This window comes from Pseudacidovorax sp. RU35E (assembly GCF_900156165.1).
Lineage (GTDB): Bacteria > Pseudomonadota > Gammaproteobacteria > Burkholderiales > Burkholderiaceae_C > Xenophilus.
This window is the reverse complement of sequence record NZ_FTMY01000008.1, coordinates 1-57,671: the sequence shown is the minus strand read 5'-3', so window position 1 is coordinate 57,671 and position 57,671 is coordinate 1. Positions and strand designations below refer to the sequence as shown.

At 68.9% G+C, this 57,671-nt stretch carries 43 protein-coding genes (1 of these 43 running past the window's edge); 19 read left to right on the top strand and 24 right to left on the bottom strand.

Translation table 11 applies throughout. The annotated features are described in order from the left end of the window. From BXA03_RS15460 to BXA03_RS15450, 3 genes are all read left to right on the top strand, one after another. On the top strand, positions 1–191 hold the 3' end of the coding sequence (locus tag BXA03_RS15460) for a methyl-accepting chemotaxis protein (RefSeq protein WP_076509429.1). Its footprint begins 2,080 nt before the window's first position; the window shows 191 of its 2,271 coding nt (coding positions 2,081–2,271); its start codon lies beyond the left edge, outside the window; the stop codon is at positions 189–191. A gap of 66 nt (positions 192–257) precedes the next feature. Continuing rightward, positions 258–6,353: a hybrid sensor histidine kinase/response regulator gene (locus tag BXA03_RS15455; RefSeq protein ID WP_076509427.1), complete on the top strand. Its 6,096-nt coding sequence runs from the start codon at positions 258–260 to the stop codon at positions 6,351–6,353. A 291-nt stretch (positions 6,354–6,644) separates the two neighbouring features. Continuing rightward, positions 6,645–7,850, top strand: a complete 1,206-nt coding sequence (locus BXA03_RS15450) for a urate hydroxylase PuuD (protein WP_076509425.1) — start codon at positions 6,645–6,647, stop codon at positions 7,848–7,850. A 144-nt stretch (positions 7,851–7,994) separates the two neighbouring features. Here the strand turns inward: BXA03_RS15450 and BXA03_RS15445 are convergent, their stop codons facing one another. Beyond that, positions 7,995–9,389 (bottom strand): 8-oxoguanine deaminase, encoded by a 1,395-nt coding sequence (locus BXA03_RS15445; protein ID WP_083716108.1) that lies wholly within the window; start codon positions 9,387–9,389, stop codon positions 7,995–7,997. 65 nt (positions 9,390–9,454) lie between these two features. Here BXA03_RS15445 and BXA03_RS15440 point away from each other — a divergent pair, with 65 nt between their 5' ends. After that, positions 9,455–10,795 carry a glycerate kinase type-2 family protein gene (locus BXA03_RS15440; RefSeq protein WP_076509422.1) on the top strand — a complete coding sequence of 447 codons (1,341 nt, stop codon included), beginning with the start codon at positions 9,455–9,457 and terminating at the stop codon, positions 10,793–10,795. Positions 10,796–10,820: 25 nt separating this feature from the next. Here BXA03_RS15440 and BXA03_RS15435 read toward each other — a convergent pair whose 3' ends face one another. From BXA03_RS15435 to BXA03_RS15415, 5 genes are all read right to left on the bottom strand, one after another. After that, positions 10,821–11,615, bottom strand: coding sequence for an EAL domain-containing protein (locus BXA03_RS15435; RefSeq protein WP_076509421.1), 795 nt, complete (start codon positions 11,613–11,615; stop codon positions 10,821–10,823). Positions 11,616–11,806: 191 nt separating this feature from the next. Beyond that, a complete protein-coding gene (locus tag BXA03_RS15430) occupies positions 11,807–12,232 on the bottom strand; it encodes an acyl-CoA thioesterase (protein ID WP_076509419.1) in 426 nt (141 codons plus the stop codon). Positions 12,233–12,257: 25 nt separating this feature from the next. Further along, on the bottom strand, positions 12,258–13,271 hold the full coding sequence (locus BXA03_RS15425; RefSeq protein WP_076509417.1) for a Bug family tripartite tricarboxylate transporter substrate binding protein: 1,014 nt from the start codon (positions 13,269–13,271) through the stop codon (positions 12,258–12,260). A gap of 39 nt (positions 13,272–13,310) precedes the next feature. Beyond that, positions 13,311–14,969 carry an indolepyruvate oxidoreductase subunit beta family protein gene (locus tag BXA03_RS15420; protein WP_234983704.1) on the bottom strand — a complete coding sequence of 553 codons (1,659 nt, stop codon included), beginning with the start codon at positions 14,967–14,969 and terminating at the stop codon, positions 13,311–13,313. An 11-nt stretch (positions 14,970–14,980) separates the two neighbouring features. After that, positions 14,981–17,134: a thiamine pyrophosphate-dependent enzyme gene (locus BXA03_RS15415; RefSeq protein ID WP_076509415.1), complete on the bottom strand. Its 2,154-nt coding sequence runs from the start codon at positions 17,132–17,134 to the stop codon at positions 14,981–14,983. Between the two features lie 139 nt (positions 17,135–17,273). Here BXA03_RS15415 and BXA03_RS15410 point away from each other — a divergent pair, with 139 nt between their 5' ends. Beyond that, the gene (locus tag BXA03_RS15410; protein WP_076509413.1) at positions 17,274–18,197 is read left to right on the top strand and encodes a LysR family transcriptional regulator; all 924 of its coding nucleotides are present in this window, start codon (positions 17,274–17,276) and stop codon (positions 18,195–18,197) included. A 75-nt stretch (positions 18,198–18,272) separates the two neighbouring features. Here the strand turns inward: BXA03_RS15410 and BXA03_RS15405 are convergent, their stop codons facing one another. After that, positions 18,273–20,201, bottom strand: coding sequence for a solute carrier family 23 protein (locus BXA03_RS15405; protein ID WP_076509411.1), 1,929 nt, complete (start codon positions 20,199–20,201; stop codon positions 18,273–18,275). Positions 20,202–20,747: 546 nt separating this feature from the next. On the opposite strand from BXA03_RS15405, the gene xdhA reads away from it, so the two are divergent. The 10 genes from xdhA (at position 20,748) to BXA03_RS26365 (ending at position 33,716) form a co-directional block, all read left to right on the top strand. Then, a complete protein-coding gene (gene xdhA / locus BXA03_RS15400) occupies positions 20,748–22,325 on the top strand; it encodes a xanthine dehydrogenase small subunit (RefSeq protein ID WP_076509409.1) in 1,578 nt (525 codons plus the stop codon). 3 nt (positions 22,326–22,328) lie between these two features. Continuing rightward, on the top strand, positions 22,329–24,761 hold the full coding sequence (xdhB, locus tag BXA03_RS15395; protein ID WP_076509407.1) for a xanthine dehydrogenase molybdopterin binding subunit: 2,433 nt from the start codon (positions 22,329–22,331) through the stop codon (positions 24,759–24,761). A gap of 79 nt (positions 24,762–24,840) precedes the next feature. Beyond that, positions 24,841–25,782 (top strand): LysR family transcriptional regulator, encoded by a 942-nt coding sequence (locus tag BXA03_RS15390; protein ID WP_076509405.1) that lies wholly within the window; start codon positions 24,841–24,843, stop codon positions 25,780–25,782. Between the two features lie 45 nt (positions 25,783–25,827). After that, entirely contained in the window at positions 25,828–27,129 is a 1,302-nt protein-coding gene (locus BXA03_RS15385) for an NCS2 family permease (RefSeq protein WP_076509403.1), read from the top strand. 74 nt (positions 27,130–27,203) lie between these two features. Further along, complete coding sequence (locus BXA03_RS15380; RefSeq protein ID WP_076509402.1) at positions 27,204–28,745, top strand: ABC transporter ATP-binding protein; 1,542 nt, start codon at positions 27,204–27,206, stop codon at positions 28,743–28,745. After that, the gene (locus BXA03_RS15375) at positions 28,732–29,871 is read left to right on the top strand and encodes an ABC transporter permease (protein WP_076509401.1); all 1,140 of its coding nucleotides are present in this window, start codon (positions 28,732–28,734) and stop codon (positions 29,869–29,871) included. Before BXA03_RS15380 ends, BXA03_RS15375 begins: the two co-directional genes overlap by 14 nt. Positions 29,872–29,960: 89 nt before the next feature. Beyond that, positions 29,961–30,881 (top strand): ABC transporter permease, encoded by a 921-nt coding sequence (locus tag BXA03_RS15370; RefSeq protein WP_076509399.1) that lies wholly within the window; start codon positions 29,961–29,963, stop codon positions 30,879–30,881. 55 nt (positions 30,882–30,936) lie between these two features. Continuing rightward, positions 30,937–32,103: a BMP family ABC transporter substrate-binding protein gene (locus BXA03_RS15365; protein ID WP_076509397.1), complete on the top strand. Its 1,167-nt coding sequence runs from the start codon at positions 30,937–30,939 to the stop codon at positions 32,101–32,103. A 174-nt stretch (positions 32,104–32,277) separates the two neighbouring features. Next, positions 32,278–33,327 (top strand): adenosine deaminase, encoded by a 1,050-nt coding sequence (locus BXA03_RS15360; RefSeq protein WP_076509395.1) that lies wholly within the window; start codon positions 32,278–32,280, stop codon positions 33,325–33,327. A gap of 23 nt (positions 33,328–33,350) precedes the next feature. Continuing rightward, entirely contained in the window at positions 33,351–33,716 is a 366-nt protein-coding gene (locus BXA03_RS26365) for a DUF6970 domain-containing protein (protein WP_083716107.1), read from the top strand. Positions 33,717–33,806: 90 nt separating this feature from the next. Here BXA03_RS26365 and BXA03_RS15350 read toward each other — a convergent pair whose 3' ends face one another. The 11 genes from BXA03_RS15350 to garD all read right to left on the bottom strand — a co-directional run bounded on the left by BXA03_RS15350 (position 33,807) and on the right by garD (position 47,511). Next, positions 33,807–35,345 carry a SpoVR family protein gene (locus BXA03_RS15350; protein WP_083716130.1) on the bottom strand — a complete coding sequence of 513 codons (1,539 nt, stop codon included), beginning with the start codon at positions 35,343–35,345 and terminating at the stop codon, positions 33,807–33,809. 33 nt (positions 35,346–35,378) lie between these two features. Beyond that, the gene (locus tag BXA03_RS15345) at positions 35,379–36,665 is read right to left on the bottom strand and encodes a YeaH/YhbH family protein (protein WP_076509391.1); all 1,287 of its coding nucleotides are present in this window, start codon (positions 36,663–36,665) and stop codon (positions 35,379–35,381) included. Between the two features lie 34 nt (positions 36,666–36,699). After that, the gene (locus BXA03_RS15340) at positions 36,700–38,622 is read right to left on the bottom strand and encodes a PrkA family serine protein kinase (RefSeq protein WP_076509389.1); all 1,923 of its coding nucleotides are present in this window, start codon (positions 38,620–38,622) and stop codon (positions 36,700–36,702) included. Between the two features lie 465 nt (positions 38,623–39,087). Next, positions 39,088–40,233: a molecular chaperone DnaJ gene (gene dnaJ, locus BXA03_RS15335; protein WP_076509387.1), complete on the bottom strand. Its 1,146-nt coding sequence runs from the start codon at positions 40,231–40,233 to the stop codon at positions 39,088–39,090. Positions 40,234–40,322: 89 nt separating this feature from the next. After that, on the bottom strand, positions 40,323–42,266 hold the full coding sequence (dnaK, locus tag BXA03_RS15330) for a molecular chaperone DnaK (protein WP_076509385.1): 1,944 nt from the start codon (positions 42,264–42,266) through the stop codon (positions 40,323–40,325). 104 nt (positions 42,267–42,370) lie between these two features. Next, the gene (gene grpE, locus BXA03_RS15325; RefSeq protein ID WP_076509384.1) at positions 42,371–42,925 is read right to left on the bottom strand and encodes a nucleotide exchange factor GrpE; all 555 of its coding nucleotides are present in this window, start codon (positions 42,923–42,925) and stop codon (positions 42,371–42,373) included. A 191-nt stretch (positions 42,926–43,116) separates the two neighbouring features. Further along, positions 43,117–43,473, bottom strand: coding sequence for an FKBP-type peptidyl-prolyl cis-trans isomerase (locus BXA03_RS15320; protein ID WP_076509822.1), 357 nt, complete (start codon positions 43,471–43,473; stop codon positions 43,117–43,119). Positions 43,474–43,532: 59 nt separating this feature from the next. Further along, entirely contained in the window at positions 43,533–43,874 is a 342-nt protein-coding gene (locus tag BXA03_RS15315) for a winged helix-turn-helix transcriptional regulator (protein WP_017759147.1), read from the bottom strand. 57 nt (positions 43,875–43,931) lie between these two features. Beyond that, positions 43,932–44,780 carry an archaetidylserine decarboxylase gene (gene asd / locus BXA03_RS15310; RefSeq protein ID WP_076509383.1) on the bottom strand — a complete coding sequence of 283 codons (849 nt, stop codon included), beginning with the start codon at positions 44,778–44,780 and terminating at the stop codon, positions 43,932–43,934. A 110-nt stretch (positions 44,781–44,890) separates the two neighbouring features. Continuing rightward, the gene (locus BXA03_RS15305) at positions 44,891–45,883 is read right to left on the bottom strand and encodes a Bug family tripartite tricarboxylate transporter substrate binding protein (protein WP_076509382.1); all 993 of its coding nucleotides are present in this window, start codon (positions 45,881–45,883) and stop codon (positions 44,891–44,893) included. Between the two features lie 44 nt (positions 45,884–45,927). Further along, on the bottom strand, positions 45,928–47,511 hold the full coding sequence (garD, locus tag BXA03_RS15300; protein ID WP_076509381.1) for a galactarate dehydratase: 1,584 nt from the start codon (positions 47,509–47,511) through the stop codon (positions 45,928–45,930). 168 nt (positions 47,512–47,679) lie between these two features. On the opposite strand from garD, the gene BXA03_RS15295 reads away from it, so the two are divergent. Continuing rightward, a complete protein-coding gene (locus tag BXA03_RS15295) occupies positions 47,680–48,681 on the top strand; it encodes a LacI family DNA-binding transcriptional regulator (protein WP_076509380.1) in 1,002 nt (333 codons plus the stop codon). Positions 48,682–48,705: 24 nt separating this feature from the next. Here BXA03_RS15295 and BXA03_RS15290 read toward each other — a convergent pair whose 3' ends face one another. From BXA03_RS15290 to BXA03_RS15265, 6 genes are all read right to left on the bottom strand, one after another. After that, complete coding sequence (locus tag BXA03_RS15290; protein ID WP_017759153.1) at positions 48,706–50,001, bottom strand: TRAP transporter large permease; 1,296 nt, start codon at positions 49,999–50,001, stop codon at positions 48,706–48,708. Positions 50,002–50,080: 79 nt separating this feature from the next. Beyond that, positions 50,081–50,569 (bottom strand): TRAP transporter small permease, encoded by a 489-nt coding sequence (locus BXA03_RS15285; RefSeq protein WP_076509379.1) that lies wholly within the window; start codon positions 50,567–50,569, stop codon positions 50,081–50,083. Between the two features lie 67 nt (positions 50,570–50,636). Further along, on the bottom strand, positions 50,637–51,602 hold the full coding sequence (locus tag BXA03_RS15280) for a TRAP transporter substrate-binding protein (RefSeq protein WP_076509820.1): 966 nt from the start codon (positions 51,600–51,602) through the stop codon (positions 50,637–50,639). Between the two features lie 72 nt (positions 51,603–51,674). Continuing rightward, the gene (locus BXA03_RS15275) at positions 51,675–52,565 is read right to left on the bottom strand and encodes an SMP-30/gluconolactonase/LRE family protein (RefSeq protein ID WP_076509378.1); all 891 of its coding nucleotides are present in this window, start codon (positions 52,563–52,565) and stop codon (positions 51,675–51,677) included. Between the two features lie 4 nt (positions 52,566–52,569). Then, complete coding sequence (locus BXA03_RS15270) at positions 52,570–53,394, bottom strand: NAD-dependent epimerase/dehydratase family protein (RefSeq protein ID WP_076509377.1); 825 nt, start codon at positions 53,392–53,394, stop codon at positions 52,570–52,572. Between the two features lie 136 nt (positions 53,395–53,530). Then, positions 53,531–54,559: a LacI family DNA-binding transcriptional regulator gene (locus BXA03_RS15265; RefSeq protein WP_076509376.1), complete on the bottom strand. Its 1,029-nt coding sequence runs from the start codon at positions 54,557–54,559 to the stop codon at positions 53,531–53,533. A gap of 146 nt (positions 54,560–54,705) precedes the next feature. On the opposite strand from BXA03_RS15265, the gene BXA03_RS15260 reads away from it, so the two are divergent. From BXA03_RS15260 to kdgD, 3 genes are all read left to right on the top strand, one after another. Next, positions 54,706–55,506: a FadR/GntR family transcriptional regulator gene (locus BXA03_RS15260; RefSeq protein WP_200803385.1), complete on the top strand. Its 801-nt coding sequence runs from the start codon at positions 54,706–54,708 to the stop codon at positions 55,504–55,506. A 122-nt stretch (positions 55,507–55,628) separates the two neighbouring features. Beyond that, positions 55,629–56,603 carry a Bug family tripartite tricarboxylate transporter substrate binding protein gene (locus BXA03_RS15255; RefSeq protein WP_076509374.1) on the top strand — a complete coding sequence of 325 codons (975 nt, stop codon included), beginning with the start codon at positions 55,629–55,631 and terminating at the stop codon, positions 56,601–56,603. 56 nt (positions 56,604–56,659) lie between these two features. Further along, entirely contained in the window at positions 56,660–57,571 is a 912-nt protein-coding gene (kdgD, locus tag BXA03_RS15250) for a 5-dehydro-4-deoxyglucarate dehydratase (RefSeq protein ID WP_076509372.1), read from the top strand. The last annotated feature ends 100 nt before the right edge of the window (positions 57,572–57,671 follow it).

Genomic DNA, 57,671 nt, shown 5'->3' with positions numbered 1-57,671 from the left:
TCGAGGAGATCTCGCAGTCGGCCTCGCGCGAGGCCGAGTCGGCCAACGTGGTCGCCGCGAGCATCCAGCACATCTTCGCCGTGACCGAGCAGACCGGCGAGGGCACCCGCGCCACGGCACGGCAGGTGCGCGAGCTGTCGCAGATGGCCGAGGAACTCCGGCAGTCCGTGGCCCGTTTCAAGATTGCATGACATGGACCACCCCCAGGCTGTGCGCGTCGCGCTTCGCCTTCCCCCTCCAGGGGACGGAGCAACCGCATGAATACCGCTGGCGCCAGCACGATGCCGATCCTTGAGTCCACTTCCACCGACCTCGGCCCGCTGGCCTGGGTGCATGGCGAAGTGCGCAAGTCGCTGGAGAACGCGGCCAAGGCGGTGCACCGGCATCAGCTGGGGCACGCGCCGGGGCAGGCGGGCGACGAGGCCGAATTGAAGGCCGCCGTCCATCACCTGCACCAGGCAGCCGGCGCGCTGCAGATGGTGGGGCAGGGCGGGGCGGGGCGGCTGGCTTCGGGCATGGAATGGGCGGTGCAGCGGCTCCTGCGCGAGCCGACCGTGCAGACCGCGTCCGCCGTGGCCGCCATCGAGCGGGCCGGCTTCGCCCTGACCGACTTCCTGGCACGGCTCATGGGCGGCCGGCCGGCGCCAGCGCTGGGGCTGTTTCCCCATTACCGCGACATGCTGGAGCTGGCGGGTGCCGAGCGCATCCACCCCGCCGACCTGTGGCCCGAGCCCTGGTCCTGGCCGCCGCTGCCGCGGCCCGAAGGCGTGCCGCCGCTGGTGCTCGATGCCCAGGTCCGCGCCGGCCTGGACCGTGACCTGCTGCCGGTGGTCAAGAGTGGCCATGCCGAATCGGCCCGCCGCCTGGCGGCCCTGTGCCTGCGACTGATGGCGGGGCAGGCGCCCGGCACGCCATCCGCCGGCTTCTGGCTGCTGGCCGGCGCCTTCTTCGAGGCCCTGGGGGCAGGCGTGCTGCCGGCCGACGCCTATGCGCGGCGCACCGCCTCGCGCGTGATGCTGCAGTACGCGGCCCTGGCCCGCGGCGCGGCGCCCGTGGCCGACCGGCTCGGGCAGGACCTGCTCTTCTTCTGCGCCCAGGCGCGCGTGCCGACCCCCCCGCCCGGCCCGCTGCCGCTGCTGACCACCGTGCGCCGGGCCTGGGGCCTGGGCCGCGGCGATCCGGTCGATTACGAGCAGCGCCGCTTCGGGCGCTTCGATCCGGCCCTGCTGGCGCAGGCCCGCCGCCGCGCCGAGGCCGCCAAGGAATGCTGGTCGGCCATCTCCGATGGCGACCTCAACCGCCTGCGCCCGGCGGCCGACAGCTTCGCCCAGCTGGGCGAATCGCTGATGGGCCTGTACCCGGCGGCTGCGCCGCTGGTGCAGGCCTTCGACCAGGTGCTGGGCGAGGTCATCCACCGCGGTGAGCCGCCCTCGACCGAGCTGGCGCTCGAAGTGGCGACGGCGCTGCTGCACATGGAGGCCGCCTTCGACGACCTCGACCCGCAGGACCGCGAACTGGCCGAGCGCATCGTGCAGCTGGCCGGCCGCATCGAGCGTGCCCGCAGCGGGGCGCCCTCGGAACCGCTGGCGCCGTGGATGGAGGCGCTCTACCACCGCGTGAGCGACCGGCAGAGCCTGGGCACCGTGGTGGACGAGCTGCGCGCCCACCTGGGCGAGCTGGAGAAGTCGCTCGACCAGTTCTTCCGCCGGCCGGGGGACGGCAGCGTGCTGCGCGCCGTGCCCGCCCAGCTCACGCAGATGCGTGGCGTGCTGTCGGTGCTGGGCCTGGACCAGGCCGCGCGCGCCGTTCAGCGCATGCGCGAGGATGTGGAGCAATTGCTGGCCGAAGGCGCCGGCCAAGGGCAGATCGCGCCCGAGGCGCCCGGCGTCGAGCGCCTGGGCCACAACCTGGGCGCGCTCGGCTTCCTGATCGACATGCTGGCCTACCAGCCCGCGCTGGCACGGCGGCTCTTCGTCTTCGACGAGCTGGCCGGCCGGCTCGATCCCCTCATGGGCCGCCAGGGCGCACCGGCGCCGGCCGCCCCGCCGCAGGACGAGTCGCCGGCCGGGGACGACGAGAGCGCGCGTGCGGTGGATGCGCAGATCGCCCAACGCCTGGCCGAGGTGGCGGCGCCCGCACCCCGGACGGCCCCCGAGCCCGTCGTGGCGCCGGCGCTGGAAGCCTTCAGCCGCGCCGCCGAGACCTGGCAAACGCCGCCGATGGCGCCAGCGTCCCCCGGTCCGGCCCGGCCGGAGGCGGCATTGCCACCGGGCATGGACGTGGCCGAGCTGGACGAGGACGACCTGCGCGCCATCTTCCTGGACGAGGCACGCGAGGTGCTGCAGTCCGCCCGTGTCGCGCTGCAGTCGCTGGCCCAGCCGCCCGGCAGCGGCGATGAACTCACGGTCCTGCGCCGTGCCTTCCACACGCTCAAGGGCAGCGCCCGGATGGTGGGGCTGGCCGAGGTGGGCGACGCCGCCTGGTCCTGCGAGCAGGTCCTCAACACCTGGTTGGCCGAGCAACGTCGGGCCGACGCCCCGCTGATGGCGGCGCTGCAGGGCGCGTTGCCCGGCTTTGCCGCCTGGATCGAAGCCATCGCCGGCGGTGGCACGCCGCCGCCGAGCGAGCCCTGGCTGGCGCCCATGCGGGCCCTCATCGCCGCGCCCGAGCCGGTGGCGCTGCCGGCGTCGCCGCGGCACTCGGAGGCCGCGAAGTCGGCAGACGATCCGCAGGGTCCGAGGGCCGTCCCGGCTCCGCCGCCTGCGCCTTTGCAGGCGCTGCCCATCTTCGAGCCGGACTTCGAGGCCACCACGCTGCCTGCGCCCCTGGAGCCGCTGCCTGCGCCGGTCGAAGAGCCCGACCTGCTGCCCGATCTCGACCTCGATCTGGGTGGCCCGACCCGGCCGGCGGACCTCGACTACCTGCTGCCTGATCCGCCGCCTTCGCCGCGCGTGCCGCCGCCGCTGCCCGGCTTCGGTCACACCCGCATGGAGGAGGAGCTCGCCTTCGACGAGCCGCCCACCTTGCCTGCGCCCATCCGGCGCGAGGATGAGGAGGCCGAGTTCGACGACCAGACGGCTGCCGACTTCGAGCGCACGGCCCAGGCCGAGCCTGCCGAGGAATCGGTCCCCCTGGCGCCGGGCTATGGGGTGGATTTCGAGCTGTCGATGGTGCGGTCCGAAGCGACGGACGACGACGGCCTGGCGGCTGCCAACAAGTCGCTGCCCTCGGGCGGCGCCGGGGAGCAGGCATCCGATGCGCCGCAGCCTGCACCGGCCGACGATTCTGTGGCGGCGCCGCCCGTGCCTGAACTGGAAGCGGCGCAAGCGCCCGCCGTGCCCCATCCGTACCCGGAGCCGGAGCCGGAGCCGCAACCCGAGCCGGCGCAGGCCGTCGCGCCTGAGCCCGCGCCGCCCGGGTCCGACCCGCTGCCGCGCATCGCGCCGGACGAGGTGCGGTTGGTCGGCGGTCTGCGCATTCCGCAGGCCCTCTACAACGTCTACCTGAGCGAGGCCGAGGACTGGTCGCGCCAGCTCGCCGAACGGCTGGCCGCCTGGGCCGAAGTGCCGGAACGCCGACTGCCCGATGACGCCGTCGCCGCGGCGCATTCGCTGGCCGGCAGTTCTGCCACCGTCGGCTTTGCGCTGCTGTCCGAGCTGGCGCGTCTCGTGGAGCAGGTGTTGCAGCACCTGCAGGGCGAGCACCGTGCAGGGACGGCCGAGGCGGCCGTGCTGGTCGAGGCGGCGCAGGAAATCCGCAGGCTGCTGCACCAGTTCGCGGCCGGCTTCGTCAAGGCGCCTGCCGCCGGCCTGCCGGATCGGCTTCGCGCACTGCTTGCGGTCCCCGTGGCCGAGCCGATGTCACCAGGCACGCCGGCCTCCGCGCTCGGGCCCGATGTGGCGCTGGAGCCGGAGGATGAACTCGGCGCCGTGCAGGACGCGGTCGACCACGAACTCTTCCCCATCTTCGAGGAAGAGGCCGCCGAACTGCTGCCCGAGCTGAGCCGCGCGCTGCGCGCCTGGGCCGCCGAACCGGCCGACGGCGACGCGCGGGCGCAGGTGCTGCGCGCACTGCACACCCTCAAGGGCAGTGCCCGGCTCGCCGGCGCCATGCGCCTGGGCCAGCGTGCCCACCAGATGGAGTCGGCCCTGGAGCCGCTGGGTCTGGGCGAGGCCGTGCGCGGCGCGCTGGAGCAGGCCCTGGGCCGGCTGGATGCGCTGCAGGCCGAATTCGACCGGCTGCGTGCCGCCGATTCCGCCGACGAGGCGCGGCGGCAGCAGCAGGCCGCCGACTCGGTGGCCGCCGAGCACAGTGCGCCGGCCCTGCGGGTGGAGACAGGCGCCGCCGCACTGGCCGACCGCAATCCCGAGGCCCCCGGTGCCGAGTCGGCCGCGGTGGCGGACCGCCGCGCCGAAGGCCGCCGTCCCCCCGGACTCGAACAGGCCCTGGCGGCCGCATTGCCCATTCCCACGCCGACGGTCGCCGCAGCGGCCGGGCCGCTGGTGCGCATCCGCGCGCAATTGCTGGACCGGCTGATGGCCGAGGCCGGCGAGGTCACCATCACCCGTGGGCGCGTGGAGGCCTCGGTCGAGCAGTTGCGCGGGGCGCTGGGCGACCTCACCAGCAACCTGCAGCGGTTGCGCCAGCAGCTGCGCGACCTGGAGGTGCAGGCCGAAAGCCAGATGCAGTCGCGCCAGATGCAGTCGCGCGACGCGCAGGGCTTCGATCCGCTGGAGTTCGATCGCTTCACCCGGGTGCAGGAACTCACCCGCATGATGGCCGAGTCGGTGGACGACGTGGCCGCCGTCCACCGCACGCTGCAGCGCACCGTGCAGGTCGCCGAGGACGGCCTGCAGACCCAGGCGCGTCAGACGCGCGAGCTGCAGCGCTCGCTGCTGCGCACGCGCATGGTGGCCTTCGACAACCTTGCCGAGCGTCTCTATCGCGTGGTGCGGCAGGCCTCCAAGGAGACCGGCAAGCCGGTGACGCTCGACCTGCTGGGCGGCGAGGTGGAGATGGACCGCGGGGTGCTCGACCGCATCGCGCCGGCCTTCGAGCATCTGCTGCGCAACGCGGTGGTGCACGGCATCGAGCCGCCGGTGGAGCGCGAGCGTGCCGGCAAGCCGGCCACCGGGCAGCTGCGCGTGGAGATGCGCCAGGACGGCAACGACATCGCCATCCGCTTTGCCGACGACGGCGGCGGCCTTCGGGCCGAGCGCATCCGCGACCGCGCCGAGACGCAGGGCCTGATCGCGCCCGGCGCGCCGCTGGACGAGCAGGCGCTGGCCGAACTGGTTTTCCGTCCCGGCTTCACCACTGCGAACGAGGTGTCGGAGCTGGCCGGCCGCGGCATCGGCATGGATGTGGTCCGCGCCGAGGTCACGGCCCTGGGCGGCCGCATCGAAACCCGCAGCATGGCCGGGCAGGGCACCGAATTCCGCTTGGTGCTGCCGCTCACCACGGCCGTGACCCAGGTGGTGATGCTGCGCGCCGGCGACCTGACCTTCGGTGTGCCGGCCAGTCTGGTGGAACTGGTGCAGCGTGCCGGCGCCACCGAACTGGCGCAGGCCTATGCCGAGGCACACGGCGGCTACGGTGGCGAAAGCCTGCCCTTCTACTGGGCGGGTGCGCTGCTGCAGGCCTCCGACGCCAGCGAACAGCCGCCTGGACGCGCCAACACCGTCGTCGTGGTGCGCAGCGCCGCGCAGCGTGTGCTGCTGCATGTGGACGAGGTGCTGGGCAGCCAGGAAGTGGTGGTCAAGAACCTGGGGCCGCAGCTGTCGCGCGTGCCCGGGCTGGTGGGCGTCACGGTGCTGGCGTCGGGGGCCGTGGTGATGATCCACAACCCCGTGGTGCTGGGCACCCTGCATGGCGGTCAGGCGCGGCGGCGCCAGCGCGTGGCCCTGGACCTGCCCGCGCACGACGCGCCCGGCCACGAGGGCCGCGCGTCGGCCCAGGTGCCGCTGGTGATGGTGGTGGACGATTCCATCACCGTGCGTCGTGTCACGCAGCGCCTGCTGCAGCGCGAAGGCTGGCGGGTGGCGCTGGCCGCCGACGGCCTGCAGGCGCTCGAACTGCTGCAGGGCGAGCGGCCGGCGCTGGTACTGTCGGACATCGAGATGCCGCGCATGGACGGCTTCGACCTCGTGCGCAACATCCGCGCCGATGCGCAACTGGCCAACCTGCCGGTGGTGATGATCACCTCGCGCATCGCCGGCAAGCACCGCGAGCATGCGCAGGCGCTGGGCGTGGACCATTACCTCGGCAAGCCCTACGGCGAGGACGAACTGCTGGCGCTGGTACGCCGCTACGCAGCGCCCGCCCCGGAGGAGGCCGAGGCGCCTGCGTCCTGAACCCAGGCGGGCCGTCGCGCAACACAACCCGCGATTGCGGTAATTGCGCACGGCCGGCCGCGCCGAGCGGCATGCTTATTGCACCCTGTACGTCGCGCTCGGTGAAAACCCGGGGCGGTGTCGCGCGGCCTCCGCTGTGCGACGGCAAACTGTATACACTCCCGTCCACAACAAACCGCCGCAGCGGAGCGATGAGGTGCACCAACCCCCGGTGCCCGGCGTTCGCGGCTCTTCTCTGCTTACAGCGCCCGCGGTGGTGAGCAGGACGGAACGACCTTTCAGGGTTAGGCAATGGAAAGCTATTACCTCGACTGGGCCAACCTGCTGCTGCGCTGGCTCCACGTCATCACCGCGATCGCCTGGATCGGTGCCTCCTTCTACTTCGTGATGCTGGACAACAGCCTCGAGAAGCCCAAGGACGCGGAGTCGCTCGACAAGGGTGTCGGCGGCGAGCAATGGGCCGTGCATGGCGGCGGCTTCTACAACATGCAGAAGTACGCGGTGGCGCCGAAGAAGATCCCGGAGCACCTGCACTGGTCCTTCTGGGAAAGCTACTCCACCTGGCTGAGCGGCTTCGCGCTCTTCACGGTGTCGTACCTGTGGAACGCCAGCACCTATCTCATCGACAAGAGCAAGATGGACTGGCAGCCCGGCGCCGCCATCGCCGTGGCGCTCGCCTTCTTCGTCGTGTTCTGGATGGTGTACGACGCCATCTGCCAGATCTTCGGCCGGCGCAAGAACGGCGACACCATCGTCGGCGTGCTGATCGCCCTCTTCATCGCCTTTGCGGCCTGGCTGGCCTGCCAGTGGTTCGCGGGCCGGGCGGCCTTCCTGCTGGTGGGCGCCATGATGGCCACGACCATGAGCGCGAACGTGTTCTTCTGGATCATCCCCGGCCAGCGCAAGAGCGTGGCGGCCCTGCGCGAGGGCAAGCCGGTGGACCCCATCCACGGCCAGCGCGGCAAGCAGCGCAGCGTGCACAACACCTACTTCACGCTGCCGGTGCTGTTCGCGATGCTGAGCAACCACTACAGCTTCACCTACACGCATCCGCAGAACTGGATCGTGCTGCTGCTGATCATGCTGGGCGGCGCCGCCATCCGGCAGTTCTTCGTGGTGCGCCATCGCTGGAAGCTGGGCAACGCAAAGCACCCGCTGCCCTACGCCATGCTCGGCGTCGCCGTGCTGGGCCTGACCATCGTCTGGATGAAGCCTGCGCCGGTTGCCCCGCAACCCGCCGCCGCGCAGGCCGCGCCGGTCGCCTATGCCGAGGTGCAGAAGGTGCTGGAGCAGCGCTGCTACCTGTGCCACGGCGCCGCCGTTCAGATGAAGAACGTGCGCCTCGACTCACCCGACCAGGTGGCCGCGCATGCGCAGGCCGTCTACCAGCAGGTGGTAGTGACGAAGATCATGCCGATGAACAACGCCACCGGCATCACCGAGGCCGAGCGGGCCTTGATCGGCCGCTGGTTCCAGGGCGGCGCGAAGACGAACTGACCCCCAGGCTTCGCGCACCTCGTGTCGCTTCGCCCACCCCCTTGCAGGGGGCACATCCTGCGGCCCGGCCCTTCGACGGGCTCAGGACAGGCCAAGGCCGGTTCCGCGGATGTCGCCCGCGTGGCCTGCTCCGCGGCCTTTCGATCAGATGCTTCGCGCGGCCTCGGCCAGGTCTCGGGCCAGCCGGTTGTGCCGCTCCACCAGCGGCTGAAGCTCGACCGTCGCCAACTGGCCTTCGCGTACCACCATCCGTCCGTTGACCACCGTGTACGCCGCCTGCGGGCTGGCGCACAGCAGCAGGCTGGCGACCGGGTCGTGCACCGCGCCACCGGCGAAGCCCAGGGTGCGCAGGTCGAAGAGGGCCAGGTCGGCGCACATGCCGGGCGCCAGGTGGCCGATGTCGGCGCGCCCCAGCACCTGGGCGCCGCCGCGGGTGGCCATCGCCAGGGCGTCGCGCGCGGTCATCTCGGCCGGGCCATGGTCGCAGCCGAAGGCATCGAGCGAGCGCCGCACCCGCGCCAGCAGCAGCGCCTGCCGCGCCTCGCCCACCATGTGCGCGCCGTCGTTGCTGGCGCTGCCGTCCACGCCCAGACCCACCGGCACGCCGGCGTCCAGCATGCGGCGGATGGGCGCCAGGCCCGAGGCCAGGCGCATGTTGCTGCAGGGGCAGTGGGCCACGCCGGTGCGCGTGCGCGCGAACAGGCCGATGCCGGCCTCGTCCAGCTTCACGCAGTGGGCATGCCAGACGTCGTCGCCCAGCCAGCCCAGCTCCTGCGCGTACTCGGCCGGCGTGCAACTGAACTTCTCGCGGGTGAAGGCGATGTCGTGGTCGTTCTCGGCCAGGTGGGTGTGCAGGCGCACGCCATGCCGACGGGCCAGGGCTGCGGCATCGCGCATCAGCTCGCGGCTGACCGAGAAGGGCGAGCAGGGCGCCACCGCCACGTTGACCATGGCGCCATGGCTGCGGTCGTGCCAGGTGGTGATCAGGCGCTCGGTGTCGCGCAGGATGGCTTCCTCGTCCTCCACCACGCGGTCGGGCGGCAGGCCGCCCTTGGACTGGCCCAGGCTCATGGCGCCGCGCGAGGCGACGAAGCGCATGCCGATGGCCTGCGCGGCCTCGATGCTGTCCTCCAGCCGCACGCCGTTGGGATAGATGTAGAGATGGTCGCTGCTGGTGGTGCAGCCCGACATCAGCAGCTCGGCCATGGCGACCTGCGTGGAGACCTGCACCATCTCGGGCGTGAGCCCGGCCCAGATGGGATAGAGGCCACGCAGCCAGCCGAACAGCTCCGCGTCCTGCGTGGCCGGAATGGCGCGCGTGAGCGACTGGTACATGTGGTGGTGGGTGTTGACCAGCCCCGGCATCACCAGATGGCCGCGGGCATCGATCACCTCGTCGGCCTGCTGCGGCAGTTCGGCCGCGGGGCCGACGGCCTCGACGCGATGGCCGCGCACCAGCACCGAGGCGTCGCGCAGTTCGGTGCGCGCATCGTCGAAGGTCGCGACGCAGGCCGCGTTGCGGATCAGCAGGGTTTTCATCAGTACATTCCTCTTGCGCAATCGAAGGCCGCGGCAACCGCCCGCGGCCCATGGAGACAACGAACATGATCGCATCCGACACCGCGTCCACACCCGATCCGCGCCATCAGCCGCGTGCCTTCCTCGAACACCTCTACCGGGTGGCGGTGCACCAGGCACTGCCGCTGGCACGCATGGGTGGACATCTGCCGCCGCCGCCGCGCGGGCGCACGCTGGTGCTGGGCGCCGGCAAGGCCGGGGGCTCGATGGTGCAGGCGCTCGAGGCCCTGTGGCCGCAGGACGCCCCACTGTCGGGCCTGGTCGTCACGCGCTACGGCCACATCCCGCCGCGGCCGGCGGGTCTGCCTTCGCGCATCGAACTGGTCGAGGCCGCGCACCCGGTGCCCGATGCCGCCGGCCTGCGCGCGGCCGAACGCATGCTGGCGCTCACGCAGGGCCTCACGGCCGACGACCTGGTGCTGTGCCTGATCTCCGGCGGGGGCTCGGCCCTGCTCACGCTGCCGGCCGACAGCCTGACGCTGGAGGACAAGCAGCGCATCAACCGCCAGCTGCTCGAATCGGGCGCACACATCGGCGAGATGAACTGCGTGCGCAAGCACCTCTCGCGCATCAAGGGCGGCCGGCTGGCAGCGGCCTGTGCACCGGCGCGTGTGGTGACGCTCACCATCAGCGACGTGCCCGGCGACGATCCGGCGGTGATCGCCAGTGGGCCGACCGTGCCCGACGCCAGCACCTGCGCGCAGGCCATCGCCATCCTGCAGCGTTACGGCATCGAGGTGCCGACGCCCGTCATGGAAGGCCTGCGCGGCGGCTGCCTGGAGACGCCCAAGCCCGGCGATGCCGTGTTCGACGGCCATGCGGTGCACCTGATCGCGACGCCGCGCCAGTCGCTGGAGGCCGCGGCCCATGCGGCGCGCGAGGCCGGCATCGAGGCCCATGTGCTGAGCGACGAGATGGAGGGCGAATCGCGCGAGGTCGGCAAGGTGCATGCCGCCCTGGCCCGCGCGGTGGCCCAGCACGGCACACCCTTCGCGCGTCCCTGCGTGATCCTGTCGGGCGGCGAGACCACGGTGACCGTGCGTGCGCGGCCCGCCGGCAGTCCCAAGGGACGGGGGGGCCGCGCGGGCGAGTTCTGCATGGGGTTGGCGGGCGCCCTGATGGGGCAGGCGGGCGTGTGGGCCCTGGCCGCCGACACGGACGGCATCGACGGCGTGGAGGACAACGCCGGTGCCTTCGTGGCGCCCGACACGCTGACGCGCGCGCAGAGCCGTGGCCTCAAGCTGTCGGACCACCTGGACCGCAACGACGCCTACGGTTTCTTCGGTGCGCTGGACGACCTGCTGGTCACCGGCCCCACCCACACCAACGTGAACGACTTCCGCGCGCTGCTGGTGCTGCCGGCGTGAACTGCCCGGCGCGCCTGTGCGCCGTTCAGCCGGCGACGTTGGTCACGGGGGCCAGCCCTTCGAAGCAGGGCCGGGCGAACAGGTAGCCCTGCATCAGCCGCACGCCCTCGTGGGCGAAGAAGTCGCGCTCGCCGGCCGTCTCCACGCCTTCGGCGATGACGGTGATGGCCAGTTCCTCGCAGATCCTCAGGATGCCGCGGGCTATCGCCTGCCGGGGCCGGCTGCTGTCGACATCGCGCACCAGCGCCATGTCCAGCTTCACGATGTCGGGCTGGAAGTCGGCCAGCAGCGTGAGTCCCGCATAGCCGGCACCGAAGTCGTCGATCGCGGTGAGGAAGCCGCAGCGCTGGTATTCGGTGAGGATGGACGCCAGCCATGGGCCGTCGCTCACCCGCTCGCCCTCGGTCACCTCGAACACGATGCGGTCGCGTGGGAAGCCGTATTTGTCGGCCGCCTCGAGCGTGGTGCGGATGCAGATCTCGGGCCGGTAGACGGCCTGCGGCAGGAAGTTGATCGACAGCCGGGTGTCCATGCCGAGGTCGGCGGCCGTGCGAATGGCGTTGACGCGGCAAGCCTGGTCGAAGCGGTAGCGGTTGTCGGCATTGACCTGATCGAGCACCGTCATCGCGCCTTCGCCGCCCGGGCCGCGCACCAGTGCCTCGTGCGCCCATACGCTGCGGGCGGGCACGTCGACGATCGGCTGGTAGGCAAAGCTGAATGGAAAGAGCGGCGTCTCTCCCTCGCGGCAGCCTTTGCAGCGTCCGCTTCCGCCGGACGGCGACCCGGTCGGGGCCGGATGGAGGGCGATGGTCTGGAACATGGAAAGACGCACGAGACGGATGGGGCGGCCAGGCCGCGGCGACCATGACAGGACTTCAGGCCGGCTGCGATGAAGAAGCCGATCCGGCTGCCGTCATGCGTAACGGGATGTTGCCCCGGCAAGGCGCGCCTGCGTGTAGGCCTGGGTGCCGCCCCGATGCGGTCCGGTTGCCGGGCCGGCGCGTCCACACGTCATTCGCACAAGGCGCGGATCTCCGGCGGAATGGGCAGTGCGCGCAGCCGGCCGTCCGGTCGCTTGCCGCCGAAGATGCGCACCTCTTCGCATTCCAGGATCAGCGTCTCGCCCTCGGGGTCGTCACGCGTCACGCGATAGGCCTGCACGAAGCTCTTTTCGCGCCACTCGCGGATCTGGACCGCGAACCGCAGGGTGTCGCCATAGCTGGCGGTGCTGACGAAGCGCGCCTTCGTGTCCACCAGCGGCGTGCCGATGACGCCGAGGGTGCGCGTCGTCTCCTCCCAGCGCGGCACGCCACAGCCGGCGAAGAAATGGCGCGAGGCGGCGTCGATCCAGCCGAAGAAGTTGGGAAACCAGACGATGCCGGCGGGGTCGCAGTCGCCGAATTCGACGCGGGCGGTGTAGGTGATGGTCTTGGACATGGCGGCAGGTTAGCGGCCCCCGTGTTCAATCGGCCTTGATCCCGCGTTCCTTGATGATGGCGCCGAAGCGCGTCGAATCCGTCATCGCCCGGTCGTGGAAGGCGGCCGGCGTGCCCGGCGCCGCTTCGCCGCCCAGCTGCTGGATGCGTTCCTTCACCATCGGTAGCGCCAGCACCTTGTTGATCTCGGTGTTGAGCCGTGCGATCACCGGCGCGGGCGTGCCGGCCGGCGCATAGAAACCGAACACGGTGTCGGCGTCGAAGCCCTTCAGGCCCGCCTCGGCCAGCGTGGGCACGTCGGGAAAGAGCGGCGAGCGCTGCGGGCTGCCCACCGCCAGCAGCCGCAGCTTGCCGGCCTTGACCTGCTGCAGCGCGATGCCGGGGTCGAAGTAGTAGTCGATCTGGCCGGCCAGCAGGTCCTGCAGCGCGGGCGCCGCGCCGCGGTAAGGCACGTGGGTCGCGAAGGTGCCGGTCTGCGACTTGAACATCTCGCCCGCCAGGTGCGGCGAACTGCCCACGCCCGGCGAGCCGTACGAGAGCTTGCCCGGCCGGGCTTTGAGGTAGGCGATGAACTCCTGGATGTTCTTGGGCGGCAGCTCGGGCCGGATGACCAGGTACACCAGCACGCGCGCCGCGGCGGCCACCGGGACCAGGTCCTTGGCCGGATCGAAGGGCATCTTCTCGTACAGGTGCGGATTCACGGACACCATGCCGCCGGAGCTCATCAGCAGCGTGTAGCCGTCCGCTGGCGCGCGGGCCACCGCCTCGCCGCCGATGTTGCCGTTGGCACCGCCGCGGTTCTCGACCACCACCGGCTGGCCCAGCGCCTCCGACAGCGGGTGGCCCACGAGCCGCGCCAGCTGGTCGGCGGCGCCGCCGGGCGGGAAGTTGACGACCACGCGGATCGGCTTGGCAGGCCAGGCCTGGGCATGGGCCGCCAACGGGGCGGACAGGGCGGCGGCCACGCACGCGGCACCTGCAAGCGTCAGCGCCAGGCGGCGGCGCGGGCTGCGGATCGTGGTATGGAGTTGAGGGGTCATCGCTTGTCTCCTTCTTGGTCTATTGGGGTTCTCGGTGTCTCAGGCGCTCTGGCCTTGCGAGCGGGGCGGCCGGCGCATCCAGCGGATCGGCTGCTCGGCCACCGGCCGCGGCGGCGCGCCGTGGGCCCGCAGCGCGGCGTCGAGGGCGGTGCCGGCCTCGTCGGCCAGCGCGGCCTCGCGGGCCTTGGCGATGGCCTGCGCCCGCTCGGCCGGTGTGCGGCCGGGGCTGCGGGCCAGGTGGTCGACGATGTGCAGCAGGTTGGCCTTGCCGCGCTCGTTGGTGCTGCCGTAGCCCTTGATCAGCCGGCCGCACAGCGCGAGCTCGTGGCCCAGGGCCCAGTCCTCGCGCGCGCCGGCCTCGACGGCGGCGAGCCAGTGCTCGATCAGCCGCTGCTCCTCGGCGAAGCGGCTGCCGATGGGGCGCAGCCGGCGCAGGCTGGCCAGCAGCCGCAGCGACGCCATGCCGACGACCGAATGGCTGCCCACCTTCAGCGGCAGGGCCCACGGCGACTGGCCGCGGCGCTGGCGGGCGCGGTCCCAGTCCTGCAGCCGGCGGCCGAGGGCGGGGGGCAGCAGGGCGGCAAACTCCGGCACGCCGGGCTTGAAGTGGTCGTAGACGCGCAGCAGGTCGGCCTCGCCGGCCTTGACCTCGGTGCGCACCCGCACGGCGCGGCTCCCGCGGGCCTTGAGCGCGGCCACGCGCACGATGTCGTCGAAGGCCATCCACAGGGCCAGCCAGCGGGCCATCTCATGGGTGACGGCCCAGCCCTGCGCGCCCGCGGGGTCGGACGCGCGTTCGGCATCGAGCACGCGCGACAGGCGGTCCGTGTAGCGGCGAGCGTAGGCGGCATCCTGGTACTCCCGCGTGCGCGCATGGCCCAGGGCCAACAGCTCGTGCACGGCAGCCGGAAAGCGGCTCGCCAGCTCGGGGGCCAGCGTCGGGGCCGGCGTCGCTTCCACCTTCGGGTCCTTCAGCAGCGCATCGACGAAGGCGGCCTGCTGCCGCGGCGCGTTGACGGCTTCGTAGGCACGCGCAAAGCCGCGCAGGCTGGCCGCCGCCGTGGCGCCCGGCGCCTTGCCCGAGGCCGGATCGTGGATCGCCGCCTCGAAGGCCGCGCGCGGCCAGGGCAGCACACCGCTGCCGGCGATGGCGCCGTACATGATGCTGCTGATGACGGTGCCGCATTCGCGGGCCATCGTCGCCATGTCCAGCACCTGGTGCGCGCGGCTGAAGCGGCGCACCACCTCCAGCAGCTGCGCCGCATCGGCCCGGCCATCGCCCAGCGCCATGCGCTCCGACGTGGTCAGGCTTCGGCTGGACGAGGTGAGCACCTGGGTGCGCGCCGGGTCGGCCATGCCATTGGCGATCTGGCGCGTGGTCTCAAGCAGTTCGGAGGAGACGATCACGTCCAGCGCGCCCGGCGCCGGCACCAGGCTGAACACCGGCTGCCGACCCTGTAACTGCGCCAGCGGCACCGGGAAGACCTCGACGTAATAGGTGGTGGCGCCGGTGCGCTGGGCCACGCCGGGCACCGAGGTGCTCTGCGCCGCATAGCCGGCATGGCGCGCGGCTTCGATCAGCCATTCGGTGAGCACGCCGCCGCCTTCGCCGCCGAGGGCGCACAGCAGCAGGGTGAGAGGGCGTTGGTGGGTGGCGTCGGTCATGGCGGGCGCGGCGTTGGAAGTGGGGATCGGCATGGCGGGCGCGCTCACGCCGGACGCAGGACATTGACCAGCGCCGACTGCAGGCCATGCAGCAGCCGCTCGTGCCAGCGCGGGTTCCGCACCACCTCGGCCCGGTAGAAGCTGGGGCACAGCGTGGCCGCATGGGCGTTGGCGCCGCACAGGCCGCAGCCCACGCAGCCGTCGATGACGGTGGCCACCGGGTCCACCTTGAGCGGGTCGGGGTTGTCCTTGAGCGTGAGCGTGGGACAGCCCGACAGGCGGATGCAGGCGTGGTCGCCGTTGCACACGTCCTCGTCCACGCCGTACTTGACGCGCACCACGCGCTCGCCCTTCTTGAGCAGCTGCGCGAGCCAGGGCTTGATGCGGCGCTGGCGCTCCAGCTGGCATTCACCCTCGGCGATGATGACCTTCAGGCCCTCGAAGGACGTCGTGAAAGCCTCGGTGAGCGTGGCCCGCATGGTCGCCACCTCGTAGGTGTGGACGGTGCGCATCCACTTCACGCCCAGGCCGCGCAGCGTGTCCTCGATGGTGTGGTTCTTGTGGGCCAGGCTCTGCTGCTTGTCCTCGGCGCGGGCCTTGGTGTCCTCGTCGGGCGTGGAGATGATGTCCTGCGTGCCGGTGGCGCTGGTGTAGCCGTTCTTGAAGATCAGCAGCACGGCGTCGTCGCCGTTGAACAGCGCGCTCTGCACGCCGGTGAGCAGGCCGTTGTGCCAGAAGCCGCCGTCGCCCATGATCGACAGCACCCGCCGCTGCATCATGGGCGAGACGCCCGCGCGGCTGGCCAGGCTCATGCCGTAACCCAGGATCGAATGCCCGCCGCTGAAGGGCTCGAAGGTGCCGAAGGCATGGCAGCCGATGTCGGCCGCGATGTGCACCTTGCCCACTTCCTGCTGCGCGAGCTTGAGGGCCGAGAACACCGGCCGCTCCGGGCAGCCGATGCAGAAGCCCGGTGGCCGCCCCGGCAACGGCTTGCCCAGCAGCTCGGCCACGGCGCGGCGGCGCGCGTCGTTGGCGGCCAGCCAGTCGGTGCCAGTCTGGCCGGCGCCCTCGGGCAGGTAGCGCGCGGCGAAGGTGGCCAGGCCGCGGGTCAGCACCTCGGTGGTGTATTCGCCGGCCATCTGCAGCAGGTCCTTGCCGTGCAGCGGCGTCTGCAGGTCGCGGCGGCGCAGCAGGGTGGCGATGTCCTGCTCGATGTACTCGGGCTGGCCTTCCTCCACCACCAGCAGGGCGCGCTTGCCGGCGGCGAAGTCGACGATCTGGTCCGGCACCAGCGGGTAGGTGACGTTGAGCACCAGGATCGGGATCTCGCTCTGGCCGAAGGCATCGGCGAGGCCATGCTGCTGCAGCGCGCGGATGAGGGCGTTGTACAGGCCGCCCTGCACCACGATGCCCAGGTCCTCGCGCGGGCCGGGCATCAGTTCGTTCAGGCCGTGCTCGGCGATGTAGCGCTGCGCCGCCGGGATGCGCTCGGCGCTCTTGCGCTTCTCGTGGCCGAAGGTGACGGGCGGATGGGCCAGGCGCTCGTAGTCGAAGCGGGCCGGCTCTTCCATGAGGCTGCGGGTGCTGACGGCCGGGGCGCGGTTGTCCTTGCAGTCGAAGCTGCCGCGCACATGGCAGGCGCGGATGCGCAGCTCCATCACGCAGGGCATGCTCGAGGCCTCGGAGAGGTTGAAGCCTTCCTCCACCATGCGCACCATGGTCGGCAGGTGCGGGCGCGGGTCGAGCAGGCACAGGCTGGACTTGAGCGCATAGGCATGGGTGCGCTCCTGGATCACGCTGGCGCCTTCGCCATAGTCCTCGCCCACCACGATCAGCACGCCGCCGGTCACGCCCGGTGAGGACAGGTTGGACAGCGCATCGGCCGCCACGTTGGTGCCGACGATGGACTTCCAGGTCACGGCGCCGCGCAGCGGGTAGTGGATGGAGGCGCCCAGCATGGCCGCGGCCGATGCCTCGTTCGAGCAGGCCTCGACATGCACGCCCAGCTCCTGCATGTAGTCGCGGCCCTGCACCATCACGTCCAGCAGGTGCGACACCGGCGCGCCCTGGTAGCCGCCCACATAGGCGACGCCGGCCTGCAGCAGGCCCTTGGTGATGGCCAGGATGCCCTCGCCGTGGAAGGTCTGACCCGCGCCCAGACGCAGCGCCTGTACTTCCTTGCTGAAGGAAACTTCCATGTTCTTGTCTCTCCGTCGTGGGGATGCAGGGCCGCCATCCAGCGGTGACGGCCACGGCGGCGTGGGGCGCCGCTTGTCGAAAGCGCGGAGTGTGCGGCGCCTGGGGCATGTCCTCAATGCAATGGAGCCGCTAAGTGTTATGAACGGCGTGCATATGGAAAAGCTGGACCTCAACCTGCTGCGCGTCTTCGATGCCGTGCACCGCACCCGCAATGTGAGCCGCGCCGCCGAGGTCCTGGGCCTGACCCAGCCCGCGGTCAGCCACGGCCTGACCCGGCTGCGGCTGGCGCTGGGCGATGCGCTGTTCACGCGGGTGGCCGGCGGCGTGGCGCCCACACCGCGGGCCGAGCGGCTGGCGCCGGCCGTGCGGGCCGCGCTCGCCACGCTGGACGAGGCCGTGGCCGAACCCGAACGCTTCGACCCGGCCCGCTCGCGCAAGACCTTCCGCATCCACATGAGCGACATCGGCGAGGGCCGCTTCCTGCCGCCGCTGATGCAGCACCTGCGCGCGCTGGCGCCCGGTGTGCGGCTGGAGACGCTGCCGCTGCGCCCGCAGGACATCGCCACCGCACTGGACGAAGGCCGCATCGACCTGGCCTTCGGCTTTTTGCCCAAGGTGAAGGACACGCGTCACCAGCACCTGCTTCAGGATCGCTACATCGTGCTGGTGCGTGCCGGCCACGCGTTCGCGCGGCGGGCGCTGCGTGGCAAGGCGCTGCTGGCTGCGCTGCAGGGGCTGGAGTTCGTGGCCGTGCGCTCGCATGCCGACACCCTGCGCATCCTGCAGTTGATGCAACTGGAGGAGCGTGTGCGGCTCGTGACCGAGCATTTCATGGTGCTGCCCGCCATCGTGCGCGCCACCGATCTGGCCGTGGTCATGCCGCGCAACATCGCGCGCAGTTTCGGCGAGGGGGCCGGCTTCGCCATCGTGGAGCCCGACTTCCCGCTGCGCGACTTCGGCGTGGCTCTGCACTGGAGCCGCCGCTTCGAGGACGATGCGCCCAACCGCTGGCTGCGCGGGGAGATCGTGCGCCTGTTCGGCGAGGCCATGACGCCGGCCTGACCGGCGTGCGACGGCAGAGCACCGTGCTGCGGCGGGAAGCGGGGCACGCCCCCCGCCGCAGCACGCGGCAGCCCCTCAGTGGGCGCCGGCGGGGCTGGCGTCGAAGGCGCGCAGGCGGGCGCTGACGATCGGATTGGCGTCGGCCACCAGGTCGTCGAAGCGGTAGTTGGCGATGCGGGCCATCTCTACCAGCGCGGCAGCCCGCTCGACCGCCGGGGCGTTGCCGAGCCGCTCCCAGCCCTGGCGCACCATGCGCTCGTAATGCGCGTCACGGGCACTGACGATCAGCGGAAAGCCGAACTGGGCCCGGTAGGCGCGTGCCATGGTGGCCACCTCCTCCTGAGACATCGCCGCAATGCCGGCTTTCTCATGGTCGAGCAGGTAGGCATTGGCGGCGTCGCCCTCGCTGCCGAGGTCGGGGAAGGCCGCCATCAGGGCCTGCTGCTGCTCGGGCGTGCCGGTCAGCAGGGTGTCCTGGAAGGATGTGCGCAGGGCATACGTGTTGGCAAAGGGGCGTGCGGCATAGGCGCGCTCCAGCACCCAGTCCATGTTCTGGACCAGGGGGCCGAAGGTGGCGTTGAATTCCTTGCGGCTCATGCCGTTGACCTGCTCCAGGCTCACCAGGCTGCCGGGCCGGCCGGCGACGGCCGTATGGGCGCCACCGCCGATGTGGTTGAAGACGATGTTCAGCGCGATGGCCGTCAGCGCACCCAGCGTGATGCCGCTGCCGAAGACGATCTCGGCCCACTTCGGAAAGGCGGTGCTGATGAAGGGCTGGGCCGTCACCAGCATGCCGAGGCCGAGGCTGGTGCCCAGGATCACGATGTTGCGGTGGTCGTTGAAGTCCACCTTCGACAGCGTCTGCACGCCCACCACGGCCACGGCCGCGAACATGGCCAGCGCCGCGCCGCCCAGCACCGGGTGCGGAATGCCTTCGACGATTGCCGCCGCCTTGGGCAGCGAGCCCAGCACGATCATGATGATGCCGGCGGCCACCACCACCCAGCGGCTCTTGACCTGGGTGAGCCGCACGAGGCCGACGTTCTCGGCAAAGCAGGTGTAGGGGAAGGAATTGAACACGCCGCCGAGGAAGGTGGCCGCGCCGTCCGCGCGGATCGCGCGCGCGATGTCGTCGCTGCCGATGCGCTTGCGCACGATCTCGCCGGTGGCGTAGACGTCGCCGGTCGTCTCGACCATGGTGATGCACATGACGATCAGCATCGAGACCACCGCGGTGATGCTGAAGGTCGGCATGCCGAAATAGAAGGGCGACGTGTAGCCGAACCAGGCCGAGCTGCCGACCTTGTCGAAGTGCGCGTCACCCAGCGCCCATGCGACCAGCGTGCCGATCACCAGGCCCAGCAGCACGGCCACCGTGGCCATGAAGCCGGTGAACAGCCGCTGAATGAGCACGATCAGCGCCAGCGTGCCGAATGCGTACAGGCAGTTCTTGAGCAGCACCGGGTTCTGGATGGCGTTCGGTCCCTTGCCGACGACGATGTCGTTGGCCGCCACCGGCAGCAGGGCGATGCCGATGATCAGGATCACCGAGCCCGTGACGATGGGTGGGAAGAAGCGGATCAGCCGTGCGAAGTAGGGCGCCGCGAAGAAGGTGAACAACCCGGCCACCAGCACCGAGCCGTAGATCTCCAGCAGGCCGGTGACGCCCCCGCCTGCCGCCAGGCCGATGGCGATCATGGGGCTGACGGCGGTGAAGGTGACACCCTGTAGCAGCGGCAGCCGCACGCCCACCTTGCCGACGCCCCAGGCCTGCAGGATCGAGGCGATGCCGCAGGTGAAGAGGTCGGCGTTGATCAGGTGGATCAGCTGCTCGCTGCTGAGCCCCAGTGCGCCGGCCAGGATGATGGGCACGAGCACCGCGCCCGCATAGAAGGCGAGCACGTGCTGGAAGCCATAGGCGGCGAGTTGGGGAATGGGCAGCACTTCATCGACGGGATGGACACGCCGCGAGGCTGGCGTGGACGGTGTGACAGCAGTTTTCATGATGTTGTGCGCGCGTTGCGCTGTTGGAGGAAAACGGGAATGGGCGCAGCCACGCCGCCCGTACGGCCGTGCACCGACGGACGGATGGGCCGCGCAGGCCCAGGCACTTGCCGGGGGGCAGCTGGGTCGGAAGCGTGGGAGCCGCGGCCTCAGCCGCGGAGGGCGCTGGGCCGGGCCGATGTCGGATCGGCGGGCTGTTGCATGCGCGACGCGGAAGAAAAGCGTCGAGGAGGGGAGGCGGCGCGCAGAAGCCGCGCGCAGAAGCGGAATGGTGACATATGAAATCCCTGATTTGCCTTATACGTGCTCTTATATGACGTCAACGTTGTTGAACGTCTTGCTTTGTCATGCAAGAGACGTGCCGACGCAGCTCGAGACCCTGGCGCGGAAACTGCTCAAGCAGGGGCTGTCCGACCTGTCGGCATACGGTTTGCCGGATGAGCGATATGGTCGGGCGGATATCCACGGATGCGCCACTGCGAATAACTTCACGGCCGCCCTGTGCGTTGCACCGCGGTGGCCTGCACGATGCCCCAAAACAGTTCCATGACCCACACCACCCAACCCATTCAGTTCTTCCACCGCGGCCGCGTGGTGGCGGTCGACGGCGTGCATCCGACACGTTCCGTGCTCGACTGGCTGCGCGAGGACGCACGCTGCACCGGAACGAAGGAGGGGTGCAACGAGGGCGACTGCGGTGCCTGCACCGTGGTCATCGGCGAATTGGCGGACGAGGGCGAGACGGGCGCCGTCGGCGGGCTGAGGCTGCAGACGGTCAATGCCTGTATCCAGTTCCTGCCCACGCTGCACGGCAAGGCGCTGTTCACCGTCGAGGACCTGAAGGCGCAGACGGCCTGTGTGCACGACGGCGAGCGCCACTCCAAGCATCCTGTGCAGCAACTGCATCCGGTCCAGCAGGCCATGGTGGACTGCCATGGCTCCCAGTGCGGCTTCTGCACGCCCGGCTTCGTGATGTCGATGTGGGCCAGCTACGAGCAGCACGGCGAGCGCGGCACCCGGCCGACGCGGCAGCAGCTGGCCGACGATCTGTCGGGCAACCTGTGCCGGTGCACCGGCTACCGGCCCATCCTCGACGCCGGCCAGAAGATGTTCGACCTGCCGCCGGTCAGACTGGACACCACCCCGGTGGTGCAGGCGCTGCAGGCCCTGCGCACCGACGCCACCTTCGACTACGCGGCTCCCCTGGGCCAGCGCACCGACCACTTCCACGCACCCGCCAGCCTGGACGCCTTCGCCGAACTGCGCGCCGCCAAGCCCCAGGCCCGGCTGCTGGCCGGCTCCACCGACATCGGGCTGTGGGTCAACAAGCAGTTCCGCGACCTGGGCGACATCCTCTACATCGGCAATGTGGCCGAGCTCAAGCGCATCGACGTGGTGGAGGAGGACGAACTGTGGATCGGCGCCGCCGTGTCGCTCGAGGACGCCTGGTCCGCCATCGTGCAACGCGCGCCCTCTCTGCAGGATGTGTGGCTGCGCTTCGCCTCGCCGCCGATCCGCCACGCGGGCACGCTGGGCGGCAACGTGGCCAATGGCTCGCCGATCGGCGACTCGCCGCCCATCCTGATGGCGCTCGATGCCGAGGTGGAACTGCGCAGGGGAGCGCGCGTGCGCCGCATGCCGCTGCCCGACTTCTACGTCGACTACATGAAGAACCAGCTGGAGAGCGGCGAATTCGTGCAGGCCATCGTGCTGCCGTTGCCGGCCTTCGCGCGCCGGCTGCGCGGCTACAAGATCAGCAAGCGCTTCGACTGCGACATCTCGGCCCTGTGCGCCGGCTTCGCGCTCGAACTCGACGGCGACGTGGTGCGCAGCATCCGCCTGGCGTATGGCGGTATGGCCGCCACCGTGCGCCGCGCCACCCAGGCCGAGGCCGCCGTCGTCGGCCAGCCCTGGACGCAGCAGGCGGTGGAGGCCGCCAAGGCGGCCCTGGCCCAGGACTTCAAGCCCCTGACCGACCTGCGCGCGTCGGCCGACTACCGCCTGCAGGTGGCACAGAACCTGTTGCAGCGCTTCTGGCTCGAGACGCGCGCCCACGAACCGCTGGAGGCGCTGGAGACCAGCGTCTGGTCGGTGATGCCCCATGCCCCTGCCTTCGGAGCCTGAACGATGAACAAGCCGATCGACCCCGCCCTGCTGCAGTCTGCCGAGGCCTTTGCCGACTACGCCGCCAACACGGCCGCCCGCATCGACACCGATGCCGAGGCCCAGGCCCTGGCGCAGGGGGCGCGCGTGGGCATCAGCCGTCCCCACGAGTCCGCCCATCTGCACGTGGCCGGCGAGGCCACCTACACCGACGACCTGCCCGAGCTGGCCGGAACGCTGCACTGCGCGCTGGGCCTGTCGCCCGTGGCGGCCGGACGCCTGGAAGGCCTGGACCTGGACGCCATCCGGGCCATGCCCGGCGTGGTGGACGTGATCGTGGCCGACGACATTCCCGGTGCCAACGACTGCGGCTCGATCGTGCACGACGATCCATTACTCTGTGATGGCGAGATCCGCTTCCTCGGTCAGCCGCTGTTCGCCGTGATCGCCCGTACCCGCACCGAGGCCCGCCGCGCTGCTGCCCGCGCCAAGGAAGCGGCCCGCGTGGTGCCGGCCGAGCCGGTGCTGACGCCGCAGCAGGCCCATGCCCGCGGCCAGTACGTGGTGCCGCCCATGCACCTGGCCCGCAGCGACAAGGGGATCGCCGTGCGTGCCGCCATCGAGGCCGCGCCGCACCGCCTCACCGGCCAGATCGATGTCGGCGGCCAGGAGCAGTTCTACCTCGAAGGCCAGATCAGCTACGCCATCCCGAAGGAGGGCGGGACGATGCAGGTCTACTGCTCGACCCAGCATCCCACCGAAATGCAGCACCTGGTGGCGCATGCGCTGCACCTGCATTCCAACGAGGTGCATATCGAATGCCGACGCATGGGCGGCGGCTTCGGCGGCAAGGAATCGCAGTCGGGCCTGTTCGCCTGCATTGCAGCCGTGGCGGCCAACAAGCTGCGCCGGCCGGTCAAGCTGCGCCCCGACCGCGACGACGACTTCCTCATCACCGGCCGCCGTCACTGCTTCTGGTACGAGTACGAAGTGGGCTTCGACGACGAAGGCCGCATCCTCGGCGCCGAGATCAGCATGGTCTCGCGCGCGGGCCACTCGGCCGATCTTTCCGGCCCGGTGATGACCCGCGCCCTGTGCCACTTCGACAACGCCTACTGGCTGCCCGAGGTGAGCATGCATGGCTTCTCGGGCCGCACCAACACCCAGAGCAACACCGCGTTCCGCGGCTTCGGCGGGCCACAAGGCGCCATTGCAGTGGAATACGTGCTCGATTCCATCGCCCGGCAGCTCGGCCGCGATGCACTGGATGTGCGCCGTGCCAACTTCTACGGCAAGACCGAGCGCAATGTCACGCCTTACGGCCAGACGGTGCGCGACAACGTGATCCACGAACTCGTGGGCCAGCTCGAGGCTTCGAGCGACTATCGCGAACGGCGCGAGGCCATCGAGGCCTTCAACGCCAAGAGTCCGGTGCTCAAGCGGGGAATGGCACTCACGCCGATCAAGTTCGGCATCAGTTTCAACGTGCCGCACTTCAACCAGGCCGGCGCTTTGGTGCATGTCTACACCGACGGCTCCATTCTGGTGAACCACGGTGGCACCGAAATGGGTCAGGGCCTCAACACCAAGGTGGCGCAGGTGGTCGCGCATGAACTGGGGGTGGAATTCGAGCGCGTTCGCGCCACGGCCACCGACACGACCAAGGTGGCGAACACCTCCGCCACGGCCGCCTCCACGGGTGCCGATCTCAACGGCAAGGCCGCGCAGGACGCCGCGCGGCAGATCCGCGAAAGGCTGGCCGACTTCGCTGCGCGTCGCCATGGCGGCACGCCCGATGCGGTGCGCTTCGCCAACGGCAAGGTGCAGGTGGCCGGGCGCGAGCTCACCTTCGCCACGCTGGTGGCCGAGGCCTACACCGACCGGGTGCAGCTGTGGTCCGACGGCTTCTACAGCACGCCCGGCCTGCACTGGAACTCACAGACCATGCAGGGCCATCCCTTTTACTACTTCGCCTATGGCGCGGCGGTGAGCGAGGTGGTCATCGACACCCTCACCGGCGAATGGAAGCTGCTGCGCGCCGACGTGCTGCACGACGCCGGCCGCTCGCTCAATCCGGCCGTCGACATCGGCCAGGTCGAAGGGGCCTTCATCCAGGGCATGGGCTGGCTCACCACCGAAGAGCTGGTCTGGCATCCGGGCAACGGCAAGCTGCTGACCCACGCGCCCAGCACCTACAAGATCCCCACGGCCAACGATTGCCCGCCGGTGTTCAACGTGCGGCTCTTCGACGGCCCCAACGCCGAGGACTCCATCCACCGCAGCAAGGCTGTCGGCGAGCCGCCGCTGCTGCTGCCCTTCTCGGTGTTCTTCGCCATCCGCGACGCCGTGTCCGCGGCGGGCGGCCACCGGATCGAGCCTCCGCTGCGGGCACCGGCCACCAGCGAAGCGATTCTGCGTGCACTCACCGCGGTCCAGGCCGCGTCTGCCGACGCCTGATCGTTCGGCCGGAACAGCGGCCGCCCAGGCTCCCGTCAGGGGGGCCGGGCGCTGCCTGTCTCTGGCAGAGTGAGGCCCCATGCGAGACCAGGCCCTCTTCGACAAGATCGATCTGCACCTCATCCGGGTGCTCTACACCGTGCTCACCGACCGCAGCGTCTCGCGCGCTGCCCTGCGGCTGGGCATGTACCAGCCGGCCGTCTCGGCGGCGCTCAAGCGGCTGCGCGAGCTGTCGGGCGATCCCCTGCTGGTGCGGTCGGGCTCGGGCATGGTGCCGACCGAGGCGGGCCTGCGCATGATCGAGCCCGCCGCCAGCATCCTGCGGGCGGCCGAGATGCTGTTCTCCGATGTGCGCGGCTTCGAGCCCCAGACGGCGGCCACCACCTTCCGCATCGCCGCCAACGACTACCTCGACCCGCTGTTTTTGCCGTTGGTGGTGACGCAGATCAAGCGGCTCGCGCCGCTCACGCGCATCGAGATCCATCCGCTCTCCTCCGACTCCGACTACCACGCCCACCTGGCCGAAGGCACGCTGGACCTGGTGATCGGCAACTGGCTCAAGCCGCCGGAAGACCTGCACATGTCGCGCCTCTTCGGCGACGAGGTCGTGTCGATGGTGAGCCAGGAACACCCCGCGGTGCGGCGCGGCTGGGACCTCGAGACCTGGCTGGAGGCCGAACACATCGCGCCCACGCCCACGCACCCAGGCGCGCGCGGCATCATCGACCAGCTGCTCGATGCCATCGGCCGGCAGCGCAACATCACGGCGCGTTGCGCGCACTTCAGCCTGATCCCGCAGATGGTGGCCAGCAGCCTGCTGGTGCTGACCACGGGGCGCCAGTTCTGCGAGCGCTTCGCGCAGCAGCTGCCGGTGCGCATCCTCGACTGCCCGGCCACCTTGCCGCGCCTGCTCTATTACCAGCTCTGGCACGAGCGCACGCATTCGTCGAGTGCGGCGCAATGGCTGCGCGAGCAGGTCAAGAACGCGGCCGCCTCGCTGCGTCAGCCCGGCGGCCCCTGATTCCTTTCGCTTTCCTCATTCACAACAACACCGGAGACAAAACCCATGAATGCGATCGAGCGGCTGTTCAAGCTGCAGGAGCACGGCACGACCGTGCGCACCGAACTGCTGGCAGGCCTGACCACCTTCCTCACGATGGCCTACATCATCTTCGTCAACCCCTCGATCCTGGGTGATGCAGGCATGCCGAAGGAGGCCGTCTTCGTCGCCACCTGCGTGATCGCCGCCCTGGGCTCGGCCATCATGGGCCTGTATGCCAACTACCCGATCGCCTTGGCGCCGGGCATGGGCCTGAACGCCTACTTCGCCTACGGGGTGGTGCAGCACATGGGCTTCACCTGGCAGGCAGCGCTGGGGGCGGTGTTCGTCTCGGGTTGCCTGTTCCTGCTGGTGACGCTGTTCCGCATCCGCGAGCTGATCATCCGGGGCATCCCGCTGTCGCTGCGCTATGCCATCACGGTGGGCATCGGCCTCTTCCTGGCGCTGATCGCGCTCAAGAGTGCGGGCATCGTCGCCGCCTCGCCGGCTACTTACGTCACGCTGGGCGACCTTCACCAGCCCGCGGCCGTGCTGGCGGTGCTGGGCTTCTTCCTGATCGTGATGCTGGACCGGCTCAAGGTGCCGGGTGCCATCCTGATCGGCATCGTGGCCGTGACGCTGGCCAGCTTCTTCTTCGCCGGCAACGAGTTCAAGGGCGTGGTGTCGGCGCCGCCGTCCATCGCGCCCACGCTGCTGCAGCTGGACATCAAGGGTGCGCTGGCGGGCGGCATCCTGAACGTGATCCTCGTGTTCTTCCTGGTCGAGCTGTTCGATGCCACCGGCACGCTGATGGGCGTGGCCAAGCGCGCCGGCCTGCTGGTGCCGGGCAAGATGGACCGGCTCAACAAGGCGCTGCTGGCCGATTCGGGCGCCATCTTCGCGGGCTCGCTGCTGGGCACCTCCAGCACCACGGCCTATGTGGAGAGCGCGGCGGGCGTGCAGGCCGGCGGCCGCACGGGGCTCACGGCGCTGACGGTGGCGGTGCTCTTCCTGGCCTGCCTGTTCATCGCGCCGCTGGCCGGCGTGGTGCCGGCCTATGCGACGGCGCCGGCCCTGCTCTTCGTGGCATGTTTGATGCTGAGGGAGCTGACCGAACTGGACTGGAACGAGACCACCGAGGTCATCCCCGCGGCCATCACCGCGCTGGCCATGCCCTTCACCTATTCCATCGCCAATGGCCTGGCCTTCGGCTTCATCAGCTATGCGGTGCTGAAGCTGCTCACCGGCCGGGCGCGCGAGGCGCACTGGATGGTGTGGGTCATCGGCGGGATCTTCCTCTTCAAGTACATCTACCTGCCGGGTCACTGACCTATCCGGGTCGGCCCGAGGCGACTAGCATTCACCGTTTTTTTGCAAAAGAGCGACCCCCGAAGGCCAACCCCATGTCTCCCCCCAGACTCCAGCTCGCGCACATCACCAAGCGCTATCCCTCGGTGGTCGCCAACAGCGACGTGTCGCTCACCGTCCAGCCCGGCGAAACCCATGCCGTGCTGGGCGAGAACGGCGCCGGCAAGTCCACGCTGATGAAGATCATCTACGGCTCGGTCAAGCCGGACGAGGGCACGGTGCGCTTCAACGGCCAGCCGGTGGCCATCCGCAATCCGCAGGAGGCGCGGCAACTGGGCATCAGCATGGTGTTCCAGCACTTCAGCCTGTTCGACACGCTGACGGTGGCCGAGAACGTCTGGCTGGGCCTGGACAAAAGCCTGGCACTGGCCGAGGTCACGCGCCGCATCGTGGCCAAGGCGGGCGAGTACGGGCTGGAGATCGACCCGCTGCGGCCGGTCCACACCCTGTCGGTGGGCGAGATGCAGCGGGTGGAGATCATCCGCGCGCTGCTCACCGACCCCAAACTGCTGATCCTGGACGAGCCCACCTCGGTGCTGACGCCGCAGGCCGTGCAGAAACTCTTCGTGGTGCTCAAGAAGCTGGCCTCCGAGGGCTGCTCCATCCTCTACATCAGCCACAAGCTGCACGAGATCCGCGAGCTGTGCACCGCCTGCACCGTGCTGCGCGGCGGCAAGGTCACGGGCGTGTGCAATCCGCAGCAGGAGACCAACGAGTCGCTGTCGCGCCTGATGATCGGTGCCGAGCCGCCGCCGCTGACGCACCGGCCGTCCAGCGTGGGGGAGGTGGCGCTGGCCGTCGAGCGCCTGAGCCTGCCGCGCGAAGACCAGTTCGGCGTCGACCTGGAAGACGTCTCGATGCAGGTGCGCGCGGGCGAGGTGGTGGGCATCGCCGGCGTGTCGGGCAACGGCCAGAAGGAACTGCTCTACGCCCTGTCGGGCGAGGACGTGCGGGCCGAGCCCGGCATGGTCCGCCTCTTCGGCCAGGGCGCCGGCCGGCTGCGTCCACGGGCGCGTCGCAAGCTGGGCCTGCACTTCGTGCCGGAGGAGCGCCTCGGCCGCGGTGCCGTGCCCACGCTGGGCCTCGCCCACAACCTGCTGCTGACGCGCGACGACGCGGTGGGCAGCGGCGGCTGGCTGCGCATCGGCCAGCTGGAGCAGCAGGCGCGCGCCATCATCGAGCGCTTCAAGGTCAAGGCTGGCGGGCCGCAGTCGGCGGCCAAGTCGCTGTCGGGCGGCAACCTGCAGAAGTTCATCGTCGGCCGCGAGATCGACGCCAGCCCCAAGCTCTTCATCGTGTCGCAGCCGACCTGGGGCGTGGACGTGGGCGCTGCCGCCCTGATCCGCGCCGAGATCCTGGCGCTGCGCGATGCGGGCTGCGCCGTGCTGGTGGTCAGCGAGGAGCTGGACGAGCTGTTCGAGATCAGCGACCGGCTGCATGTGATCGCCAAGGGGCGGCTGTCGCCTTCCATCGACCGTGCCGCGGCCACCGTGCCGCAGATCGGCGAATGGATGAGCGGACTGTGGGAGGGCGCGGCTTCGCGCGCGAAGGAGGAGGGCATCCATGCTCAAGCTTGAGTTGCGGCCGCAGCTGTCGCGTTTCTGGAGCTACGGCTCGCCCATCCTGGCGCTGCTGATCACGGTGGTGATCGGCGTGATCCTGTTCGCCGCGCTGGGCAAGGACCCGGTGCGAGGGCTGCAGGTCTTCTTCTGGGAGCCGATCAAGAGCAGTTACGCCATCGGCGAGTTGCTGGTCAAGGCCACGCCGCTTCTGGTCATCGCGCTGGGACTGGCGGTGTGCTTCCGCTCCAATGTGTGGAACATCGGCGCCGAGGGCCAATTCGTGCTGGGCGCCATCGCGGCCGGTGGCATGGCATTACTGGCCGACAAGAACACCGGTCCGTGGATCGTGCCGGCCATCCTGGTGGCTGGGGTGCTGGGCGGCATGCTGTGGGCGGCCATCGTGGCCTGGCTGCGCGACGTGTGCAATGCCAACGAGATCCTCACCAGCCTCATGCTGGTCTACGTGGCCACGCTGCTGCTGCTGTGGCTGGTGGGCGGCCCATGGAAGGATCCGATGGGCTACAACTTCCCGCAGACCAAGACCTTCGAGGCGGTGACGCAGATCCCGCGGCTGATGAAGGGCTCGCGCGTGACCATCGGCATCGTGATCGCACTGGTGGGCGTGGCGGCGCTGTGGGTCTTCCTGTTCCGCACCCGGCTGGGCTTCGCGCAGCAGGTGGGCGGGCTGGCGCCGGCGGCGGCGCGCTATGCGGGCTTCTCGGCCCGGCGTGCGGTGTGGATCGCGCTGTTGACCTCGGGCGGCGCGGCGGGCCTGGCCGGCGCGCTGGAAGTGGCCGGCCCCATCGGCCAGCTTACGCCCTATGTGCCGGCGGGCTACGGCTTCGCGGCCATCATCGTGGCCTTCGTCGGGCGGCTGCATCCGGTGGGCATGGTGTTCTCGGCCATCCTGATGAGCATGTTCTACATCGGCGGCGAACTGGCGCAGTCGCGCCTGGGCCTGCCCAAGTCGCTGACGGCGGTGTTCCAGGGCCTGCTGCTGTTCACGCTGCTGGCCTGCGACACGCTGGTGGCGTACCGCGTGCGCATGAAGGCGGCGGCGCGGCCGGTGTCGCCCACGGTAGGCACGTCGTCGCTGCAGGCATCGACGCCCGATGTGGTTCCCCAGGTCAAGGAAGCCTGAACATGGCCCCCCACACTCATCACTTCGTGTATTCGTTGCCCCCCGCGGGGGCGCAGGCCTCCCTTGGGGCGGCCCTGCAGGAGACCTGAATGGAAAGCTACGCACTCCTCCTGGGCGCCATGCTCAGCGCCGGCACGGTGCTGGCCATCGCCGCGCTCGGCCTGCTCATCAACGAGAAGGCCGGCATCGTCAACCTGGGCGCCGAAGGCATGATGCTGTGCTCGGCCATCGGCGGCTTCGCGGCCTATGTGCACACGCACAACGCCTGGATCGGCTTCGCGGCCGGCATGGCGGTTGGCGCGCTGCTGGCGGGCCTGTTCGGCGTGCTGGTCATCTGGCTCAACACCAACCAGTACGCGACGGGCCTGGCGCTGTCGCTCTTCGGCGTGGGCTTCTCGGCCTTCGTCGGCATCAACTACGTGCAGGCCAAGGCGCCGGGCGGGATGGCCTTCGCCATTCCCGTGCTGGGCGACATCCCCTTCATCGGGCCGGCGCTGTTCCGCCACCATCCGCTGGTGTACTTCGCGGTGGCGCTCACCTTCGCGCTGATCTGGTTCCTCTACCGCACGCGGGCCGGCCTGGTGCTGCGCTCGGTGGGCGAATCGCCCGAATCGGCGCATGCGCTGGGCTATCCGGTGCGGCGCATCCGGCTGATGGCGGTCATGGCGGGCGGCGCCCTGTGCGGCCTGGCGGGTGCCTACCTGTCGGTGGTCTACACGGGACTGTGGGTGGAGAACATGGTGGCCGGCCGCGGCTGGATCGCGCTGGCGCTCACCACCTTCGCCACCTGGCGGCCCATGCGGGTGCTGCTGGGCGCCTATCTCTTTGGTGGCGTGACGCAACTGGGCTTCCATCTGCAGAGCGTGGGGGTCGATGTGCCCAGCCAGTTCCTGGCCATGATGCCGTACGTGGCCACCATCGTTGTGCTGGCGCTGATCTCGCGCAACCCCGCGTTCATCCGCGTCAACATGCCGGCGTCGATCGGGAAACCGTTCTACCCCGGCTCATAATGCGCGCTGCGTTTTTTACCTTCCTCAACGTCTTGCTGCCAAGGACCTTTAGACAATGACCGATCTGAACAAGCGCTCGCTGCTCAAGCTCGCCGCCATCTCCGCCGCGGCTGCTGCCGCCCTGGTGGGCTGCGGCAAGAAGGAAGAAGCCCCTGCTGCGGCGGCACCGGCGGCGCCCACGCCCACCGCTGCTGCGCCGGCCCCGGCTTCGACGGCGCCGCTGGAGATCGCCTTCGCCTACGTCGGCCCGGTCGGTGACGGCGGCTGGACCTTCGCGCACGACAACGGTCGCAAGGCGCTGGAGAAGGAGTTCGGCGACAAGATCAAGACCACCTTCGTCGAGAGCGTGCCCGAGTCGGCCGATGCCGAGCGCGTGTTCCGCGACTTCGTGGGCCAGGGCAAGAAGCTGATCTTCGGCACCACCTTCGGCTACATGGAGCCCATGCTCAAGGTCGCGGGCGACGCCAAGGACGTGAAGTTCGAGCATGCCACCGGCTACAAGACGGCCGAGAACATGCGCACCTACGACAGCCGCACCTACGAAGGCGCGTACATGGCCGGCATCATCGCCGGCGCCATGACCAAGTCGAACAAGCTGGGCGTGGTGGGTTCGGTGCCGATCCCCGAGGTGCTGCGCAACATCAACAGCTTCACGCTGGGAGCCCAGTCGGTGAACCCGAAGATCACCACCAATGTGGTGTGGGTCAATGAATGGTTCAGCCCGCCGAAGGAAACCGAGGCCGCCACCGCCCTGATCAACGGCGGCGCCGACGTGCTGTTCCAGAACACCGACTCGCCCGCCGTGCTCAAGACGGCGCAAGAGAAGGGCAAGCGTGCCTTCGGCTGGGACAGCGACATGACCGCCTACGGTCCCAAGGCCCACCTGGCCTCGGCCGTGATCAACTGGGGCCCCTACTACATCAAGGCCACCAAGGACGTGCTGGACGGCACCTGGACCACCGGCCAGACGTGGTGGGGCGTGAAGGAAGGCGCGATCGACCTGGTCTCCGTGGCCGACGACGTGCCGGCCGACATCAAGGCCAAGGTCGACGAGGTCAAGAAGGGCCTGAAGGACGGCACCTTCCAGATCTGGAAGGGCCCGATCGTCGGCCAGGACGGCAAGGAACTCGTCGCCGCCGGCGCCGCCGCCGACGACAAGTTCCTGTCGGGCGTGAACTTCTACGTCAAGGGCGTGGAAGGCAAGGTGCCAGGCAAAAATTGACCACCCCGTTTTTTGCTCACTTCGTGTAGCCGAATCCCCCTCAAGGGGCGCACCCAGCGGCCCGGCAAAGCCGGTTCCGCGGGTGCTCTGGCAACATGCACGGCCGCTTTCGAGCGGCCGTTTTCTTTGCTGGCGCTTTATGCTTAGCCACCGCGATTGCTGCCCCACCCCACCATGAGCCTGCCCTTCGACCCCGCCGCCATCCCTGCCGACCGTCTGCCCGCGTTGCTGCGTACCATGCCCAAGGCGGAACTGCACATGCACATCGAGGGCTCGCTGGAGCCCGAGCTGATCTTCGCGCTGGCGCAGCGCAACGGCGTGGCCATTCCCTATGCCAGCGTCGAGGAACTGCGCAAGGCCTATGCCTTCACCAACCTGCAGAGCTTCCTGGACATCTACTACGCCGGCGCCAGCGTGCTGCTCACCGAGCAGGACTTCTACGACATGGCCTGGGCCTACCTGCAGCGCGCGGCGGCCGACAAGGTGTTGCGCACCGAGATGTTCTTCGACCCGCAGACGCACACCGAGCGCGGCGTGCCGATGGCCACGGTGATCGGCGGCCTGCACCGTGCGTGCGTGGATGCCAAGGCTGCACTGGGCGTGGATGCGGCGCTGATCCTGTGCTTCCTGCGCCACCTGAGCGAAGAATCGGCCTTCGAGACGCTGGAGCAGGCGCTCCCCTTCCGAGACCAATTCATCGGCGTCGGCCTGGATTCGAGCGAGGTTGGCCATCCGCCAGAGAAATTCGCCCGCGTCTTCGCGCGCTGCCGTGAGCTGGGCTTTCACCTGGTCGCCCATGCGGGCGAGGAAGGCCCGCCGGCCTATGTGTGGAGCGCGCTCGACGTGCTCAAGGTCGAGCGCATCGACCATGGCGTGCAGAGCAGCAAGGACCCAGCCTTGATGAAGCGACTGGCGGCCGACCGCATTCCGCTGACGGTCTGTCCGTTGTCCAACCTAAAGCTGTGCGTGTTTCCGCAGCTGTCGCAGCACAACCTGGGGCAACTGCTCGACGCCGGCCTGGTCGCGACCGTGAACTCGGACGACCCGGCCTACTTCGGCGGCTACATGAACGAGAACTTCCTGCAGACCTTTGCCGCCACCGGCCTGAGCGCGCAGCATGCCTGGCAGTTGGCGCGCAACGGGTTCGAAGGCAGTTTCGCGGATGCGGCAGCCAAACGCGCGTGGCTGGACGGGGTGGATGCGCATTTCGCGTCCTTCGCCTGAGCGACGCGCTGCAGGACGGCCCCATGCAGTACCGCGCGCTTCGATATGGACTCGCCGCGGTCTTCATCGCAGCGCTCGCCGGGTGCGCGAGCCGGCATGAAGACAAGGCCGACACCGCCGACGTCGCCGACGCCGGCCACACCGGCGGCAGCGCTTACCCGGACGAGCGCATCGTTCAGGAGATCCGGCGCCTGGAGTCGGATCCATCGGCCCAGTCCATATTGCCGCTGCGGCGCGTGCGGTACCTCGGGCAGCGGGCCTATTTGTTGACGTCGCCCTGCTGCGACCTGTTCAACCATCTCTACAGTGCCGACGGCAGGCTCCTGTGCGCGCCTTCCGGGGGATTGACGGGGCGGGGTGACGGGAGTTGCCGCGGCAAGGTGGAGTAGGGCGGCGGCCACTGCCCCTCTGGCCGTCTGCGACAGGGCCGCATCACCGCCGGCGATGGCACGGCGTGAACCCGGGGCGTGCGTAGGCAGCTAACTCCGCTTCGGGCTCACCGTCTTGCGATAGCCCACGCGCCCCTTGTCGTCCACGCTTTCCAGGTGGACGTCGAAGCCCCAGAGCCGCGCGACGTGCTTGAGCACCTCGGGCGTCTCTTCGTGCAGCGGCCGGTTGTGGCGCTGCGTGTGGCGCAGCGTCAGTGAACGGTCGCCGCGCAGGTCCACATTCCAGACCTGGATGTCGGGCTCGCGGCTGCCCAGGTCGTACTGCCGCGCCAGTGACTCGCGCAGTGCCCGGTAGCCGGCCTCGTCGTGGATCGCGGCCACCTCCAGTTCCGGGTCGGCCTCGTGGTCGCGGATGGCAAAGAAGCGGAAGTCGCGCATGACCTTCGGACTCAGGAACTGGCCGACGAAGCTCTCGTCCTTGAAGTTGCGCATGGCGTAGTCCAACGTCGTCAGCCAGTTGGAGCCAGCGATGTCCGGGAACCACTGCCGGTCTTCCTCGGTGGGCTTCTCGCAGATGCGCTTCAAATCGCTGTACATCGCGAAGCCGAGCGCGTAGGGATTGATGCCGCTGTAGGCGCGGTGACCCACTGGCGGCTGGTAGACCACGGCGGTGTGCGAGCTAAGCCACTCGATCATGAAGCCGTCGGCCAGCAGGCCGCGGTCGTACATGGTGTTGAGCAGGGTGTAGTGCCAGAAGGTGGCCCAGCCCTCGTTCATGACCTGCGTCTGGCGCTGCGGATAGAAGTACTGCGCCACCTTGCGCACGATGCGCACCACCTCGCGCTGCCAGGGCTCCAGCAGAGCGGCGTTCTTCTCGATGAAGTACAGCAGGTTCTCCTGCGGCTCCTCGGGAAAGCGGCGCGCCGCCTGCGGGTCCTGGGCCGCTGCGCCGGAGCGTGGCACCGTGCGCCACAGGTCGTTGAGCTGGCGCTGGATGTAGGCCTCGCGCTCGGCGCGCCGTTCCTTCTCCTGCGCCAGCGAACGCTTCTGCGGCCGGCGGTAGCGGTCCACGCCGTAGTTCATCAGCGCGTGGCAGGAATCGAGCAGGTCTTCCACCGCCTCCACGCCATGGCGCTCCTCGCATTCGGCGATGTAGTTCTTGGCGTAGACCAGGTAGTCGATGATGGACGAGGCATCCGTCCACATGCGGAAGAGGTAGTTGCCCTTGAAGAAGCTGTTGTGGCCATAGGCCGCGTGGGCAATCACCAGCGACTGCATGGCCATCGTGTTCTCCTCCATCAGGTAGGAGATGCACGGGTCGGAGTTGATGACGATCTCATACGCCAGGCCCATGTGGCCGCGGCGGTAATTCTTCTCGGTGGCGATGAACTGCTTGCCGTAGGACCAGTGGCGGTAGAGCACCGGCATGCCCACGCTGGAATAGGCGTCCATCATCTGCTCGGCCGAGATGATCTCCAGCTGGTTTGGGTAGGTGTCCAGGCCGAAGGCGCGCGCCGTTCTGGCGATCTCGTCGTGGTAGGTCTCGATGAGTTCGAAGGTCCAGTCGGACGGGCTGGGCAGGCGCTCGGGCGAGCGCTCGAAGACGGGGGGCAGGCGGGACGGGGTCATCGTGTCCTTGGCTCCTGGCGGGTTCATTCCCACTTAGGCGGCTGCTGCCGCGCCTTCCTTCTTGAACAGATCGCGGAACACCGGGTAGATGTCCTGCGCACTCGACACCTTGCGCATCGCGAAGTGGCCGAAGCGGTCTTCGAGTTGCGTGTACTCCTGCCACAGGTTCTGTTCGGCCTCGGCCACCTGCACATAGGCGTAGTAGCGCACCAGCGGCAGGATGGAGTCGGCCAGCAGCTCGCGGCAGCGGCCGCTGTCCTGGTGCCAGTTGTCGCCGTCGCTGGCCTGCGCGCCGTAGATGTTCCACTCGCTGCTGGGGTAGCGGGCGCGGATGATGTCGCGCATCAGCACCAATGCGCTGGAGACCACCGTGCCGCCCGTCTCTGTCGCATGGAAGAAGTCGTCCTCGCTCACCTCCTGCGCCTGGGTGTGGTGGCGAATGAAGACGAGCTCGATCTTCTCGTAGTGCTTGGTGAGGAACAGGTACAGCAGCATGAAGAAGCGCTTGGACATGTCCTTGCGCGACTCGTCCATGGAGCCGGAGATGTCCATGAGGCAGAACATCACGGCCTTGGCACTCGGCACTGGCGTGCGCACGCGGCTACGGTAGCGCAGGTCGATGGGGTCGATGTAGGGCACGTGGCGTGCGCGGCGGCGGATGCCGTCCAGCTCCTCCTGCAGCGACTTCATCAGCTCCGCGTCGGGCGCGGGCTCGCGCGCCAGATCGGCGATGCGCGCTTCGAGCGCACGGATGTCCTTGCGGTCCTGTCCGCCCAGCGCGATGCGCCGCGCCAGCGCCCCGCGCATGGAACGCACCACATGCAGGTTGTTGGGCGTGCCATCGCTGGTGAAGCCGGCCCGGTGGCTCTTCCACTCGGGCACCTCTGCCAGCTGGGTGCGGATCAGGTGGGGCAAGGCGAGGTCCTCGAAGAAGACCTGCATGAACTCCTCGCGCGTCAGGCGGAAGACGAAGTCGTCCTCGCCTTCGCCGCTGTCGCTGGCCTGCCCACTGCCCGAGCCGCCACCGCCCTGGCCCTTGGGCCGCTCGATGCGGTCGCCACGCACGTACTCCTGGTTGCCCGGGTGCACGTATTCGCGGTTGCCACCCTGCGCATGGCCGAAGGTGGGTTCGGACACATCGCGCCGCGGCAGCGTGATGTCCTCGCCCGCCTCCAGGTTGCGGATGCCCCGGCCGCTGACCGCCTTGCGCACTGCATCTCGGATCTGCGTGCGGTAGCGGCGCAGGAAGCGCTCGCGGTTGCCGACCGACTTGTTCTTGCCCGACAGGCGCCGGTCAATGATCTGCTGGAACATCGCCAAGGTGCAGCACCTCCATGGTGGCGGAGAGGATCGATCAGGACGACTTGCGCACGCGCAGGTACCACTCGCAGAGCAGGCGCACCTGCTTGGGCGTGTAGCCCTTCTCGACCATGCGCGTGACGAAGTCCTCGTGCTTCTTCTGTTCGTCGGCGCTGCTCTTGGCGTTGAAGCTGATCACGGGCAGCAGCTCCTCGGTGTTCGAGAACATCTTCTTCTCGATCACCGTGCGCAGCTTCTCGTAGCTGGTCCACGTCGGGTTGCGGCCACTGTTGCCGGCCCGCGCCCGAAGCACGAAGTTGACGATCTCGTTGCGGAAGTCCTTCGGGTTGGAGATGCCTGCCGGCTTCTCGATCTTCTCCAGCTCGGCATTGAGGGCCGCTCGGTCGAAGACCTCGCCGGTGTCCACGTCGCGGTACTCCTGGTCCTGGATCCAGTAGTCGGCATAGGTGACGTAACGGTCGAAGATGTTCTGGCCGTATTCCGAATAGCTCTCGAGGTAGGCTGTCTGGATCTCCTTGCCGATGAACTCCGCGTAGCGCGGGGCCAGCATCTCCTTGATGTAGCCGATGTACTTCTGCTCGGTCTCGGGCGGGAACTGCTCGCGCCCGATCTGCTGCTCCAGCACATACATCAGGTGCACCGGGTTCGCGGCAACCTCGGTGCTGTCGAAGTTGAAGACCTTGGAGATGATCTTGAAGGCGAAGCGGGTGGACACGCCGCTCATGCCCTCGTCCACGCCCGCGTAGTCGCGATACTCCTGCAGCGACTTGGCCTTGGGATCGGTGTCCTTCAGGTTCTCGCCGTCGTAGATCTGCATCTTGCTGAAGACGTTGGAGTTCTCCGGCTCCTTCAGCCGCGTGAGCACCGAGAACTGGGCCATCATCTTCAGCGTACCAGGCGCGCAGGGCGCCGCGGCCAGCGACGAGTTGCGCACCAGCTTGTCGTAGATGCGGATCTCTTCGGACACGCGCAGGCAGTACGGCACCTTGACGATGTAGATGCGGTCGAGGAAGGCCTCGTTGTTCTTGTTGTTGCGGAAGGCCTTCCACTCGCTCTCGTTGCTGTGGGCCAGCACCACGCCGTCGAAGGGAATGGCTCCGAAGCCCTCGGTGCCCTTGAAGTTGCCTTCCTGGGTGGCCGTCAGCAGCGGATGCAGCACCTTGATTGGCGCCTTGAACATTTCCACGAACTCGAGCAGGCCCTGGTTGGCCAGGCACAGGCCGCCGGAATAGCTGTAGGCATCGGGGTCGTCCTGCGCATAGGTCTCGAGCTTGCGGATGTCGACCTTGCCCACCAGCGAGCTGATGTCCTGGTTGTTCTCGTCGCCCGGCTCGGTCTTGGCCACCGCGATCTGCTTGAGCACCGAGGGATGGCGCTTCACCACCTTGAACTGTCGGATGTCGCCGCCGTATTCCTCCAGCCGCTTGACGGCCCACGGCGACAAGATGCGCTGCAGATAGCGGCGCGGGATGCCGTATTCCTTCTCGAGGATTTCGCCGTCCTCGGCGGCATCGAAGAGGCCCAGCGGCGATTCGTTCACTGGCGAGCCCTGGATGGCATAAAAGGGCACCTGCTCCATCAGCTGCTTGAGCCGCTCGGCGATGGAACTCTTGCCGCCGCCCACCGGGCCCAGCAGGTAGAGGATCTGCTTCTTTTCTTCGAGGCCCTGGGCCGCGTGCCGGAAGTACGAGACCACCTGTTCGATGGCGTCTTCCATGCCGTAGAACTCGCGGAAGGCCGGGTAGATCTTGATGACCTTGTTCGCGAAGATGCGCGACAGGCGGGTGTCGTTGCGGGTGTCGACCACCTCCGGATCACCAATGGCCTTCAGCATCCGCTCGGCGGCGGTCGCGTAGGCCGTGGCGTCGCGCTTGCAGACATTCAGGTAGTCCTGCAGCGACATGACCTCTTCGCGCGTGCGCTCGTACCGGGCGGTGAAATTGCTGATGACGTCCATGGGTGCACACCTCCAATGGGTCGGCAGGATTCAACATCGAGCCACAGCGGATGACCAGGCCGCCAGGCTCCGGAAACTCCTCAAGACGCGGTTCCAGCATACGGCAGAACCTCAACCAACGTGTGCCTGGATTAGCGGGATCGGACCCGCCCAATTCTTGGGGATGCACGTTGCGCCGAAGTTCCAGCATCTGCTGTCATGAAGTGGTACGCAAAAGACGTGCCGCTGGATGGGGAGATGCGCGCAAACCCGAATGAAACGGGAGCAGGACCTACGTCCGTCGGCAATGGCCCACAAAGCCGTAGGCATCGGACCGCATGTAAAGCAGCGAAGCAGCCGTGGCCTGTGGGCAACAGTCGCTTGTTGCACTGGGGTGGATGCATGGTGCAAAACAAAGGCGCTGCACGGCAGAACCGTGCAGCGCCCTTCGACGGCGGGGAGGCGGGTGGCGCCCGGAGGCCTGGATCAGCTGAAGAATTCCTTGGCCTTGTCCAGCCAGCCCTTTTCCTGCGGGCTGTGCTTGTCGCCACCCTTCTTGAGCGACTCGTCCAGGTCCTTCAGCAGCTTGCGCTGGTACTCCGTGAGCTTGACCGGGGTCTCGACACGGATGTGGCAGTAGAGGTCGCCGGGGTAGCTGGATCGCACGCCCTTGATCCCCTTGCCGCGCAGACGGAACTGCTTGCCGCTCTGCGTGCCTTCGGGGATGTCGATGGCGGCCGGGCCCTTGAGCGTGGGCACCTCGATCTCCCCGCCCAGCGCGGCGGTGGTCATGCTGACCGACACCATGCAATGCAGGTCGTCGCCGTCGCGCTCGAAGACCTCGTTCTTCTTGAGCCGGATCTCGATGTAGAGGTCGCCCGGCGGGCCGCCATTGGTGCCCGGCTCGCCATTGCCGGTGCTGCGGATGCGCATGCCGTCGTCGATGCCGGCGGGGATCTTCACCTCGAGGGTCTTGTTGTTCTTGACCTTGCCCTGGCCTTGGCAGGTGGGGCAGGGCTCGGGGATGATCTTGCCGGTGCCGCGGCACTGCGGGCAGGTCTGCTGCACGCTGAAGAAGCCCTGGCGCATCTGCACGGCACCGGAGCCGTGACAGGTGGTGCAGGTGATGGGCTTGGTGCCCGGCTTGGCACCGTTACCGTGGCAGGTGCCGCACTCGTCCCAGCTGGGAATGCGGATCTGCGCGTCCTTGCCGTCGGCGGCTTCCTCCAGCGTGATCTCCATCGCGTAGCTGAGGTCGCTGCCCCGGAAGACCTGACGGCCGCCGCCGCGCCGAGCGCCCGCGCCGCCGCCGAACACGTCGCCGAAGATGTCGCCGAAGGCCTCGGCAAAGCCGCCGAAGCCCTCCGCGCCGCCGCCCATGCCCCCGCGCATGTTGGGGTCGACGCCAGCGTGGCCGTACTGGTCGTAGGCCGCGCGCTTGTCGGCGTCCGACAGCATCTCGTAGGCCTCCTTGGCCTCCTTGAACTTCGCCTCGGCCTCGGTGGCGGCATCGCCCTGATTGCGGTCAGGGTGGTACTTCATCGCCAGCTTGCGATAGGCCTTCTTGATCTCGTCCTCGCCGGCGTTCTTGGGAACGCCGAGGACCTCGTAATAGTCGCGTTTGCTTGCCATGGGACTCGCGCGGAAGCGGTTCGGTGGAAAACGAAAAGAGGCTGGACCACCCTCGGACAGGTGACCAGCCCCACGTCAGCTCAAGGCAATCAGCCCTTCTTGACTTCCTTGACCTCGGCGTCGACCACGTTGTCGTCGGCCGGCTTGGCGCTCGCATTGTCTGCGCCAGCACTGCTGGCGCCGGCGGCGCCCGCTGCGGCTTCGGCCGCCTGCGCGTCGGCGTACATCTTCTCGCCCAGCTTCTGGCTGGCGGTCATCAGCGCCGTGGTCTTGGCCTCGATGGCGTCCTTGTCGTCGGCCTTCAGGACTTCCTCGAGCTCCTTGATGGCAGCCTCGATCTTGTCCTTCTCGCCGGCGTCCAGCTTGTCGCCATGCTCGCCCAGCGACTTGCGCACGCTGTGGACCATGGCCTCGCCCTGGTTGCGCGACTGCACCAGCTCGACCTTCTTCTTGTCCTCGGCCGCATTCAGCTCGGCGTCCTTCACCATCTTCTGGATCTCGTCCTCAGAGAGGCCCGAGTTCGCCTTGATGGTGATCTTGTTTTCCTTGCCGGTGCCCTTGTCCTTGGCGCCCACGTGCAGGATGCCGTTGGCGTCGATGTCGAAGCTCACCTCGATCTGCGGCGTGCCGCGCGGTGCCGGCGGAATGCCTTCCAGGTTGAACTCGCCCAGCAGCTTGTTGCCGGAGGCGATCTCGCGCTCGCCCTGGAACACCTTGATCGTCACGGCCGGCTGGTTGTCGTCGGCCGTCGAGAAGGTCTGCGCGAACTTCGTCGGGATCGTGGTGTTCTTGGTGATCATCTTGGTCATCACGCCGCCCATCGTCTCGATGCCGAGCGACAGCGGGGTCACGTCCAGCAGCAGCACGTCCTTGCGGTCGCCCGACAGCACCTGGCCCTGGATGGCTGCGCCGACGGCCACGGCCTCGTCAGGGTTCACGTCCTTGCGCGGCTCCTTGCCGAAGAACTCCTTGACCTTCTCCTGCACCTTGGGCATGCGGGTCTGGCCGCCCACCAGGATCACGTCGCTGATGTCGTTCACGCTGATGCCGGCGTCCTTGATGGCCGTGCGGCAGGGCGCAATGGTGCGCTCCACCAGGTCCTCGACCAGGCTTTCCAGCTTGGCGCGGGTCAGCTTGATGTTCAGGTGCTTCGGGCCGGTGGCATCGGCCGTGATGTAGGGCAGGTTGACGTCGGTCTGCGACGAGTTCGACAGCTCGATCTTGGCCTTCTCGGCGGCTTCCTTCAGGCGCTGCAGGGCCAGCACGTCCTTCGACAGATCGACGCCCTGTTCCTTTTTGAACTCGGTGATGATGTAGTCGATGATGCGCTGGTCGAAGTCCTCGCCGCCCAGGAAGGTGTCGCCGTTGGTGGACAGCACCTCGAACTGCTTCTCGCCGTCGACGTCGGCAATCTCGATGATCGACACGTCGAAGGTGCCGCCGCCCAGGTCATACACGGCGATCTTGCGGTCGCCCTTGTCCTGCTTGTCCAGGCCGAAGGCCAGCGCGGCCGCGGTGGGCTCGTTGATGATGCGCTTGACTTCCAGGCCCGCGATGCGGCCGGCGTCCTTGGTGGCCTGGCGCTGGCTGTCGTTGAAGTAGGCCGGCACCGTGATCACAGCCTCGGTCACGGGCTCGCCCAGGTAGTCCTCGGCGGTCTTCTTCATCTTGCGCAGCACCTCGGCGCTGATCTGCGGAGGCGCCATCTTCTTGCCGCGCACTTCCACCCAGGCGTCGCCGTTGTCGGCCTTGGAGATGGCATAGGGCATCAGGTCGATGTCCTTCTGCACTTCCTTCTCCTCGAACTTGCGGCCGATCAGGCGCTTGACCGCATAAAGGGTGTTGCGCGGGTTGGTGACGGCCTGGCGCTTGGCCGAGGCGCCGACCAGCACTTCACCGTCTTCCTGATACGCAATGATGGAGGGCGTGGTGCGCGCGCCTTCCGAGTTCTCGATCACGCGGGTGTTGTTGCCCTCCATGATCGCCACGCACGAGTTGGTCGTGCCCAGGTCGATGCCGATGATCTTGGCCATGGTGTTGTTACTCCTGAATCTGAAGAATCTGTTGTGCTGAACTTGTGGATAACTCGGCCGGTTTCAAGGGACGGGCCGGGGATTTCCTGTGGAGCAAGGACGAATTACTTGGGCGCCGCGACGGTCACCAGCGCCGGCCGCAGCACGCGCTCGGCGATGGTGTAGCCCTTCTGCAGCACGCTCACGACAGTGTTGGCTTCCTGCTCGGCCGGCACCATCGAAATGGCCTGGTGCTGGTGCGGGTCGAACTTGGTGCCGGCGGCAGGCGCCACCTCGATCACCTTGTTGCGCTCCAGCGCGCTCTTGAGCTGGCGCAGCGTGGCTTCGGCACCTTCGCGGATCTGCTCGGGCGTGGCTTCCTTGATGGCGAGGCCGGCTTCCAGGCTGTCGAGCACCGGCAGCATGCTTTCGGCGAAGGATTCCACGGCGAACTTGCGGGCCTTGGAGATTTCCTCGTCGGCGCGGCGACGGGCGTTCTGAACGTCGGCCTGGGCGCGCAGGTATTGATCGGCCAGCTCGGCCGACTTGGCCTTCAGCTCTGCCAGCTCGGCTTCCAGGTTCTGCACGGCCGTGCCCTCGGCGTGCGCGGCGTCGTTCTGGACGTCAGCGGCAACCTGCTGGCCTTCGGGGGCGGGCGTGTGGGGGGTGTTCTCCGTCATGGTCGATGGACTTTGGGGTTCGAAACTGCCCCGCAGCTAAGGCCCCCAAAGCCCTTTTCAAGGTGGGGATGCTGCGCAAAGGCGAAGAAATTTCCAATGACAGCCGCGAGGGCCATCGAGGAAGACGATCAGGAGCCAAGAAAAAGGCGGCCGCCATGGTGGGGCCGCCTTGCCGAGCGAAGTGCCGGAGTTCAGTGCGCGTCGAGCAGCTCGACGTCGAACTTCAGCGTGGCGTTGGGAGGGATCACGCCACCCGCACCACGGGCGCCATAGCCCAGGCCCGGGGGGATGATCAGCGTGCGCTTGCCGCCGATCTTCATGCCGGCCACGCCCTCGTCCCAGCCCTTGATCACATGGCCGGCGCCCAGCGGGAAGGCGAAGGGGTCGTTGCGGTCCAGGCTGGAATCGAACTTGGCGCCCTGCTGGCCGTCGTTGTAGAGCCAGCCGGTGTAGTGCACGTGGACATGTTGGCCGGCGCGGGCTTCGGCGCCTTCGCCGACGACGGTGTCTTCATATTGCAGGCCGGATGCGGTGGTGGGCATGGAGATTCCTTTGGATGGACAGGCCGTACGGCAGCGGGGCTGCACGGCGGGGCAAACACGCGAGTTTAGGCGGAGGGCGATGCCTCGGCCGGCGTCGCGGGCGTCTTCTTGACCAGCCCCACCTGCCAGCGGCCGGCAAAGGCCTGCAGGTCGGACAGGCGCTTGAGCAGGTCCTGCCCGCTCGTCGTGAGGCAATAGCCATCGCCGCCGTGGCACAGCAGGCCGGCCTCGCGCAGTTCCTTGATGCGGGTGTTGAGTGTGTTGGGCGTGATGCCGCCGACGCTGTCCTGCAGCAGGCGGAAAGTCTGCGGATGGCCGTCGCGCAGCGCCCAGAGCACCCGCAGCGCATACCGGGCCTCGAGCAGTGCCAGCAGTTGCCGCACGGCGGCCTGGTCCTTGGAGCTCATCGGCAAACCCTCCTCGTCATGGGCGCGGGGTGGCCCGGGATGTCGTGTGGGCGCAGTCTATTGGTCGGCGCCGGCCATGGGCTCGCCCAGACGCACGGCGCGGCCGGGTGCCCATGCGGGGTTGAACGCCAGGGCCGGCGCAGGAAAGAGCATGACCACTGTCGAGCCCAGCAGAAAGCGGCCCATCTCCTGGCCCTTGACGAAGCGCAGCGCGGGGTCGTCGTAGTGCCATTCGCGGATCTCGCCGCCGCGCGGCGGATTGACCACGCCGTGCCACACCGTGGCCATGCTGCCGACGATGGTGGCGCCGACTTGCACCAGCACGAAGGGACCCCGTTCGCCCTCGAATACGCAGACCACGCGCTCGTTGCGGGCAAAGAGCCCCGGCACGCCGCGCGCCGTGGTCGGGTTGACCGAGAACAGCGCACCCGGCACGTAGATCATGCGGGTGAGTCGCCCGTCGCAGGGCATGTGGATGCGGTGGTAGTCGCGCGGGCTCAGGTAGAGCGTGGCGAAACTGCCGTCCTGGAACTGGGCAGCCAGGGCCGCGTCGCCGCCTACCAGGGCGGTGGTGGTGTAGCGGTGACCCTTGGCCTGGAAGATCTGGTCGCCCGCGATGGGGCCGAACTGGCTGATGGCGCCGTCGACCGGGGACACCAGCGGCGCGCCGGCAATGGGCCGGGCGTCCGGCTTGAGTGCGCGTGTGAAGAAATCGTTGAAGCTGGCGTAGCGGGCGATGTCGCTTTCGATCGCCTCGCTCATGTCGACACCGTACTTGGCGACGAAGTTGCGGATGATCCAGGTCGTCAGTGCGCCGCGCTCCTTGCCGGCCACCCAGCCTGCGAAGGAGGTCAATGCCTGCTTGGGATAGAGGTACTGGGGGAAGACGGCGAAACGGTCGGACAAGGGGATACCAGCGATCGTGGGCGTTCGATTCTATAGACGGGGTCCTTGCCGGTTGCCCCGGGATTTGTACGGTGCCGCCCCGGCCGGCGGCCCGCCGGCCGCGCCTTCGCTCACTCGGCCTTGATGTTGGCCGCCTTGATGACCTGGGCCCACTTCTGGACCTCGGCCTTCTGGAAGTTGGCGATCTGGGCCGTCGTCATGTCGGCCGGCTCCATGCCCAGGCTCTTGAGGCGCTCCTGCATCTCGGGCTCGGCCAGGATCGTGCGGATCTCCTTGTGCAGGCGGTCCACGACGGGGGCCGGCGTGCCGGCCGGCACGAAGATGGCCTGCCAGGAGACGACCTCGAAATCCTTCAGCCCCGCCACGCCGGATTCCGCCACGGTGGGCACGTCGGGCATGGAGCCGAGGCGCTTGGCCGAAGTGACCGCGATGGCGCGCAGCTTGCCGCTCTGGATGTGCGGGCCGGCCACCACGGTGGTGTCGAACATCATGTCCACCTGCCCGCCGATCACGTCCTGGATGGCCGGGCCGCTGCCCTTGTAGGGCACATGGGTGAACTTCACCCCCGACTTGTAGGCCAGCAGTTCCAGCGCCAGGTGCTGCGAGGTGCCGGTGCCGGCCGAGGCCGAGGACAGGCCGCCGCTCTTGGCCTTGCTGGCGTTCAGCACGTCCTGCAGGTTCTTGTAGGGGCTGTTGGCCGGCACCACCAGCACCACCGGGTTCGTGCCGATCAGCGTGACCGGCGCAAAGGACTTGACCGGGTCGTAGCCGATGCGCGGATACAGGCTGACATTGATCGCATGCGAGCTGATGGTGCCGCCCAGCAGCATGAAGCCGTCGGCGGGCGCCCGCGAGGCGATCTCCGAGCCGATGCTGCCGCCGGCACCGCCCCGGTTGTCGATGACCACGCTGGTGCCCAGCACCGGGCCCAGCTTCTGCGCGATCAGGCGGCCGACCGTGTCGGTGGTGCCGCCGGCCGGGAAGGGCACCAGGTAGGTGATGGCCTTGCCCGTGGGCCAACTGCCCTGGGCCAGCGCGGGCAGGCCGGCCGTGGCCAGGGCGGCGGCTGCGGCCGTGGTGCGGATGAAGTGGCGTCGTTGCATGCGGTTGTCTCCGTCTCTTGCTGGATGAATCGAAAAGAAAAGTCTCAGGTCACCGGCGCCGGGTTGAACAGCACCAGCTGGTTGTGCAGCTTCCACTGCTCGGCCCAGGTCTTCCTGCGGCCCGAGGCCACGTCGAGCATGAGGCGGAACAGCTCCCAGCCCATGTCCTCGATGCTGGCCTCGCCGTCGGCGATGCGGCCGGCGTTGACGTCCATCAGGTCGTGCCAGCGGCGGGCCAGGTCGCTGCGGGTGGCCACCTTGATGACCGGCGCCTCGGCCAGGCCATAGGGCGTGCCGCGGCCGGTGGTGAAGACATGCAGGTTCATCCCGGCGGCCAGTTGCAGCGTGCCGCAGATGAAGTCCGAGGCCGGCGTGGCTGCATAGAGCAGGCCCTTCTGCCGCGCCTTCTCGCCAGGCGCCACGACGCCGCTGATGGGCGCGCTGCCGCTCTTGACGATGGAGCCCATGGCCTTCTCGACGATGTTGGACAGCCCGCCCTTCTTGTTGCCCGGCGTGGTGTTGGCGCTGCGGTCCACCTGGCCGCGCTGCAGGTAGGCGTCGTACCAGGCCATTTGGTCGATCATGGCCTGCGCCACCTCGGGCGTGGCGGCGCGCGCGGTGAGCTGGTCGATGCCGTCGCGCACCTCGGTCACCTCGCTGAACATCACGGTGGCGCCGGCACGCACCAGCAGGTCGGTGCAGAAGCCCACGGCCGGGTTGGCTGTGACGCCGCTGAAGGCGTCGCTGCCGCCGCATTGCACGCCCACCACCAGCTCGCTGGCGGGCACGGTCTCGCGCCGGCGGGCATTCAAGCGCGCCAGGTGCACCTCGGCCTGCCGCAGGATGGACTCGACCATGGACATGAAGCCCACGTGGGCCTCGTCCTGCAGGCAGACCACGTCGAGCGGCGCGTCCGCGCTGGCGCCCACTTCGGCCACGCTGCGCTCGTCGACCAGGGGGATGCTGCCGGGCGGCAGCAGGCGCTCGGGCTGGAGCTTCTCGCAGCCAAGGCTCACCACCATCACCTCGCCGCCGAAGTTGGGGTTGAGACTGATGTTGCGCAAAGTGCGGATGGGCACCGCCGCGTCGGGCGCGTCGATGGCCACGCCGCAGCCGTACGAATGCTCCAGAGCCACCACATCGTCCACGTTTGGATAGCGCGGCAGCAGCTCGGCCTTGATGCGCTGCACGGCAAAGTCGGTGACGCCGGCCACGCACTGCACCGTCTGCGTGATGGCCAGGATGTTGCGGGTGCCGACCGAGCCGTCGGCATTGCGGTAGCCCTCGAAGGTGTAGCCCTCCAGGGGCGGCGGCGACTCCGGGCGCACGGTGGCGATGGGCAGGCCTTCGAGCGAGCGCGCCTCGGGCATGCGCAGCAGGCGCTCGTGCACCCAGCTGCCGCGGGGAATCGGCTTCAGCGCATAGCCGATGACGACGTCGTAGCGGCGCACAGCACCGCCTTCGGCAATGTCCTCCAGCGCCACCTTGTGGGCCTGGGGCACCTTGTCGACCAGCACGAGGCCGTCAGGAAACACGGTGCCGGCCGGCAGGCCGCCGTCGTTGGCCACGATGGCCACGTTGTCGGCGGGATGCATGGCGATGCGAAGAGGAGGGCGATCGGCGGTCATCGGAAGGGTGGCTCGGCGACGGATGACATCGTTGTCATTCGCTGCGAAGCGCAGCTGAGTGGGAGAAACGGAACACGCGGCGCGGATGATATCGTTGTCATTGGCTCTCGCCATTGCGGGTTGACCCGTAGCCGGCGGCCGTCGAACTGGTAGGCTCGGCCGCCTTCCATGCGCGCCCTTCCTCCTTCCAAATCCGCCACGCTGCACGACGTGGCCCGCCATGCCGGCGTGTCGCCGATCACGGCGTCGCGTGCGCTGGGCAACCCGTCACTGGTCTCGCCGGCCACCATCGCCCGGGTGCAGCAGGCGGTGGAGGCCACCGGCTACATCCCCAACCTGCTGGCCGGCGGGCTCAAGTCCAAGCGCAGCCGGATGGTGGCGGGCATCGTGCCGGCGCTCAACGTGTCGCAGTTCCTGCCTTCGGTGCAGACCTTGACCGAGTCATTGGCGCAGGAGGGCTACCAGCTGCTGCTGGGCCAGACGGGCTACGACCGGGCCCGCGAGGCGCTGGTGCTCAACACCATGATCAGCCGCCAGCCCGACGGCATCGTCTTCGCCGGGCTGGTCCAGGACGAGGCGGTGCGCGAGCGGGTGCGCCGCACCGGCATCCCCACGGTGGAGATCTGGGACCTGTCGCGCTCCCCGGTGGACATGCTGGTCGGCTTTTCGCACCCGGCGGTGGGCGAGGCGCTGGCGGCCTTCTTCCGCGCCAAGGGCTGGTCGCGGGTGGGCATTGCCACGGCGGACGACCACCGGGCGCAGCAGCGCAGCCATGCGTTTGCCGCCGCCTTCGGCGCGCCTGTGCCCATCGCCCAGGTTCCGGCCCCGAGCAACCTGCAGCTCGGCCGTGGCGCACTGGCCCAGTTGCTGCGCGAGGCCCCCGACCTGCGGGCCGTGTGCTGCAGCTCCGACCAGCTGGCGCACGGCGTGATGGTCGAGGCCCTGGCCCGCGGCCTGCGCGTGCCCCAGGACCTGGCCATCTGCGGCTTCGGCAATGCGGACTTCTCGGCCCACCTGTTTCCCAGCCTCAGCACCGTCGCGGTCGACGGGGCCGACATCGGCCGTCGGGCCGCGCAGATGGTCCTGACCCGCTGCCGCGGCGAGCCGGTCGCTCAGCCCGTGGTGGACGTGGGCTTCCGCATCGTCGAGCGCGAATCCACGGCCGGCTGAACGGCGTTCATGCGGGGGGCTTCGTCACCTCACGACCATGAACATGCTGGGCAGCCACAGCGAGAACTGCGGCACGAAGGTCACCAGCCCCAGCGCCAGGATCAGCGCGCCATAGAAGGGCCAGATGGTGCGCATCACCTCGCCCACCGACACGCCACCGATGGCACAGCCCACGAACTGCGTCGTGCCCACCGGCGGCGTGTTCAGCCCCAGCGCGCAGTTGATCAGCATCAGGATGCCGAACTGCACCGAGGTCATGCCGTACTGCTGCGCGATGGGCAGGAAGATGGGCGTGCACAGCAGGATGGTCGCCGCCATGTCCAGGAAGGTGCCCAGCAGGAACAGGATGACGTTGATCAGCAGGAAGATCACCCATGGCGTGGTCGACACCTTGGACAGCATCTGCCCCGTCAGCTCCGCGACGCCATACAGGCTGATCAGGTAGCCGAAGGTGCTGGAGATGCCGATCAGCAGCAGGATCACGCCCGTGGTGCGCACCGCCTTGGCCGCTGCCTTGATGAAGTGCGCCCACTTCAGCGTGCGGTACAGGAAGATCGTCAGCGCCAGCGCATAGAGCACCGCCACCGCCGCCGACTCGGTGGCCGTGAAGATGCCCGACAGGATGCCGCCGAGGATCAGCACCACGATGAACAGCCCCGGCAGTGCCGCCGCGAAGCTGCGCGCGACGATGGCCCAGCCCGGGAAGGTGCCGGCCGGATAGCCGCGGCGAACCGCTACCACGTAGGCCGCCAGCAGGTTGCACAGCGTGAGGATGATGGCCGGCATCAGCGCGGCCAGGATCAGCGCCGCGATCGACACCTTTCCGCCCGCCGCCAGCGAATAGATGATGAGGTTGTGGCTGGTGGGCATCAGCGCGCCGACCAGGGCCGCATGCGTGGTCACGTTGACCGCGTAGTCGGCGTGGTAGCCCTCCTTCTTCATCATCGGGATCATCACCGCGCCCATGGCGGACACGTCGGCCACCGGCGAGCCCGAGACGCCGCCGAACAGCGTGCAGGCCACCACGTTGCTCATGCCCAGGCCGCCGCGCACATGGCCGACCAGGGACTTGGCAAAGTCGACGATGCGGTCGGCGATGCCGCCGTAGAGCATCAGCTCGCCGGCGAAGATGAAGAAGGGGATCGCCAGGAAGGAGAAGATCCCCATGCCGGACATCATCTGCTGGAAGCCCACCGCGAGCGGCAGGCCTTCGTAGAGCAGCGTGGCCAGGGCCGACAGGCCGATGGAGAAGGCGACCGGCACGCCCAGCAGCAGCAGGGCGGTGAACGACAGGGTAAGGATGAGCAGCGGGATGGTCATGCGGCCTCCGGGCGCGCAGCGGGACGAGGAAGTTGCGCGGGGCGCATGACGAAAGGAGAGCGGCAGCAGCGCATGGGCATCAGGTCCACGACGGCTCCAGTTCGCGGCCCTGGGCCAGCGCGAGGATGTGCTCGATGGAGAACAGCACGATGAGCACGCCGGCAAAGCTGGGCGGCACGTACTTCCAGCCTTCGGAGATGAAGAGCGTAGGCAGGCGGTAGTCCCACACCGACTCGGCGAGGTAGGCGCAGTTCCATGCCATCGCGGCGCCGAACAGGCCCACCAGCACGTGGATCAGCATCTCCAGCTTGAGGCGCAGCCGGGGCGGTGCCAGCACGAGCAGCGATTCCAGCCCGATGTGGCCGGCGTCGCGCACCCCCACGGCCACGCCGAACATGGTGACGTAGAGCACCATGAGCAGCGCCAGGCTCTCGGCCCAGGTGGGCGTGCTGTTGAGGATGTAGCGGCCGAACACCTGCCAGCTCACGGCGCAGATCACTGCGACGAGGCCGATGATGCCCAGCACCATGCAGGCGCGCGCGAGGGCGCGGCAGAAGCGGGAATACATGGGGTTTCTTTCTTTGTCCCTCCCCCGCTGGGGGAGGGACGGGACGGGGGCGAACCCCCTCTCGGGCTTACTGCGTGTCCTGCACCCGCTTGACCAGGTCCTTCAGTCGCGCATCGGTGATGAACTTGTCGTAGACGGGCTTCATGGCGGCCTCGAAGGGCTTCTTGTCGATCTCGATGATCTCGGCGCCGCCGGCCTTCACCGCGGCCAGCGACTTGGCCTCGCGCTCGGACCACTGCTTGCGCATGTAGGGCACCGACTCCTTGGCGGCCTGGCGGATCCAGCCCTGCTCCTCGGGCGAGAGGCGGTCCCACGCACGCTTGGAGAAGAGCAGCATCTCCGGCGCCATCGAATGCTCGGTCTTGCTGAAGTACTTGGCCACCTCGAAGTGGCGCGAGCTCTCGTACGACGGGTAGTTGTTCTCGGCCGCATCCACCAGGCCGGTCTTGAGGGCCGTGTACACCTCGCCGAAGGGCATCGGCGTGGCGTTGCCGCCCATGGCCTCCACCAGCGACACCCACAGGTCGGACTGCTGCACGCGGATCTTCAGGCCCTTGACGTCGGCCAGGGTGCGCACCGGCTTCTTGGCGGTGTAGATCGAACGGGCGCCACTGTCGTAGAAGGCCAGGCCGATGAAGCCCTGCTTCTCGCAGCTCTTGAGGATGTCTTCGCCGATCGGGCCGTCCAGCACCTTGTGCAGGTGGTCGGTGGAGCGGAACAGGAAGGGCATGGTCGGCACCTGCGTCTCGGGGCAGATGTTGTTCATGGGCGCGATGTTCACGCGCACCATCTGCAGCGCGCCGATCTTGGTCTGCTCGATGGTGTCCTTCTCGCTGCCGAGTGCGCTGTTATTGAACACCTTGATGCTGTGCTTGCCGCCCGACAGCTGCTTGAGCCGCTCGCCCATGAACTTCACCGCCGTCACGGTGGGGTAGTCGTCGGGGTGGATGTCAGCCGAGCGGAACTCGGTGGCCTGCGCCGCCAGTGCCGCGGCACTGGCGGCCAGGGCGAGCAGGGTGGTCTTAAAACGGATGGTCTTGGTCATGTTGTCTTCCTCTCGTTGTTCCCGGATGGGCGGTGGTGGCGGTGTGTGTTCTTCGAAGCTTCAGGGTCGCCAGGCCGGCTCGGGCAGGCCTTGCGTGCCGGGCCGTAGCGCGAACACGCCGCCGGCCAGGGGTTGATCCGACAGGTCGCCAGCCGGCCGGATCGAGGTGACGAAGAGGGTGTCGAGCGCGGGTCCGCCGAAGGCGCACATGGCGGGCTTCTTGACGGGCACTTCGAGCGAGCGGTCCAGCCGGCCGTCCGGCGTGAAGCGGTGCACCAGGCCGGCATCGTTGCCGCAGATCCAGTAGCCGCCGTCGACGTCGATGGCCGCGCCGTCGGGCCGACCGGGCAGCGGCGTCATGTCGACGAAGAGTCTGCGTCTGGACGGCGTGCCCGTGTCGGGGTCGTAGTCGAAGGCCCAGATGGCCTGCACCTCAGGATGCGAATCCGACAGGTACATCGTGCGGCCGTCGGGGCTGAAGGCCAGGCCGTTGGGCGTGATGAGGTCGTCCAGCACGGGCTGCAGCGTGGCGCCGTCCAGCCGGTAGAGCACGCCGACCCGGGCGGCGGCGCCCATGTCCATCAGCATGGTGCCGGCCCAGAAGCGGCCCTGGCGGTCGCAGCGGCCGTCGTTGAAGCGCATGCCGGTGCGGGCATGCTGCACCGGTGCCAGGGCCGTGAGCTGCGCCTGGCCATCAGTGCCGAGGGTGAGCGTGTGCACGCCGTCCTCCATGCCGGCCAGCCACTGGCCGGGCCGGTCCGCGATGGCGGCGATGCAGGCGGGCATCTGCGGCGTGGCCCACTGCCGGTGGCCCTCGGCCGCCGTCCATCGGTTGAGCGTGCGGCCGGGGATGTCCACCCAGTAGAGCGCCTGCTCGCCCGCCTGCCACACCGGGCTCTCGCCGGTGCCATGGCGCGCGTCGACGACGAGTTCGGCTCGGGATGCCTGCACGGTCTCAGTCTCCGAAGGGGCCCTGGGCGGTGAAGGCGCCGCCCTGGTAGATGGCGTTCGGGTCGTCGGCGGCCACCGGCGGCTGGGTCTCGACCTGCGCGCGGAAGACCTCGGAATCGTCCTGCGGCACCCAGCCGAGGTGGGCCGCGGCGCGGTTGTCCCACCACACCTCGCGGTTGGCCGAGGCGCCGAAGACCACGGTGTGGCCCACATCCGGCGTGAACAGCGACCGCTCCACCAGCCGCGTCAGGTCATCGTAGCTGAGCCAGGTGCTCATCATGCGGCGGTTGGCGGGCGCCGGGAAGGAAGAGCCGATGCGGATGCTCACCGTCTGGATGCCGTACCTATCCCAGTAGAACTGGGCCATGTCCTCGCCGAAGGACTTGGACAGGCCGTAGTAGCCGTCGGGCCGACGCATCGCCGTGGCGTCGATGTGCTCGGTCTGCTTGTAGAAGCCGATCACATGGTTGGAGCTGGCGAAGACGATGCGGCCCACGCCCTGGCGGCGCGCGGCCTCGTAGACGTTGTAGATGCCCTTGATGTTGGCCTCGAGGATCTGCTCGAAGGGCCGCTCCACCGAGATGCCGCCCAGGTGGACCACGGCGTCGCAGCCGGCCAGCAGTTCATGCACCGCGGCCTTGTCGGCCAGGTCGCAGGGCGTGACCTCCTCGTGGGGGCCGCGGGCCTCGCCCAGGGCCGTGATGTCGGAGACGCGCAGCCGCTCGGCGAAGGGAACGAGCCGCTCCCGCATCACCTGGCCGAGGCCGCCGGCCGCGCCGGTGAGCAGCAGCCGATGCAGGCGCGGGCTGGAGGAAGAAATGGCGGTCATGGGCAAGGCGGGATCTGTGATCGCAAGCGTGCAGCCGACGGGGCCGCGAGGCAAGGTAAACGTTTAACTTCGTGACCTGAAAAAAGCCGCGAAGGGCAGGACGCGATGGTGCGTACCACCTTCAGCGGCGTCAAGTTCAGCGCGCTAGGTGCTTACCCTTGACGAGGCTGCGCGTGGAATTCCGGGGCACGACCCGCGGCGGTATAACGTTTTCCTGCGAAGCCACATCTTCGCCGTGGATGGCGCCGATCAGCCGGCGCATGGCCAGCTCGCCCGTGGCTTCGCCCATCATGTCCACACTGGTCAGCGCGGGGCTCACCAGACGGCCGTAGGCGATGTTGTCGAAGGCGGCCACGGAGACCTCGTCCGGCACGGCGATGCCCAGCGATTTGGCTTCCAGCAGCAGGCCCATGGCCAGCAGGTCGTTGTAGGCCACGATGGCGTCGCCGCGCTCGGGCGACAGCAGCAGGCTGGAGGCGAGACGTTCGCCTTCCTCGGTCGAGGGCGCCGACGCGTCCACGGTGCGCACGCTCGCCTTCACGCCCTGGAAGGCCTCGCGCAGGCCGCGCTCGCGATCGGCGCTCCAGCGTGCGCCGGAAAAGCCCAGGTAGGTGATGCGGCGATGGCCCAGGTCGCGCAGGTGGCGGCCCAGCAGCAGTCCGGCCTGGTGGCTGTCGCAGCCCACGCTGGCATGTTGCGGGAAGGGCGAGGGACGGCCGAAGAAGACCACGGGCGTGCCGCTGTCCAGCACGCCCTGGATGGCGGTGGCGGGCAGGCGCGCGCTCACCACCAGTCCGTCCACCCGCCGCACCAGCGACTGGAGCACGCCGAGTTCGGGCGAGGTGCTCTCGGCTGCATCGGCAATGATGAGGTTGAGCCCCGCCGCGGCCGCCACCCGGGCGGCGCCGCTGACCAGGCTGGTGAAGTAGGGGTTGCGGATGTCCAGGATCACCACGCCCACGTTGCCCGTGCGGCCGGTGATCATGCCCCGTGCCATGGGATTGAGCGAATAGCCCAGCGCGCTCACTGCCTGGGTGATGCGGGCTTCGACCTCGGCCGTGAAGCGCTGGCCGCCATTGACGAACTTCGAGACGGTGGCGGTCGAGACCTTCGCCGCCTGGGCGACGTCGCGGATGGTGGCAGCGCGCTTGCGCGGGGAACTCATGGGCGGGCAGGGCAGAGAGGGCGGGGCGGGAGCGCGACCATGCCACAAACTTCGCGGCTTGCGGTGGCGGCGTGTGCGCACCTCGGCGGAAAGGCAATCGGGTGCTCGGTTGTCGTACAACTGGCCGCCGTCTTATGATGGCTTTCATGCCCCGTTCGCCTGCCTCTGCCACGCCCGTGCCCGCCTCCGAGACGGAGCCGGTCCGGGTCCTGCCGCAGCGCCGCGCGCGGGGTCTGGCCCACGGTCTGGTGGACGACCTGGGCGAGCGCATCCGCGCCGGCCATCTGCGACCAGGCGACAAGCTGCCCACCGAGTCGGCCATCATGCAGACCTACGGCGTGAGCCGCACCGTGGTGCGCGAGGCGCTGTCGCGACTGCAGGCGGCCGGGCTGGTCGAGACGCGCCACGGCATCGGCACCTTCGTGCTGCAGCCGCGGGCGGCCGGCATGTTCAGCCTGGATGCGTCCGAGATCCCGACCGCGGTCGACGTGATGGCGGTGCTGGAACTCCGCATCAGCCTGGAGACCGAATCTGCCGGCCTGGCCGCGCAACGCCACTCTGCAGCGCATCTGCAGGCGATGCGCGAGGCGCTGGATGCCTTCGCGCAGGACGCTGGCGACGCGGGCGATTCCATCTCGCCCGACTTCCGCTTCCACCTCGCCATCGCGCAGGCCACCGGCAATCCGTACTTCGCCGAGATCCTGGGCCACCTGGGCACCAACATCATCCCGCGCACGCGCGTCAGCGCCATCCGCAACCAGGCGCACCGCGGGGCGTACCTGGAGCGCGTCAACCGCGAGCATGAGGAGATCTTCTCCGCCATCGCGCGCGGCGATGCGGATGCGGCGCGTGCTGCCATGCGCATCCACCTGACGAACAGCCGCGAGCGCCTGCGCCGCGCGCGCGAAGAAGCCGCCGAGCGCCAGTCGGCGACGCCGGCAACCTGAGTCCGACGTGGGGTCATTGCCACTTGTACTCGCCTGCCTGGTTGTACGATGACTGACAACAAGGCGGCCCAGAACAACTCATCCATGGCCGCGCTGCTTTCCCAGCCCAACGGAGACAAGACATGACCCTCAACCGCCGCCAGTTCGTCAGCAGCGCCGCCGGTGCCGCGCTCGTGGCCTCGGGCGCCGTGCGCGCCGCCGACGCGTGGCCCGCCAAGCCGATCCGCATCGTCGTGCCCTATCCGCCGGGTGGCTCCTCCGACATCATTGCGCGGTCCATCAGCCAGCCGCTGTCGCAGGCGCTGGGCCAGAGCGTGATCGTGGACAACAAGCCCGGCGCCAACGGCAACCTCGGTGCGGACATGGTCGCCAAGGCCGCGCCGGACGGTTACACGGTGCTGCTGTGCGACGTGGGCGCGCTGGCCATCAGCCCCTCCGTCTACACCAAGCTGCCCTTCGACCCGTCCAAGGACCTGCGTGGCGTGACCATGCTGGCCTACTCGCCGCACCTGCTCGTGGTGCACCCGTCGGTCAAGGCCAACACGCTGCAGGAACTGGTGGCGCTGTCCAAGACCAGCGACCTCAACTTCGCCGTCACCGCCACCGGCAGCGCGCCGCACCTGGCCGGCGTGGCGCTGGAGCGCGCCAGCGGCGCCCGCTGGACCTATGTGCCCTACAAGGGCGGCGTGCAGGCCATCCAGGACACGGTCGGTGGCCAGACCCAGGTGCTGATGAACGGCATGCTTGCCACCCTGCCGCATGTTCAGAGCGGCAAGCTCAAGCTGCTGGGCGTTTCCAAGCCCACGCGCATGCCGCTGGTGGGCGACGTGCCCACCATCGCCGAGCAGGGCGTGCCCGGCTTCGAGTCCGGCACCTGGCAGGGCGTCAAGGCACCGCGCGGCACGCCCGATGCCATCGTGCAGCGGCTCAACCGCGAATTCATCGCCGCCATCCGCTCGGCCGAGGTGCGCTCGCGCCTGGCCGGGCAGGGCGCCGAGGTCGTGACCATGACCGGCGCCCAGGAAGAGCAGTTCTTCGACAAGGAACGCGCCCGCTGGGCCGCCGTGGTGCGGCAGGCCGGCATCAAGCTCGACTGACTTCCCCTCGCTTCTTCTTCTCTTTCTTTCAACACACGCTCCCAGGAAACCCGCACATGAACCCGCAAGATCTCAAGTCCATCATGGGCTCCGGCCTGCTGTCCTTCCCGCTGACGGACTTCGACGCCGAGGGCAACTTCGACAAGAAGGGCTACACCCGCCGCCTCGAATGGCTCGCCCCCTACGGTGCCAGCGCGCTGTTCGCTGCGGGCGGCACGGGCGAGTTCTTCTCGCTCACCGCCGACGAATACCCCGAGATCATCAAGACCGCCGTCGACACCTGCCGCGGCAAGGTGCCGATCATTGCCGGCGCCGGCGGCCCCACGCGCTTCGCCATCCAGTGCGCCCAGGCAGCGGAGCGTGCCGGCGCCCACGGCATCCTGTTGCTGCCGCACTACCTGACCGAAGCCGGCCAGGAAGGCCTGGCTGCCCATGTCGAGGCCGTGTGCAAGAGCGTCAAGTTCGGCGTCATCGTCTACAACCGCGGCCAGGCCAAGCTGATGCCCGAGACGCTGGCCAAGCTGGCCGAGCGCAACCCCAACCTGATCGGCTTCAAGGACGGCATCGGCGACATCGAGCTGATGAGCTCCATCTTCCTGACCATGGGCGACCGCTTCGCCTACCTCGGGGGCCTGCCCACGGCCGAGGTCTATGCCGCCGCCTACAAGGCACTGGGCACGCCGGTGTACTCGTCGGCCGTCTTCAACTTCATCCCGAAGACGGCGATGCAGTTCTACGAAGCCGTGCGGGACGACGACATGGCCACGCAGCACCGCCTGCTGAAGGACTTCTTCATGCCCTACCTGGCCATCCGCAACAAGGGCCAGGGCTATGCGGTCAGCATCGTCAAGGCCGGCGCCAAGATCGTCGGCCACGGCGCCGGCCCGGTGCGCGCGCCGCTCACCGACCTCAAGGCCGACGAGTACGCCGCGCTCGAGGCGCTGATCGCCAAGCTGGGCCCGCAGTAAGCGCCATGAGCCACACGCCCACCATCACCGACATCGAAGTCATCCCCGTCGCCGGCCGCGACGGCATGCTGATGAACCTCAGCGGTGCCCACGCGCCCTT

Bases quoted from the DNA above. Each gene is read 5' to 3' on its own strand.
- BXA03_RS15455 (WP_076509427.1), top strand. From the start codon at position 258: ATGAATACCGCTGGCGCCAGCACGATGCCGATCCTTGAGTCCACTTCC.
- BXA03_RS15450 (WP_076509425.1), top strand. From the start codon at position 6,645: ATGGAAAGCTATTACCTCGACTGGGCCAACCTGCTGCTGCGCTGGCTC.
- BXA03_RS15445 (WP_083716108.1), bottom strand. From the start codon at position 9,389: ATGAAAACCCTGCTGATCCGCAACGCGGCCTGCGTCGCGACCTTCGAC.
- BXA03_RS15440 (WP_076509422.1), top strand. From the start codon at position 9,455: ATGATCGCATCCGACACCGCGTCCACACCCGATCCGCGCCATCAGCCG.
- BXA03_RS15435 (WP_076509421.1), bottom strand. From the start codon at position 11,615: ATGTTCCAGACCATCGCCCTCCATCCGGCCCCGACCGGGTCGCCGTCC.
- BXA03_RS15430 (WP_076509419.1), bottom strand. From the start codon at position 12,232: ATGTCCAAGACCATCACCTACACCGCCCGCGTCGAATTCGGCGACTGC.
- BXA03_RS15425 (WP_076509417.1), bottom strand. From the start codon at position 13,271: ATGACCCCTCAACTCCATACCACGATCCGCAGCCCGCGCCGCCGCCTG.
- BXA03_RS15420 (WP_234983704.1), bottom strand. From the start codon at position 14,969: ATGCCGATCCCCACTTCCAACGCCGCGCCCGCCATGACCGACGCCACC.
- BXA03_RS15415 (WP_076509415.1), bottom strand. From the start codon at position 17,134: ATGGAAGTTTCCTTCAGCAAGGAAGTACAGGCGCTGCGTCTGGGCGCG.
- BXA03_RS15410 (WP_076509413.1), top strand. From the start codon at position 17,274: ATGAACGGCGTGCATATGGAAAAGCTGGACCTCAACCTGCTGCGCGTC.
- BXA03_RS15405 (WP_076509411.1), bottom strand. From the start codon at position 20,201: ATGAAAACTGCTGTCACACCGTCCACGCCAGCCTCGCGGCGTGTCCAT.
- xdhA (WP_076509409.1), top strand. From the start codon at position 20,748: ATGACCCACACCACCCAACCCATTCAGTTCTTCCACCGCGGCCGCGTG.
- xdhB (WP_076509407.1), top strand. From the start codon at position 22,329: ATGAACAAGCCGATCGACCCCGCCCTGCTGCAGTCTGCCGAGGCCTTT.
- BXA03_RS15390 (WP_076509405.1), top strand. From the start codon at position 24,841: ATGCGAGACCAGGCCCTCTTCGACAAGATCGATCTGCACCTCATCCGG.
- BXA03_RS15385 (WP_076509403.1), top strand. From the start codon at position 25,828: ATGAATGCGATCGAGCGGCTGTTCAAGCTGCAGGAGCACGGCACGACC.
- BXA03_RS15380 (WP_076509402.1), top strand. From the start codon at position 27,204: ATGTCTCCCCCCAGACTCCAGCTCGCGCACATCACCAAGCGCTATCCC.
- BXA03_RS15375 (WP_076509401.1), top strand. From the start codon at position 28,732: ATGCTCAAGCTTGAGTTGCGGCCGCAGCTGTCGCGTTTCTGGAGCTAC.
- BXA03_RS15370 (WP_076509399.1), top strand. From the start codon at position 29,961: ATGGAAAGCTACGCACTCCTCCTGGGCGCCATGCTCAGCGCCGGCACG.
- BXA03_RS15365 (WP_076509397.1), top strand. From the start codon at position 30,937: ATGACCGATCTGAACAAGCGCTCGCTGCTCAAGCTCGCCGCCATCTCC.
- BXA03_RS15360 (WP_076509395.1), top strand. From the start codon at position 32,278: ATGAGCCTGCCCTTCGACCCCGCCGCCATCCCTGCCGACCGTCTGCCC.
- BXA03_RS26365 (WP_083716107.1), top strand. From the start codon at position 33,351: ATGCAGTACCGCGCGCTTCGATATGGACTCGCCGCGGTCTTCATCGCA.
- BXA03_RS15350 (WP_083716130.1), bottom strand. From the start codon at position 35,345: ATGACCCCGTCCCGCCTGCCCCCCGTCTTCGAGCGCTCGCCCGAGCGC.
- BXA03_RS15340 (WP_076509389.1), bottom strand. From the start codon at position 38,622: ATGGACGTCATCAGCAATTTCACCGCCCGGTACGAGCGCACGCGCGAA.
- dnaJ (WP_076509387.1), bottom strand. From the start codon at position 40,233: ATGGCAAGCAAACGCGACTATTACGAGGTCCTCGGCGTTCCCAAGAAC.
- dnaK (WP_076509385.1), bottom strand. From the start codon at position 42,266: ATGGCCAAGATCATCGGCATCGACCTGGGCACGACCAACTCGTGCGTG.
- grpE (WP_076509384.1), bottom strand. From the start codon at position 42,925: ATGACGGAGAACACCCCCCACACGCCCGCCCCCGAAGGCCAGCAGGTT.
- BXA03_RS15315 (WP_017759147.1), bottom strand. From the start codon at position 43,874: ATGAGCTCCAAGGACCAGGCCGCCGTGCGGCAACTGCTGGCACTGCTC.
- BXA03_RS15305 (WP_076509382.1), bottom strand. From the start codon at position 45,883: ATGCAACGACGCCACTTCATCCGCACCACGGCCGCAGCCGCCGCCCTG.
- garD (WP_076509381.1), bottom strand. From the start codon at position 47,511: ATGACCGCCGATCGCCCTCCTCTTCGCATCGCCATGCATCCCGCCGAC.
- BXA03_RS15295 (WP_076509380.1), top strand. From the start codon at position 47,680: ATGCGCGCCCTTCCTCCTTCCAAATCCGCCACGCTGCACGACGTGGCC.
- BXA03_RS15290 (WP_017759153.1), bottom strand. From the start codon at position 50,001: ATGACCATCCCGCTGCTCATCCTTACCCTGTCGTTCACCGCCCTGCTG.
- BXA03_RS15285 (WP_076509379.1), bottom strand. From the start codon at position 50,569: ATGTATTCCCGCTTCTGCCGCGCCCTCGCGCGCGCCTGCATGGTGCTG.
- BXA03_RS15270 (WP_076509377.1), bottom strand. From the start codon at position 53,394: ATGACCGCCATTTCTTCCTCCAGCCCGCGCCTGCATCGGCTGCTGCTC.
- BXA03_RS15265 (WP_076509376.1), bottom strand. From the start codon at position 54,559: ATGAGTTCCCCGCGCAAGCGCGCTGCCACCATCCGCGACGTCGCCCAG.
- BXA03_RS15260 (WP_200803385.1), top strand. From the start codon at position 54,706: ATGCCCCGTTCGCCTGCCTCTGCCACGCCCGTGCCCGCCTCCGAGACG.
- BXA03_RS15255 (WP_076509374.1), top strand. From the start codon at position 55,629: ATGACCCTCAACCGCCGCCAGTTCGTCAGCAGCGCCGCCGGTGCCGCG.
- kdgD (WP_076509372.1), top strand. From the start codon at position 56,660: ATGAACCCGCAAGATCTCAAGTCCATCATGGGCTCCGGCCTGCTGTCC.